Raw genomic sequence first — 40,824 nt, forward strand, 5'->3', positions numbered from 1 at the left:
GACCTCGACGAGCATTTATTGCAAAGTGTGTTGCTCGACAAACACTTGCGGCTCCATGCCTTCGCGGCTGACCAGGCGATTCAGTTCGACCATGGGCAGTCGCACGCTCAGCAGGCTGCGCCCTTCTTCATCATGCTCTTCACTCTGCACGGCACCCAGGGCAAAGAATTGCGCGCGCAAGCGGGCAAAACGCTGCTCCAGGCACAGGGTACCGACAAACAGATCATCCCCCAGCAACTCGGCAACCGCCTGGCCAACCAGCTCCAGGCCACGCCCATCGCGTGCCGATACCCAGACCCGTTCCGGCTTGCCATCGGCATTGCGCTGGATCTGTGGCTCGACATCTTCGAGCAGGTCGAGTTTGTTATACACCTCGAGGATCGGCAAGCCTTCAGCGCCAATCTCGCCCAACACGGCCAGCACCTGCTCGATCTGCTCCATGCGCTCTGGCTCATGGGCGTCGATCACATGCAGCAACAGGTCGGAGTTGCTCGACTCTTCGAGCGTAGCCCGAAATGCCTCGACCAGCTTGTGCGGCAGGTGGCGAATGAAGCCCACGGTGTCGGCCAGCACGATTGGCCCCAGGTCATTGAGCTCGAGCCGGCGCAGGGTCGGGTCGAGGGTGGCGAACAGCTGGTCCGCAGCGTACACCTCGGACTCGGTCAGGGCGTTGAACAGTGTGGACTTGCCGGCGTTGGTGTAACCCACCAGCGACACGGACGGAATATCCGCACGCTTGCGCCCACGCCGCGCCTGCTCGCGCTGGCTGCGCACTTTCTCCAGGCGTGACTTGATCTGGCGTATGCGCACCCGCAACAGTCGGCGGTCGGTTTCGAGCTGCGTTTCACCCGGGCCGCGCAGGCCGATACCACCTTTCTGTCGCTCAAGGTGAGTCCAGCCGCGCACCAGCCGCGTGCTCATGTGCTCCAGCTGGGCCAGTTCGACCTGCAGCTTGCCTTCATGGGTACGCGCCCGTTGGGCGAAGATATCGAGGATCAGCCCGGTACGGTCGAGCACACGACACTCGAACACACGTTCAAGGTTGCGCTCCTGACTGGGCGTGAGGGTGTGATTGAAAATCACCAGGTCTACCTGCTCGGCATGGACCAGGTCGTGCAATTCCTCGACCTTGCCACTGCCAATCAGGTATTTGGCGGAAGGCTGATGCCTTGTCACCGTGACCAGCGAGACGATGTCGGCACCGGCCGACAATGCCAACTCCTGAAACTCCTGCGGGTCTTCGCGCGCCTCAGGGTTCTGACCTTCCAAGTGAACGAGCAACGCTCGCTCACCACCACCGTGGCGCTCAAAGAACAATGCAGGCTCCTATCAGGCGTTGCCTGGCTCGCTGTCGCCGTGCTCGCCATCGGTCGGGCTTGGCAGGCGGACCGGACGGGCCGGAACCACGGTCGAAATGGCGTGCTTGTAGACCATCTGGCTGACGGTGTTCTTCAGCAGAACCACGAACTGGTCGAACGATTCGATCGAACCCTGCAGCTTGATACCGTTGACCAGGTAGATGGATACCGGGACCTTTTCTTTTCTCAAGGTGTTCAAGTAAGGGTCTTGTAGCGAATGCCCTTTTGACATATGCCGCACTCCTGTAAGGATAAATAATAGAAAATCAATAAAATCGATAAATTAGGCCGCCCCTTCGCAAGAATAGACGGCAATCAGCAGGGACTCAGCTCAATATGGAGATGGCCCCAAGGTATTTCAAGGTGCGGGACAGATTGTCGCAGGCCAGGCTGTCAAGCCAGTGCACTTCAGGCCAGCCACGCAACCAGGTGAACTGCCGTTTGGCCAGCTGCCGAGTAGCAATGATACCGCGTTCACGCATCTCATTCTCAGTCAGCTTGCCGTCCAGGTAATCCCAGACTTGCCGATAACCCACTGCCCGTATAGACGGCAGCCCGGCGTGCAAGTCACTTCTGGCTCGCAGCGATCGGACCTCCTCAACGAAGCCCTGTTCCAGCATCTGCGAAAATCGTAACGCAATTCGCTGATGCAAAATGTGACGATCTGTAGGAGCAATCGCCAAACTGGCGACAGTATAGGGCAAATGTCCGCCAGCGCCTGCGTCTGCGCCGCGACTTTCCGCGAATTGACGTTGACGATGGGCCGTCATGCTCTCGCCGCTCACCCGGTATACCTCCAGCGCCCGGATCAGCCGCTGCGGGTCGTTGGGGTGGATGCGCGCCGCCGACACCGGGTCGACCTCGGCCAGTTGACGGTGCAACTCGGCCAGCCCCAAGGCTTCGGCCTGGGCTTCCAGCTCGGCGCGCACTGCGGCATCGGCCGCCGGCATGTCGGCCAGGCCATCGATCAACGCCTTGTAATAGAGCATGGTGCCGCCGACCAGCAACGGGATCTTGCCGCGCGCAGTGATCTCGGCCATGGCCTCCAAGGCATCGGCACGGAACTGTGCGGCCGAATAGCTCTCGGCCGGGTCACGAATGTCGATCAGCCGGTGCGGGTGGGCGGCGAGGATTTCTTTCGAGGGTTTGGCCGAGCCGATGTCCATGCCCCGGTAGACCAGTGCCGAATCGACGCTGATCAGTTCACAGGGCAGCACTTTGGTCAGCTCGATGGCCAGGTCGGTCTTGCCGGCCGCCGTCGGGCCCATCAGGAATATTGCAGGGGGCTTGCTGCTCATTTCATCGACCGCGCAGGAAGAGTTTGTCCAGGTCGTCCAGGCCCATCTGGGTCCAGGTGGGACGGCCATGGTTGCACTGGCCGCTGCGCTCGGTGTTTTCCATGTCGCGCAGCAGGGCGTTCATCTCGGGAATTGCCAGGCGCCGGTTGGCGCGCACGGCGCCATGGCAGGCCATGGTACCGAGCAGTTCGTTGAGGTGCGCCTGAATACGGTCGCTGGTGCCGTATTCCATCAAGTCGGCCAGCACGTCCTGCACCAGGCGGTTGGCCTCGGCCTGCTTGAGCAAGGCCGGGATCTGGCGAACCGCCAAGGTCTCGGGGCCCAGGCGTTGCAATTCGAAGCCCAGGCGCTGGAACCACTGAGCATGCTCTTCGGCACAGTCGGCCTCACGCTGGCTCAGGGCCAGGGTTTCCGGCACCAGCAGCGGCTGGCCACTGAGGCCCTCGCTGGCCATGGCCACCTTGAGCCGCTCGTACATGATCCGCTCATGGGCGGCGTGCATGTCCACCAGCACCAGGCCGACGGCATTCTCGGCCAGGATGTAGATACCCTTGAGCTGCGCCAGCGCGTAGCCAAGCGGGGGAATGTCACCTTGGCTTTCGGGCAAGGCCGTCGCAGCTGCGGCACCGTTGTCCAACGGCTTGTAGAACTCGCGATACACCGCCTGCGCCTCGGCGGCCGGCAGCGGCTGCGAAGGACGCGGGGTGTACTGGTACTGGTAACCGGCGCCACTGCCGCCATTGGAAAATGACTGTTGCGGGGCTCGCGGCTGTTCGAGCACCGGCGAGGCCAGGCGCATTTCACCCTGGGGGCCGAACTCACCAGCCTGCTGGCCAGTGGGGCGAGCCAGCTCGGGCACGGCGGCAGGCGCGGCCAGTTGGTCTTCCGGGCGAACATCAGCCAGGGCTCGGTGCAAAGTGCCATACAGGAAATCGTGCACCGAGCGCCCTTCGCGGAAGCGCACTTCATGCTTGGTCGGGTGCACGTTCACATCGACGCCGTTGGGCTCCAGCTCCAGGAACAGCACGAACGTGGGGTGACGACCATTGAACAACACATCGCGGTAGGCCTGGCGCACGGCGTGGGCGACCAGCTTGTCGCGCACCGCACGGCCATTGACGAAGAAGTACTGCAAGTCGGCCTGGCTGCGCGAGAACGTCGGCAGGCCAACCCAGCCCCACAGGCGCAGGCCGTTGCGCTCGACGTCGATCGGCAGCGCCTGCTCCATGAAACCAGGGCCGCAGATGGCACCCACCCGCCGTGCACGGGCGATTTCGTCGTGAGCCTCGTGCAGGCTGAGGATGCTCTTGCCGTTGTGGCGCAGGTGGAAGCCGACATCGAAACGCGCCAGCGCCAGCCGGCGGATCACTTCCTGCAGGTGGTCGAATTCGGTTTTTTCGGCCTTGAGGAACTTGCGCCGGGCCGGGGTATTGAAGAACAGGTCGCGCACTTCCACCGAGGTCCCGACCGGGTGCGCCGCTGGCTGCACCCGTGGGGTCATGTCGCGGCCTTCGGTTTCCACCTGCCAGGCCTCGCTGGCACTGGCAGTACGGGAGGTCATGGTCAAACGCGCCACCGAGCTGATCGAGGCCAGCGCCTCGCCACGGAAGCCCAGGCTCATGACGCCTTCCAGGTCCTCCAGCTCACGAATCTTGCTGGTGGCGTGACGCGCCAGGGCCAGCGGCAGGTCATCGGCAGAAATACCGCTGCCATCGTCCCGTACCTTCAGCAGCTTGACGCCGCCCTGCTCCACTTCCACATCGATGCGCCGGGCACCGGAGTCCAGGCTGTTTTCCAGCAATTCCTTGGCGACAGAAGCCGGCCGCTCGACAACCTCGCCGGCGGCAATCTGGTTGGCCAGCCGCGGGCTAAGCAGCTGAATGCGCGAACCGCCGCTCATTATTGCGCCGCCAGGGTCGTGGCGGGTACATCAAGGCGTTGGCCGACCTTCAGCTCATCGGTCTTGAGGCTGTTGGTGCTGCGCAGGCTGGCCACGCTGACCTGGTAGCGTACAGCCAGCATCGCCAGGGTTTCGCCAGGCCGGACGGTGTGCTCACGCGGCCCAGCCGCAATCTTGCCGGTGTCGCGCAGCCAGGCGATATAAGTGCCTGGCGGCGGGTTCTGCTGGAAGTACTGGCGTACACCGGTGTGGATCGAGCGGGCCAGGGCTTGCTGGTGGCTCGCAGTGGCCAGCTTGGCGGCTTCGTTGTTATTCGAAATGAACCCGGTTTCAACCAGGATCGACGGAATATCCGGCGACTTCAGCACCATGAAGCCGGCCTGTTCCACGCGCTGTTTGTGCAGCGAGGTGACACGCCCCATGTTGCCCAGCACTTTCTGCCCCACATTGAGGCTGGAGCTGAGCGTGGCGGTCATGGAGAGGTCGAGCAGCACCCCCGCGAGCATACGGTCCTTGTCGTCGAGGCTGACGTTACCCGCACCACCGATCAGGTCGGAGCGGTTTTCCGTGTCGGCCAGCCAGCGCGCAGTCTCGGAAGTGGCGCCGCGGTCGGACAGGGCAAATACCGAGGCGCCAAAGGCCGCACGCGACGGCGCGGCGTCGGCGTGGATCGAAATGAACAGGTCGGCGCCCTTCTTGCGGGCGATTTCCGTGCGTTTACGCAGTGGAATGAAGTAGTCGCCAGTGCGGGTCAGCTCCGCCCGGAAGCCGCGTTCGCTGTTGATCTGGCGCTGCAGTTCCTTGGCGATCTGCAGCACGATGTCTTTTTCATGCTGGCCACGCGAACCGGATGCACCGGGGTCTTCGCCACCGTGACCGGCATCGATGGCCACAACGATTTCACGCTTGCCGCTCGGCACCGGTGGCAGCTTGATGGCAGGCTGGGCCGGGCTTACCGGCACCGCAGGCGTGGTCGCAGGTGTTTGTACCGGGGTCGGGGCAGGAGGTGGCGCGCTGGCTGCAATGGCGTCGGCTTCCTGGTCGTACAGGTCGACCACCAGGCGATTGCCGTACTGGGCATTGGGCGCCAAGGTGAAGCTTTTTGGGGTAACCGACTTTTTCAGGTCGACCACCACGCGCAGGTCGGTCGGGGTACGTTGTGCCGAACGCACGCTGCTGATCGGCGTGTTGGAGGTGGCCACGTTCAATGGCGCGGCCAGGGTCGCACCATTGATGTCGATAACCAGACGATCCGGTGCGCTCAAGGTGAAGACGCTGTGCTGCACGGGGCCAGACAGGTCGAAGACCAGCCGCGTGTTGTCTGGCGCGCGCCACAGGCGCATGCTCTTGACTTGTGTGACGGCCAGAGCGTCAACGGTCACCGTTGTCAGCAGCAGCCCAACGATGGCGACCAGTGCGCGTATGCGCATACCTACCCCACTTACTGTTTATAGTGTTCGGCCAGTGCCACGCACCAGGCCTCGCCGCGAGCCCCCTGCGGCGAAAGGATCAGCGAGCGTCCGCCCGCTTGGGGGCTTATGGTAATGGTCAGGTCAGGCTTTGGCAAAACGCCCGCACCCTTTTGTGGCCACTCGAACAGGCACAGCGGGTCGCCCTCGAAATAATCACGAATACCCATGTACTCAAGCTCCTCCGGGTCGACCAAGCGATACAGGTCGAAGTGAAAGGCTCGGACCTCGCCGATTTCGTAGGGTTCGACCACGGTAAAGGTCGGGCTTTTCACTGCACCAGTATGGCCCAGGCCACGGATCAGCCCCCGGGAAAGCGTAGTCTTGCCCGCCCCCAGGTCGCCTTCAAGAAAGATCACGCCGCGACCACCGGTCACCTCGGCCATTTTTGCACCGAAGTCGACCGTGGCCGCTTCATCGGCCAGAAACAGATTTAAGCCAGACACGCAGAATGCTCCTCCAACAACTCACGAATGACCGGCGCCAGATCACTGGCCGCCAGGCCTCTACCTTTTACCCCCAGACGCTCGCCCGCACAGGCGTGCAGCCATGTTCCCAAGCAACCCGCGCTCCAGGCGTCCAGGCCTTGGGCCAACAGTGCCGCCAGCACGCCGGTCAGCACGTCTCCCAGCCCGGCGCCAGCCATCGCCGGGTGGCCGCGCTCGCATAGCGCCAGTTGCCCGGCCGGTGCGGCCACCAGGGTGCCGGCACCTTTGAGTACGCAGACGCTGTTGTAACGGCGCGCCAACTTGCGCGCAGCCCCTGGGCGGTCGGCCTGCACGGCCTCGGTGGAAATGCCCAGCAGCCGCGCCGCCTCCCCCGGGTGAGGGGTGAGGATACTGCCACTGGGCAAGGCCAGCGGGGTGCGCGCCAGCAAATTCAGGGCATCGGCATCCCACACCTGCGGCCGCTCGGCGTTGGCCACCGCCGACAACAGGCTGCGGCCCCACGCCGCCTGCCCGAGGCCCGGACCGACCACCAGCACCGAGGCGCGCTCCAGCACGCCCATCAGCTGGTTGGCCGAACTGGCGCCAAGGCTCATGACTTCGGGCAGGCGCGCCAGGCTGGCCGCTACATGCTCCGGCCGGGTTGCCACGCTGACCAGCCCGGCCCCGCAACGCAAGGCGGCTTCGGCACTGAGCAATACGGCGCCACCCGTGCCGAGGTCGCCACCGACCACCAGCACATGGCCAAAGTCACCTTTATGGGCAAGCGCGTGGCGTGCCGGCAGGTGCGCGACGGTCACGCTGCTGAGCAATTGAGGGGCATTGCTGGGGTGTTTGGTCTGCGGCATGGGGTCAAAGGCTCCAATGTCTGGCAGAATTATACGCACCTGAGCCCGTATTGCCTTGCCCATCCATGTCCGCCTCTACACCTGACCTCGCCCAACTGGCCCAATCGATCAAGATTTGGGGCCAGGAACTCGGTTTTGCCCATGTTGGCATCGCCGGGGTTGACCTTGGCGAACACGAACACCACCTGCAGCGCTGGCTCGACGCCGGCTACCAGGGCGAAATGGAATACCTGGGCGCCCACGGCAGCAAAAGGTCACACCCCGACCAGCTGATCCCCGGCACGGTACGCGTGGTCTCGCTGCGCATGGACTACCTGCCTGGCGACACACAAATGGCGCAGCGCCTGGCACAACCGGAAAAGGCCTACATTTCGCGCTATGCGCTGGGCCGGGACTACCACAAACTGGTGCGCAAGCGCGTGCAGTTCCTTGCCGATCGTATTCAGGAAGCCATCGGCCCGTTCGGGTACCGCGCCTTCGTCGACAGCGCCCCGGTGCTGGAAAAGGCCTTGGCCGAACAGGCCGGGTTGGGCTGGATCGGCAAGAACACGCTGTTGCTCAACCGCAAGGCGGGTAGCTATTTCTTCCTTGCCGAACTGTTTGTCGACCTGCCGTTGCCGGTGGACGAAGCCACCACCAGCGAGCACTGCGGGCGGTGCCAGGCCTGCCTGGACATCTGCCCGACCCAGGCGTTTGTCGGGGCATATGTGCTGGATGCACGGCGCTGCATCTCGTACCTGACCATCGAGCTGAGGGGCGCGATCCCTGTCGAGCTGCGCGCGAAGATGGGCAACCGGGTGTTCGGTTGCGACGACTGCCAGATCGTCTGCCCCTGGAACCGCTTCGCCAAGCACAGCCAGGAGCAGGATTTCCAACCACGGCACGGGCTGGAGAATGCCGAGTTGGCGGAAATGTTCCTGTGGGATGAACGCACCTTCCTGCGCAAGACCGAAGGTGGGCCGTTGCGGCGGGCGGGGTATGAACGGTTCTTGCGCAACCTGGCGGTGGGGTTGGGCAATGCGCCGTCCACGATTCCAGTGATAGAGGCACTGAAGGCGCGGCGTGAAGATGCATCTGAGCTGGTACGCGAGCACGTTGAATGGGCGCTGGCCCGACACGACATTCAGTAGCTGGGGCCGCGGCGCGGCCCAGAATTCACTGCTGGTCGTTGTAGTGGAACTTGGGCATTTCCCAGTGGAAGCGAATCGCCAACAGGCGCAGCAGGAAACCGCCAAACAAGGTCAGCAGCATCGCCTGCTCCGCCGGCACCTTGAAATACACGCAGCCCAGATAGAACCACGCCGCCGCGAACGACACGCTGGCATACAGTTCGCGACGGAACACCAGCGGGATGTCGTTGCAGAAGATATCCCGCAGGATGCCGCCAAACACCCCGGTGATCACCCCGCTGATGGACGCCACCAGCATGCCCTGCCCCATTTCCAGCGCCGTCATGCAGCCAATCAGGGTAAACGCCACCAGCCCCAGGGCATCGAGCACCAGAAACAGCGAGCGCAGGCGGCGCATCATCGGCGCAATGAAAATAGTCAGCAGCGCCGCAAAGCTGGTCAACACCAGGTACTCGGGGTGCTTCACCCAGGTCAGCGGGTAGTGCCCGAGCAGCACATCACGCACCGAGCCGCCCCCCAGGGCGGTGACGCAGGCAATCAGCACCACGCCGAACCAGTCCATGCCGCGACGCCCGGCAGACAGCGCGCCAGTCATGGCTTCGGCGGTGATGGCAACGAGATAGAGCATCAACAACATGGTGCGGGTCCGTGCAGGAAAGGCGCGCAGTCTAACCAGTTGCCCAAGGCACCAAAAGGGGGCGCAGACACAATATCTGCGCCGTTTCGGATCACAGCTTGATGAAGTGCTCGCGGTAGTGACGCAGTTCGGCGATCGACTCGCGAATATCGTCCAGCGCCAGGTGGGTATTGCCCTTCTTGAAGCTGTCACGCACATTCGGCGCCCAGCGCGCGGCCAGCTCCTTCAGAGTGGAAACATCCAGGTTGCGATAGTGGAAGTAGTTTTCCAGGTTGCGCATGTGACGGTAGAGGAAACGGCGGTCCTGGCAGATGCTGTTGCCGCAGATCGGCGACTTGCCTTTGGGTACCCACTGTTCAAGGAAGGCGATGGTCTGCGCCTCGGCTTCAGCCATGCTGACCTTGCTCTCGCGCACGCGCTGGGTCAGGCCCGAAGCGCCATGGGTGCGGGTGTTCCACTCATCCATACGCGCCAGCACGTCGTCACTGTGGTGGATGGCGATCACCGGCCCTTCGGCCAGGGTGTTCAGCTCGCTGTCGGTGACGATGGTTGCCATTTCGATGATGACGTCGCTGTCTGGATCCAGGCCGGTCATTTCCAGGTCGATCCAGATCAGGTTCTGTGGGTTTTGCATGCAGGGGCTCCTCGTATAGCCCGTCATAGTAGCCTAGTGGCCCAGGCACGCCCATTCACCGCTCAAAGGTTAGCGGAATAGTCCAGCGCCTGGCGTGCTAAACTGCCTGCCGTTTTCAATGCCCCACCCCGGGCCTTTCTCACGGTACCTTCATGGCCAAACGCCAGCTCAATCGCCGCCAGAACTGGCGGATCGAAAAAATCCAGGGCGAGCGCGCCGCTCGTGCAGCCAAACGCGAGCAGCATGCGCTGCAGGAACTGGAGGGAGGCGACCTGGGGCCGGAGCAACTGGGCCTGGTGATCGCGCACTTCGGCGTGCAGGTAGAAGTAGAAGCCCAGGACGGCGAAGGCGCAGGCCAGGTATTCCGCTGCCACCTGCGCGCCAACCTGCCGGCGCTGGTTACCGGCGACCGCGTCGTGTGGCGGGCGGGCAACCAGGGCATTGGCGTGATCGTGGCGCAGATGCCTCGCAGCACCGAGCTTTGCCGGCCGAACAACCACGGCCAGCTGAAACCGGTGGCGGCCAACGTCGACCTGATCGTGATTGTCTTTGCCCCGGCCCCGGAGCCACACCCGAACCTGATCGACCGCTACCTGGTAGCTGCCGAGCACGCCGGCCTGCGCCCGCTGCTGCTGCTGAACAAAGCCGACCTGATCAACGACGAGAACGGCCCCGGCCTGCATGCACTGCTGGAGGTCTACCGCGAACTGGGCTACCCGCTGCTGGAAGTATCGGCACACCAGGGTGACGGCATGCAGCGCCTGCAACAGCAACTCGACGGTCACATCAGCGTGTTCGTCGGCCAGTCGGGGGTGGGCAAGTCATCGCTGGTCAACAGCCTGCTGCCAGACGCTGGCACTCGCGTCGGCGACCTGTCGGAATGGTCGGGCCAAGGCACTCACACCACCACCACGGCGCGGCTGTACCACTTCCCGAACGGCGGCGACCTGATCGACTCGCCGGGTATTCGTGAGTTCGGCCTTGGCCACGTCAGCCGCGACGACGTGGAAGATGGCTTCATCGAGTTCCGTGACCTGTTCGGTACATGCCGTTTCCGCGACTGCAAGCATGACCGAGAACCGGGCTGTGCGTTGCTCAAGGCCCTGGACGAGGGGCGTATCAAGCCGCAGCGCATGAACAGCTACCGCTCGATCATCGCCAGCCTCACAGAAGACAGCTACTGACTGGGCGGCGGGCCAGAGCAATCTGTAGGATTTATTACCGAGCCGTGTAGGACGGCTCTGGTTTCGCCGTCATCTATTGCCCACACGTCCGCTTTCCCTGATGGTCATGGCTTCTATCAGGGAGGGTAACCGCCATGCCGGTTCTTATCAGCTACCGCCACGAAGTGCGGCTCGACGCCTTTATTCTCAACGAGCGCCTGCTGCTCGAAGGCATCCCCACCCAAGTGGTGCAGTTGGACTGCGACGGGCAAACCCATGACGACCTGTATGGCAGTTTCTGCCAGCAGATGAACGATGCCACCCACTGGATCGGAGTATTGCCGACCGATACCAACGACGCCTGGTGGACCGCCTGGCTGCTGGGGGCGGCAGCGATTACCTGCCGGCGAGTGAGTTTCTTCCGCAAAGGTTCAGGCGCACTGCCGGTTTGCCTGAGCAAATGGCCGGCCATGCGCGAACGTACGCATATCGACCTGTTCGTGCGGGCTTATCATGACGAACGCATGTTCGAGCGAGCCATGACACTGCCGCCGGGGCGCGGCTCTTGCACTGACAGGGATAATGCAGCCTTCTTTCATGCTGATCTCAAGGCCAAGATCAGGCGGGGGTTCTGACGGAGATGCAGCCGCAAACACCGGCTACGCCGGTGATCGCGAACCCCCTGAATGTTGAGCAAGACAGTTGTGCCCGCGAAATGCCGGGCTTACTGGTCCTTGGCCTCATCCATCTTCAACGTACCATCCTCGAAGATGTTCAGTTTCTGGCGCAGTTCGCGCGGCTGCATCGGTGCCTGTTCGGCCTCGCCCCCCGTCCCCGATGCAGCTGGCGCGGCCGGTGCCGAAGCCCCTGGCGCAGCGTCATTGGCTGGCGGTGCGGCAGGCGGGGCGGCCGGTGCCTCCGGCGCTCCCTGCTCACCCTCGATGTTGCGCTGGGCCTTCTTGGTCAGCACGATGATGTCGATGCGGCGGTTGACCGGGTTGAACGGGTCCTTGCGGTCAAACAGCGACGACGAGGCGTAGCCCACCACCCGCGCCACCTGGCCGTCCGGATAACCACCGGCTACCAGCGCACGACGTGCGGCGTTGGCGCGGTTGGCCGACAGCTCCCAGTTACCGAACTCGCCAGTGCCGGCATACGGCTTGGCATCGGTGTGGCCGCTGATGCTGATCTTGTTCGGCACCGCCTTGATGGTGTCGGCCATGGCCAGCAGGATGTCTTCGAAGTACGGCTGCAGGCGCGCACTGCCAATGTCGAACATCGGCCGGTTCTCGGCGTCCATGATCTGGATACGCAGGCCGTCCTGGGTGATCTCGAACAGAATCTGGTCCTTGAACTTCTGCAACTGCGGGTTCTCTTCCACCTTGTTCTGCAGTTCTTGCAGCAGCAGTTCCAGGCGCTCACGCTCCACCTGCTCGGCCATGGTCTCGACCTGGTCCTTGCTCAGTTGGGTGGTGGACTCTTGCGTCGGTTCGGCCTTCACTTCCGGGTTGATGGTCTTTTCCGGTGCCAGCTCAGGCGAGCCGCCCAGGTCGATGACGTAGGGCGTGCCGCTTTCCGAAAAGCCGATCGGGTCTTTGAAGTAGCCGGCAATAGCGATCTTCTGTTCTGGCGTGGCCGTGGACATCAGCCACAGCACCAGGAAGAACGCCATCATCGCCGTGGCGAAGTCGGCGAAGGCGATTTTCCAGGCGCCGCCGTGGTGGCCGCCGCCAAAGCGCTTGACGCGCTTGACGATAATGGGCTGGTTGTTTTCCATGACTCAGCGACCGCGAACCGCTTGTTCCAGTTCGGCGAAGCTTGGGCGGTGCTTGGGGTACAGCACCTTGCGCCCGAACTCGACCGCCAACGAAGGCGGCATGCCCGAGGCAGAGGCCACCAGCGAAGCCTTGATCGATTCGTACAAGTTCAGCTCTTCCTTGGCGTCGTGCTCCAGGCACTTGGCCAACGGGCCGAAGAAGCCGTAGGCCGCCAGAATACCGAAGAAGGTACCGACCAGCGCCGCACCCACGTGCATGCCGATGGCCGCCTGATCACCTTCGCCCAGCGAGGCCATGGTCACCACGATACCCAGTACCGCCGCGACGATGCCGAAGCCCGGCATGCCGTCGGCGATGCCGGTCACCGCGTGCGACGGGTGCTCCAGCTCTTCTTTCATGCTCAGCAGTTCCATGTCGAACAGGCCCTCGAGCTCGTGCGGGGCCATGTTGCCGGTGGACATGATGCGCAGGTAGTCGCAGACGAACGCAGTCATGCGTTCATCGGCCAGTACCGTCGGGTACTTGGCGAAAATCGGGCTGGCGGCGGCGTCCTCGATGTCGGCCTCGATGGCCATCATGCCTTCGCGACGGCTCTTGTTGAGGATCTCGTACACCAGGCCCAACACCTCCAGATAGAAGGCATGGCTGAAGCGCGAGCCGAACATTTTCATCGACTTCTTGATGACGTGCATGGTCATGTGGCCAGGGTTGGCCTGCAGGAACGCACCAAAGGCCGCACCGCCAATGATCAGTACTTCGAACGGCTGGATCAGCGCTGCGATTTTGCCGTGGGAGAGCACGTAGCCGCCGAGCACGCTCGCGAATACGACGATGATGCCGATAATTTTAGCCATAGGTTCAAAGCACTTGCTGTCGTGGTCAGGGGAAGAGACGGGAGCTTTAAAACTCTTCTTCTACTTATCGGCAGAACTGCGCCAGACTATAGCCACTCATTGCGAAAAGCCAGTTCGGACTGATGTCAAAATGCCAATTGAAACCAAGGTGCCCGCTCAGGCCCCGCGTACGTTAGAGGCCTGGGTAAAGCTGCTCGAGAGTGTTCGCATCCCCGTGCCGAAGCACAGCTACGACCGGGTCATGGCCGCCATAAACGATAGCCGCCGCTCGCTGCGCGATATCGCCGAACTGATGCAGGACAGCCCGGCACTGGTGCTGTCGGTGATGCGCGAAGCCAATCACCCCACCAATGCCAGCCTGGCCGAGCCCGCCGAAAGCCTGGAAGTCGCACTCAACCGCCTGGGCCTGGAGCGCAGCGAACAGCTGCTCAGACGCCTGCCAGCGTTGCCTGTGGAAGAAATCCCGCCGGTACTGTGCCAGTTCCAGATGATCAGCCAGCACGCCGCACAGCAGGCCAGTGGTCTGTTCGCCAGCCGCCTGGCACGGCTCTGGCAGGAAATTCACTGGGGCAGCCTGCTGTTCCTTTCGCCACTGTGGCCGCTGGCGCTGGCCTACCCCAAGTTGCTCGATACCTGGGAGTTGCGGGTAATCCACAAGGGGGAGGACGCAGCAGGGGTGGAGGAAGAACTGTTTGGCGTGCGCATCATGGCACTGTGCCAGACCATGGCCGAGTACTGGCGCCTGCCACAATGGGTCACCCAGGGTTACCGCCTGCTGCTGGAAGAACGCGATCAACTGGCCCAGGTGCTGAACATCGCCCGCGACGAAGACCTGCTCAGCCAGCAGCACCGCCTGGACGCCGAGCCCGGCCTGCGGCGCTGGTTCAACCAGCCGGCCAATACCGTGTTGCTGGCCAACAACCTGGCCCTGGCAGCACAGGTCGGCTGGGACAACCCACACTTGCTGCGCTGGCAACTGCTGACTGCGTTGTACCTGCAGACCTCGCTGGAAGACGTGCAGCAGCAGGTGCACCAGCAGGCCGCTGCCAGCGCCCGCCGCCACGCCCGACATGCCTTGTTCCATCCGGCAGAAGCGTTGATCTGGCCGTGGCACCAACGCCGCCCGCACCCGGACATGCTGGCCCCGCCACCGCCCAGCAGCGACGACCTGGCACGCTGGCGCACACTGTGCCAGGACCTGCTGGCCCAACCCAGCCCGTTCACCAACACCGTGCACCTGGCCACCCAGGCCCGCGAGGCCCTGCTGGCCTGCGGCATGCAACGCATCATGCTGTTCAGCCTGGACAAGGCCAGTGACTACCTGCGCGTACAGCAGATTGCCGGCCTGCCCAAGGAAGCCGGGGCTTTGGCCCTGCAGGTGTCGCAGAACAAGCTGCTGCAAAAGCTGATGAGCCAGGCTGGGCAACTGCGCATAACCCCGGAAAACCACAGCCAGTTTTCGGCCCTGCTGCCCGCCCCGCTGCGTGCCTTGTTCCGCAGCGAGCATGTACTGCTGCGTTCATTGGCGGTGAACGACCAGGTGCTGATGCTGCTGGTGGCCGACCAGGGCTGTCGGCCCTTGGCCGATATCAGCGTGCAAGCTGTCGGCAAGACCGCGCAATGCATCGAGCGCGCCCTGTCGGTGTTTGCCAACCGCAAGGGCTGAGCCTTGCGCTACAATCGCCCCTCTTTCCACACTGGAGACCGTGGATGACTGACTTTTCCGGCCTGCCCCTGGTGATCGAAGCTGCAGACCTGCTGCCACGCCTGGATTCGCCGCAGCTGATCCTGGTCGACCTGAGCAGCGCCAACCGCTATGTCAGCGGGCATATCCCCGGCGCACGCTTTGTCGAAGGCAAGCGCACCCAGCTTGGCCAGCCGCCCGCGCCCGGCCTGCTGCCGGCCCTGGGCGAACTGGAAAAACTGTTCAGCGAACTCGGCCATCGCGACGACGCCGTGTATGTGGTGTACGACGATGAAGGCGGCGGCTGGGCGGGGCGTTTCATCTGGCTGCTCGATGTGATCGGGCACAAGGGCTACCACTACCTCAATGGCGGTATCCAGGCCTGGCCGGCAGATACGCTGTCCACTGAAGTGCCCGCCAGCGGCAACGCCCCGGTACGCCTGCGTATCGACAGCGCCCCCACGGCCACGCGCGAGTACCTGCAAAGCCGCCTGGGCGCCGATGACCTGGTCATCTGGGACGCGCGCGGCCCGCAGGAATTCAGTGGCGAGAAAGTGCTGGCAGCCAAGGGCGGCCACATCCCCGGTGCGATCAACTTCGAGTGGACCGCCGGCATGGACCTCAACGACCACCTGCGCATTCGCCAGGACATCGCCGACGTCCTGCTGGAGCTGGGCATCACACCGGACAAGGAAGTGATCACCCATTGCCAGACCCACCGCCGCTCCGGCTTCACTTATCTGGTGGCCAAGGCCCTCGGCTACCCACGCGTCAAGGCTTACGCCGGCTCGTGGAGCGAATGGGGCAACCACCCGGACACGCCTGTAGAAGTTTAAGGAACCTGCATGAAATCCCGTTTGTTCATCATCAGCCAGTACCTGCTGCCGCACCACCTGCTGTCGCGACTGGCCGGCTGCGTCGCCGAGTGCCGCGCACGCTGGTTCAAAAATGCCTTCACTGCCTGGTTCGCCAAGCGCTATCAGGTCAACATGAGCGAAGCGCTGGTCGAAGACCTGAGCGCGTACGAGCATTTCAACGCGTTCTTCACCCGCGCCCTGAAGCCAGGCGCCCGCCCGCTGGACGAAACCCCGGGCGCCATCCTGTGCCCGGCCGACGGTGCTGTCAGCCAGCTCGGCCCGATCGAGCACGGCCGCATCTTCCAGGCCAAAGGCCACGGTTTCAGCGCGCAAGAGCTGCTGGGCGGTGACCCGGCCATGGCCGCGCCGTTCATGGGCGGCGAGTTCGCCACCATTTACCTGTCGCCCAAGGACTACCACCGCGTGCACATGCCGCTGGCCGGCACCCTGCGTGAAATGGTCTATGTGCCGGGCCGCCTGTTCTCGGTCAACCAGACCACCGCAGAGAACGTTCCCGAGCTGTTCGCTCGCAACGAGCGTGTGGTCTGCCTGTTCGATACCGAACGTGGGCCAATGGCTGTGGTGCTGGTTGGCGCGATGATCGTTGCCTCGATCGAAACCGTATGGGCCGGGCTGGTCACGCCGCCAAAGCGTGAGCTGAAAACCTTCCGTTACGACGAAGCCAGCCGCGCGCCGATCCATCTGGAAAAGGGCGCCGAGCTGGGCCGCTTCAAGCTGGGCTCGACCGCCATCGTGCTGTTCGGGCCGGAGCAGGTGAAGTGGGCTGAAAGCCTGGGTGCTGGTTCTGCAGTGCGCATGGGGCAACTGCTGGCAGAGCCTGTACAGGCTTGATTGCGGTTTTTGCTTTGAAGTGGCGGGCGCGGTTTATTTAGCGCCTGTGAGATCGAGCGCCACCCGCGCGGCGCTCGATCTCACAGGCACTGAAGATACAACGACAAACTAGCCGCGCGCGTCGCGGTCGCGTAGGCCCAGCAGGTACAGCACGCCATCCAACCCCAGGGTAGAAATAGCCTGCTTGGCCGATTGGCGCACCAGCGGCTTGGCACGGAACGCGACACCCAGCCCAGCCAGCGACAGCATCGGCAGGTCGTTGGCACCATCCCCCACGGCAATGGTCTGCTCCAGCTGCAAGCCTTCTTCGTTGGCCAGCTTTTGCAACAGCTCGGCTTTGCGCTGGGCGTCGACGATCGGCTCTACCGCCACCCCGGTCACCTTGCCATCGACCACTTCCAGCTCGTTGGCGAACACATAGTCGATACCCAGGCGTGCCTGCACCTGGCGGGCGAAGTAGGTAAAGCCACCGGACAGGATCGCAGTCTTGTAACCCAGGCGCTTGAGCTCGGCGAACAGGTTTTCGGCACCCTCGGTCAGGCGCAGCGAGGCACCGATTTCGTCCAGCACCCCCACATCCAGGCCCTTGAGCAGCGCCATGCGCTCCTTGAAACTGGCGCGGAAATCCAGCTCCCCGCGCATGGCACGCTCGGTGATCGCCGCGACCTGCTCGCCCACACCGGCCGCCTTGGCCAGCTCGTCGATGACTTCAGCCTCAATCAGCGTGGAATCCATGTCGAACACGGCCAGGCGGCGGTTGCGGCGGAACAGGTCGTCTTTCTGGAAGGCGATGTCGATGCTCAGCGCTTCAGCCAAGGCAAAGAAATCGGCACGCAGGGCCTGGGCATCGCTCGGTACGCCGCGCACGGAAATCTCGACGGCTGCCTTGCCCTTGTCGGTTTCGGCATCCAGCGCCACACGGGCCGACAGGCGCTCGATGCGCTCGATGGTCAGGCCGTACTGGCTGATCACCGCACTCACCCGCTGCAACTGCTCGGGGGTGATCTTGCGGCTGAGCAGCGTAACGATGTGGCGCGCTTCGCCATGGCCATCGGCCCAGTGCTGGTAATCCGCCTCGGAAATCGGGGTGTAGCGGGCCTGCAGGTTCAGCTCGTGGGCCTTGGCCTGCACGCTTTGCAGCAGGGCAGTCGCCACTTCGTTGTCCGGGATATCGACCAGGATGCCAAACGACAAGGTGCCGTGCATGACCGCCAGGCCGATGTCGAGGATACTCACACCGCCCTGCAGCAGGACGCCGGTGATAGCCGCAGTGAGACCGGGACGGTCCTCACCGGTGATGTTGATCAGGACGATTTCGCGCACAACCTGGCTCCGACTTCGATGAAAAATGCGCATTCTACCGATTTTCCATGACCATCGGGCGCCAACGATACTTTGCCGACAAAACCCGGCTCGCTATACTCCCCCCACTTTCATGCCATTAAGAGCCGAGCTCAGTGAACCGGCCAACGCCAGTCAAACCAGATAACTTCTTCCTGATGATCTATCGTGCCCTGAGTCAACGTCGCGTGCCGCTGGCACTGCGCATCGCCTGCACCAACATCTTCCTGGTGGCGCTGGCGCTGGTGATCTACGCCTGCGTGATGGGCCTGCAGTTCAAGCAGGCCATGCATGAGCAGGCCGATGCCCTGGGGCAGAGCCTGACCACCCAGACTGCCACGTCGGCAACCGAGCTGCTGGTGTCGAACGACATCCTCAGCCTCAATGTGCTGCTCGGCAACCTGGTGAAAAACCCGCTGGTGGCCCATGCGGCGATCTACAGCGTGGACAACCGTATCCTCGCCGAAGCTGGCCAGCGCCCGCGCAACAGCCTGTTGGGCGAAGCCGAAGGCCTGTACCAGACCAAGATCACCTTCCAGGACGTGACAGCCGGGCAGTTGCGCATCAGCCTGGACATGAGCCAGTTCCAGCAGCCGATGTTGATCAGCCTGCAGAGCATGGGCATTCTGGCCGCGATTCTGCTGGCCCTGGCCTTGGCCCTGAGCTTGCGTCAAGGCCGCTACATCACCCTGCCGCTGCTGCAACTGCGGGTATGGCTGCGCGACCCACAGCCCTATACCCCGGCCACCGACCGCCAGGACGAGATTGGCGACATCGCCCGCCAGCTGCATGCACGCCTGGCTCCACCGCCGCCGCCAGAACCAGAGCTCGAGGAAGACGACGACGAGTCGTTTGACGACCTGCACGAAGCTGCCCCCCCCGCCAAGGCCGCGCCGCGCGCCAAGGTTGTCGCCGTGGAAGACGAGCATGACGACGAAGCCTTCGCCGGCCTGCTGGACGACGACCCTGCGCCCAAAGCCGCCGCGCTGGTCGAGTCCGATGAGCCGCAGTACAGCGCCGTACTGGCCGTGCAGCTGGGCTCGCAGGAGCAACTGCGCCGCCTGCCACGCACACGCCTGACCGAGCTGACCGAGCGCTACCGCGACTGCCTGGAGCACGCGGCCTCACTCTACGACGGCGAAACCCACACGCTCGACGATGGCAGCACCCTGGTGCTGTTCCACAGCCGCGAGTGTGGCGAAGACTATCTGACCAACGCCATTTGTTGCGGCGAGCTGTTGCGCGCCCTGGGCCATGCTCTGCAGATCGAAGTGGCCGACAGCGGCATCACCTTGCAGCTGCAACTGGGCTTGGTGCTGGGCAACGACCTGCATGGGCTGGAACTGGTTGATCTGCTGATGGCCGAGAAGGTTCAGGATGCTTTGGCACTGTCGCAGCACAGCCGCAACCTGTTGTTGGTGGAGCGGCAGATCAGCGATGACGCGCTGATTCGTCAGCGCGCCCGCATTCGTCCGATTGCCAGCCCAGAAGGCGCCTGCTGCGTAGAGCGCCTGATGGAGCCCTACCCGTCGATGCTGGAACGGCAGCTGGCGCGGATGCACGAGCGCAGGGCCTGACAGCTATGGAAGCGGCCTCTCTGTAGAGGCAAAAAAAAGCCCGCATGATCGCGGGCTTTTTCGTACCTGGCAGTTCGATCAGAACCGATAAACTTCCATATCGGTACGAATCGGGGAGGCCATCGGGATCTTGGATTTCTCCGGTGCCTTCTTCACCTGTACCGGCGCAGCGGGCTTTTTAGGCGACTCTTCGGCAATCGCCGGCTGGTTGGCCAGCGGCTTCAGCGCTGTGCTCAGCTGTTCGGCCAGCTTCTGCAGCAGTTGGCCCTGAGCCTGAACCTGCGACGATTCGCTGCCCTCGTGCGGCTGTTCGAGGTGAACGATACGGTTGTCACGCACATGGCCACGGCGGTCGAGCAGACGCCACTGGGCATCCAGTATGGCCGGCTGATCCTTGCCCGAGTCCAGGCGAGTGATCGACAACAACACCTGCACGTCCGGGCTGAAGCCCGTGGTCGCCGGTGCCAGCACAACGCGTTGGCTGTCCAGACGCCAGGCCAGTTGGCGCACCAGCAGTTGGTCGATATCCGACGAAAGGCTGCCAGCCCAACGGCCGTCGGTCGCCGCACTCAGGCTGCCATCGGCTTGACGCTGCAGAAAGGTTTCACGCTGCAGGTAATCGGCCACCGATACCGGGCCGAGCACCACGGCCATGCCCGCACTCTGCGAAGGCTGGCCAGGATCACCACTGTCGAGCTGGTACAGGGCAACCGGCTGATGCATGGTGCACCCGCCAAGGCCCAGCAGGCCAGTCATCAACAGCGCAAATGGAAGGCGCAGAAATTTCATCATCCCATCCAGGCGGCCGCCACAAGGCACACCGCAGTGATACATGTAGATTCAAACGGGCACACGACTACGTCGGCACCGCAAGGGCCATATCATCCGCGAAATAACCGTCCGACTCCAGCATTTCTGCCCGGAACGGCGCTGAAATTGCCGTTCCAGACATTTCTGGCCGTTACGCCGGCACTTCCACCTGCAACCCATCGACGCGCTGGAACCCGCGTGGCAGCTTGCTGCCGCGCCGCCCACGCTCGCCCTTGTAATGCTCCAGATCGTCCCCTTTCAAAGACAGGGTACGCTTGCCGGCCTGCAATACAAGGGTTGCACCTTCAGGAATCACGGCCAGATCGGTGACAAATTCTTCACGGCTGGCCACCCGGTCGCCGGGCACGCCAATGATCTTGTTGCCCTTGCCTTTACCCAGCTGTGGCAGGTCGCTGACCTTGAACACCAACAGGCGACCTTCGGTGGTCACCGCCGCCAGCCAGTCCTGCTCGCGGTCCGCCACCGGGCGTGGGGTCATGACCTTGGCGCCGTTGGGCAGGCTGAGCAAACCTTTGCCGGCCTTGTTCTTGGCCTGCAGGTCTTCACCTTTGACCACGAAGCCGTAGCCGGCATCCGAAGCCACCACGTACAGCGCATCGTCATCAGGCAGCAGTACGCATTCGAAAGTGGCCCCCGGTGGCGGTGTCAGGCGGCCTGTCAGCGGCTCGCCCTGGCCACGCGCCGATGGCAGGCTGTGGGCGGGCAGCGAGTAGCTGCGCCCGGTGGAATCGATCAGCACGGCAAACTGGTTGGAGCGCCCGGCCGCAGCGGCCTTGAAGCCGTCGCCAGCCTTGTAGGAAAGGCCGGTGGCGTCGATGTCATGGCCCTTGGCGCAGCGCACCCAGCCCTTCTCGGAGAGCACCACGGTGACCGGCTCGGTCGGCATCAGCTCGTTTTCCGACAGGGCCTTGGCTTCGGCGCGCTCGACAATTGGCGAACGGCGATCGTCGCCATAGGTTTCGGCATCCTTGATCAGCTCGCTGCGCACCAACTTGCGCAGTTTGGCCTCGCTGCCCAGCAGGGCCTGCAGCTTGGCTTGCTCCTTCAGCAACTCGTCCTGTTCGCCGCGGATCTTCATTTCTTCCAGGCGCGCCAACTGCCGCAGGCGGGTCTCGAGGATGTAGTCGGCCTGGATTTCGGTGAGTTCGAAGCGGGCGATCAACGCCTGCTTGGGGTGCTCCTCGGTACGGATGATGTGGATCACTTCATCCAGGTTGAGGAACGCGGTGAGCAAACCGTCCAACAGGTGCAAGCGCTTCTCGACCTTATCCAGACGGTGCTGCAAGCGGCGACGAACGGTATTGGTACGGAACTCCAGCCACTCCACCAGGATGGTTCGCAGGTTTTTCAACTGCGGCCGGCCGTCGAGGCCGATGATATTCACGTTGACCCGGTAGGTGCTCTCCAGGTCGGTGGTGGCAAACAGGTGCTGCATCAGCTCGTCGGCATCCACGCGATTGGACCGAGGGATGATGACGATACGGCACGGGTTTTCGTGGTCCGACTCGTCGCGCAGGTCGGCGACCATCGGCAGCTTCTTGGCCTGCATCTGTGCGGCGATCTGCTCCAGCACCTTGGCCCCGGAGACCTGGTGCGGCAGCGCGGTGACAACGACGTCGCCATCCTCGACACGGTACACGGCGCGCATGCGGATCGAGCCACGGCCACTTTCGTACATTTTGAGGATTTCGGCCCGTGGCGTGACGATTTCGGCCTCGGTCGGGTAATCCGGCCCCTGGATATGCTCGCACAGCTGCTCGATGGTGGCCTTGGGCTCGTCGAGCAGGCGCACGCACGCGCTGGCTACTTCACGCAGGTTGTGCGGCGGCACGTCGGTGGCCATGCCCACGGCGATACCGGTGGTGCCATTGAGCAGGATATTGGGCAGGCGCGCCGGTAACACGGCCGGCTCCTGCAAGGTGCCGTCGAAGTTCGGCACCCAGTCCACGGTGCCCTGGCCGACTTCGCTAAGCAGCACTTCGGCGTAGCGCGACAACCGCGCTTCGGTGTAACGCATGGCGGCGAACGACTTCGGATCGTCCGGCGCACCCCAGTTGCCCTGGCCATCGACCAGGGTATAGCGGTAGCTGAACGGCTGCGCCATCAGCACCATGGCCTCGTAGCAGGCCGAGTCGCCGTGGGGATGGAACTTGCCGAGCACGTCACCGACGGTACGCGCCGACTTCTTGTGCTTGGAATCGGCATCGAGCCCCAACTCGCTCATGGCGTAGACGATGCGTCGCTGCACCGGCTTCAGGCCGTCGCCGATGTGCGGCAAGGCGCGGTCCATGATCACGTACATGGAGTAGTTGAGGTAGGCCTGTTCGGTGAAGTCAGCCAGCGAGCGGCGTTCGACACCGTCCAGGCTGAGTTCCAGTGAGTCGCTCATGCGGGCCTCGTCATTTCAGGTTCTGGCGCAACAGCATGGTGCCGCCGCGCTGGGTAAATTCAAGTTGCTGCAGGGCACTCATGCCCAGCAATACGGTGGGCCCGTCCAGGCCCGGTACCACGATGGCGCGTACGTCCTGCAGGCGGATATCGCCCAATTGCAGGCTGGCCAGACGCGTGCGGTAACCCTCGGTACGGCCGTTGGCAGTGCTGAGCAGCACCGGGCTGCCGCGTTCGAGGTTCAACTCGCGGGCCAGCGCTTCAGGGATCGCCACGTCGGTGGCACCGGTGTCGAGCATGAAGTGCACCACCTGGCCGTTGATCGCACCGTCGAGCACGAAGTGCCCTTGGCCGTTGCCCAACAGGCGCACTTCGATAAAACCTTCGCCATGCTCGGACTGCACCTGGCTATTGGGGTTGCGCTGGCTGTCTTCCCATTGGCCGAAAAAGCGCGTGGCAAGGAACAGCGCCGCCGCCCAAGCGACGACCATCAGCACCCTGCCCGCGCGCTTGCCCGGCGCCTGGCTCATGGCTTGGCGCTCCAGCCGCCTTGCGGCGCATCAAAACGCCAGACGATCGGGCGGGTTTCGCCATCGGCGCGGGCGCCGTTGTTGTTGTCCAGGCCGATCCAGGCACCCTTGGCATCGATCACCAGTGCTTCGGCAAGGCCAAACGGCTGCGAATAGCGGCGTGATTCCACCAGCGCATCGGCAGCGAACGACCAGCAACGCTCGACCTTGCCACTGTCGGCATCCCGCCGGCACACCCGGTAGGCGTTACGTTCGAGGGTAAACAGCTTGCCCTCGTACCAGGCCAGGTCGGCGAAATCGCGCGACAAGGCCCGGGCATCGGGCATTTGCGCCGGCTGCATCTCGACCCCGGCCTCGCTCAGCAGCACGCAACTACGCCCGCAGGTCCATACCGATTGCTGGCGCTCGATAGCCACCAGGCCGCGGCGTTCACGCTCGGCGGCCAGCCACAGACGGTCCCCCGCCGGGTTGATCGCCAAGCCTTCGAACAGGGCATTGAAGTTCAGCAACATGCCACTGGCCCGGGCCTGACGCACCATGGCCGGGTCGATCTTCAACCAGTCCGGCTCGCCTTGCAGCGGCAATTGCAGCACCGCGGCATGGGCTTCACTGACCAGGTACAGGTTACCCGCCTGGTCACAGGTGATGCCTTCGAAATCCAGCTCGCCACCGCGAATGTACGACGCTGCCCAGTTGCGCGACTTCAGCCCCCACGGCAGGCCGCTTTCCGGCGGCGTTGGCGGGGTGAAGGTAAGCGGTTGTGCGCGCCAGGTGGTGTTCTGCTGGTCGAAGCGGTAAATGCGGTCGTCGTCGCGATCGGAAACACCCCACAGCCCGCCCCGACATTGCGCCAGGCCAGACAGGTTGCCACCGCGCATGCCATCGATCGGGTGCTCGCCACTGAGCTTCAGCTCTGGCCAGTTGCCCGCCAGGCAAGGCAGGGCAACCAGCGCAAGGCAAACGGCAAGTACTTGCCGAATCAAACCATGACCTCGGCCAGGTTGCCTTTGGTTTCCAGCCAACTCTTGCGGTCACCGGCGCGCTTCTTGGCCAACAGCTTGTCCATCAGCTCGCAGGTGGCCTCCACGTCATCCAGGGTCAACTGCACCAGGCGCCGGGTGTTCGGGTCCATGGTGGTTTCGCGCAGCTGTGGCGGGTTCATCTCGCCCAGGCCCTTGAAGCGGGTGACCTGCGGCTTGCCGCGCTTCTTCTCGGCCACCAGGCGGTCGAGAATGCCGTCACGCTCGGCTTCGTCGAGGGCGTAGTAGATTTCCTTGCCAAGGTCGATGCGGTACAGCGGCGGCATGGCCACGTACACATGCCCGGCCTCGACCAGCGCACGGAAGTGCTGGACGAACAGCGCGCACAGCAGCGTGGCGATGTGCAGCCCGTCGGAGTCGGCGTCGGCGAGGATGCAGATCTTGCCGTAGCGCAGCTGCGCAAGGTCGGTGGCACCCGGATCTACGCCGATGGCCACGGCAATGTTATGCACTTCCTGGCTGGCCAGGACTTCGCCACCGTCCACTTCCCAGGTGTTGAGGATCTTGCCGCGCAGCGGCAGGATGGCCTGGAACTCCTTGTCCCGCGCCTGCTTGGCCGAGCCACCTGCCGAGTCACCCTCAACCAGGAACAGTTCGGCACGCATCGGGTCCTGGCCGGCGCAATCGGCCAGCTTGCCAGGCAGTGCGGGGCCCTGGGTGATGCGCTTGCGTTCGACCTTTTTACTGGCCTTGAGGCGGCGCCCGGCGTTGCTGATGGCCAGCTCTGCCAGTTGCATGCCCAGCTCGGGGTGGGCGTTGAGCCAAAGGCTGAAGGCGTCCTTGACCACGCCGGAAACGAACGCGGCCGCCTCGCGCGATGACAGGCGCTCTTTGGTCTGCCCAGAGAACTGCGGCTCCTGCATTTTCATCGAGAGCACGAAGGAAATGCGCTCCCAGATGTCCTCTGGCGCAAGCTTCACGCCACGCGGCAGCAAATTGCGGAACTCGCAGAACTCACGCATGGCATCCAGCAGGCCCTGACGCAAGCCGTTGACATGGGTGCCGCCCTGAGCGGTGGGGATCAGGTTGACGTAGCTTTCCTGGATGCTGTCGCCACCTTCTGGCAACCACAGCAACGCCCAGTCCACGGCTTCCTTGTTGCCAGCCAGGCTGCCGCAGAACGGCTCGTCGGGCAGACGCTGGAATTCGCTGACCGAATCGACCAGGTAAGAACGCAGGCCATCTTCATAATGCCACTCGACTTTCTCGCCGCTGGCCTTGTCCTCGAAGGTGACCAGCAGGCCCGGGCACAGTACTGCCTTGGCCTTGAGCACGTGCTTGAGGCGGCTGATGGAAAACTTGGCCGAGTCGAAGTACTTGGGGTCGGGGCTGAAGTACACGCTGGTGCCGGTGTTGCGCTTGCCGACCGAGCCGACCACTTCCAGCTCGCTGGCCTTGAAGCCGTCGGCGAACGTCATCTGGTATTCGTTGCCGTCACGTTTGACACGCACGCGCACCTGGGTCGACAGGGCGTTGACCACCGAAATGCCCACACCATGCAGGCCGCCAGAAAACTGGTAGTTCTTGTTGGAGAACTTGCCGCCAGCGTGCAGCTTGGTGAGGATCAGCTCGACCCCGGACACGCCCTCTTCCGGGTGGATGTCCACCGGCATGCCACGGCCGTCGTCGCTGACTTCCAGCGAGTGGTCGGCATGCAGGATGACCTGCACCGAACGCGCGTGGCCGGCCAGGGCTTCGTCGACACTGTTGTCGATGACTTCCTGGGCCAGGTGGTTGGGGCGGCTGGTATCGGTGTACATGCCCGGCCGCTTGCGGACCGGGTCAAGGCCCGAGAGGACTTCGATGGCGTCTGCGTTATAGGCGCTAGCGCTGGGATTGGCCATAGGGTCTCGTCGTCAGTCTGGTGAGTGCAAAAAGTCAAAATACAGAAAAATCGAGCGCAGCATACTGCCCACGGGCAATGCCGGCGAACGCCAACAGTGCCGGCAGGCGCTCGGCGAAGCCTTGGAAGCTGTGGTCGCCACCGGCCTGAATGCGCAGGGCACAAGCACGGTAATAGCGCTCGGCGTGGCGATAGTCCAGGGTTTCATCGGCGGTCTGCAGCCACACTTGATAGCGGCTGGCATCTACCGGGGCCGGCACTTCCAGCTCGGCCAGTGCCTGCACGTGGTCGTGGGTCAGCTCCCAGGTTTCACCGCTGTAGTGATTGCGCTGGGTGCCCAGGTAACCGTCGAAATGCTTGTGCGGGGTTACCGCCGGGTTGACCAGCAACGCCTTGAGGCCATAGCGCTCGGCCAGATGGGTGGCATAGTAGCCGCCGAGCGAACTGCCCACCAACAGTGGCGCACCAAGTTCGGCGATGGCCGCTTCGAGCTGGGCGATGGCCTGGCGTGGGTGGTGGTGCAAGGCGGGCACACGTAGCTGGGCCGACAAGCCCAGTTGCTGCATCACGGCTTCGAGCTGGCGCGCCTTGGTCGAAAGCGGCGAGCTGTTGAAGCCATGGATATAGAGGATGGAACCCGACATGCTGCCCCCGGAATCTGTGGCTTCGCGCCTGATGGTGCGGGCGCAGGGACGCGCAGTGTAGCGCGTTCGCCGGGTTTTGACGCAGTGTCACGGGTTTCGCAACAATTTCTTCAATACCCTGGGCTATCGAAGTCGAGTTTCACAGCGAAGTCCAGCGCCCGCTCCACCCCGGTTTCCAGCCGCCCGTCGGCATGCAGACGCAACCAGCGGTAGCCCGGCTGTTCTTCGCTCACTTTGAAGTCTTCGCTGCGTGCGGCGAACTGGATACAGGTCGACGGAGTAGCCAGCAAACGCCGCCCCCCGCGTACTTCATCCCACTCCTGATGCACATGCCCCCACAGCAAGGCCCGCACCTGTGGATAACCCTCGACAATGTCGAACAGCGCCTGGGCATTGCGCAAGCCGATCGGCGCGATCCAGGCGCAGCCAATGTCCACCGGCTGATGGTGGAAACACACCAGGCAATGCCGCTCGCCCGCATCTTTCAAGGCTTCTTTCAACACGGCCAACTGGCCATCTTCGAGAAACCCGTGGGTAGCGCCGTGCACGGCGGTGTTGAGCATGATGACGCGCCACGTACCCATATCGGTGACCGCTTGTACCAGCTCTGGCGCCACGTGCGCCATCACCTGGGCCTCGTCATGGTTGCCCGGCAACCAGCGGGTGGGCGCGGCAAACGTTGCGGTCAGTTCACGAAACGCTTCATAGGATGCAACGCTGGCGTCCTGGGACAGGTCGCCCGTACACAGCAACAAATCGACAAGCGGCTGCTCGCGCCGCACCTGGGCCACCACATGGCGCAGGCTGTCACGGGTTTTCAGGCCCAGCATGCTGCCGGCCGGGTCGGCGAACAGGTGGGCATCGGTCAGTTGCACCACATGCACGGGGCGGGATTGGTCTGGCGGCGACAACGGCCATCTCCTCGAACGATTTCAGCACGAATTATGGCTGCGCGAAGGTCACGAGCAAACACCCGCAACCGACCCACGTCACAATTCAGCGAACACTTGCCAGTTCATGGCCACAGGCCAGGCAGTGGCTGAGCCATTCACCGAGGAACAGGTTGAGCTGGGCCTTTTCGTCCGGCTGATGCATGGCCGCGTTCGGGTAGGGGTAAATACTGCGCAGGCGCCGGGTGTGTTCGGCGCTGACCACTTCGGCCATGCGTGCATCGTGGTACACCTGCACCTCCAGGTGCGGCACGGGCAACCACGGCAGGCTGTGTTCCTGGCGCACGTGCAACGTGGTGGTGTATGGGCAGGCCAGGACCACGTCGAGCACCAGCACACCGAGCATCTGGTCGCCCTGGGTCATACCGATACGGCGCGAGCTTTGAGTGGTGCGCATGTCAGGCAACAGACGCATCAGCCGGGCGTAGTTGGCCTCGCAGGCTGCCTGCAGCCCGACCAGGTCGACTCGATAGCGCTCACGCAGCAGGTTCACTTCCACATACCTCGTACTTCGTCACGGTTCAGCGCCAGCCATTGCAGGCCAATGATGGTCGCTGCGTTGCAGATGCGCCCGTCGCGCACCGCCTGCAAGGCATCCTCGAACGACCACACACGCACACGGATGTCTTCACCCTCTTCTTCCAGGCCATGCAGGCCGCCCGCGCCCTGGCTGCTGCAACGGCCAAGGAACAGGTGAACATATTCGTCACTACCGCCAGGCGACGGGAAGTAACGCGTCATAGGCCACAGGGCGCTGAATGTCAGGCCAGCTTCTTCCTCAGCTTCGCGGTGAGCGACTTCCTCGGGTTGCTCGTCCTTGTCGATCAGCCCGGCAACCATTTCGATCAGCCAGGGGTTATCGACCTTGTCCAGTGCACCCACACGGAACTGTTCGATCAGCACCACTTCATCGCGCAACGGGTCGTACGGCAGCACGCACACGGCATCATGGCGCACGAACAGTTCACGGCTGATCTCGCGGCCCATGCCCCCGGCAAACAACTCATGGCGCAGGCGTAGCTTGTCGAGCTTGTAAAAGCCCTGGAAGCAATTGGCCCGCTCGATGATTTCGAAGCCCTTGGGCACTGAGTTCAACGCGTCTGACATGGAAATCCTCATTACCTCGAATACTGCTTCGCGCCATCCTACTCTGCACGCCTGCCGGTTTCATCCCTTTCTGGCAACCGCTGGCGCACTCGGGACAGCAGGTCTTCACTCTGTTAGCTTAGTGGCGAACTGAAGGCCGCGCAGACGGTCAAAGGCCGACTTTTCCCTGTTCTGCAAGGATCATCATGACACTTGTCAAACTGACTTCCGTGGCCGTGCTGGCACTCGCTCTAGGCGCCTGCCAGAGCCTGTTCACGCCCAACTACCGGGCTCCGCTCGAGGTCAAGCGCGACGCCTGGGAGCATGTCAAACCCGGCTGCAGCGAGCGTGACTGCCCGCTGGTGAATATCGACATGGTCCACTTCCCGGCCCTGCCCAAGCTCGATGGCATCGTTGAAAAACGCCTGCTGCAATTGACCGAAGACAATCAGCATGGCACCGCGCCAAGCACCCTGCAGGCCTACGAACAGCAATACCTGGCCAATGCCGACAAACGTAACAGCAGCTACTTGCAGGCCAAGGTACGCGAGCAGCATGACGGGCTGGTGATCATCGAGTTGTCCAGCTACCTGGACAGCGGTGGCGCCCACGGCATGCCGGGGCGTGGCTTCATCAACTACTCGCGCAAGCTGGACAAGGTACTGACCCTGCAGGACATGTTGGTGCCGGGCCAGGAGGACACCTTCTGGAAAACCGTCGAGGAGTCACACCGCGCCTGGTTGATGAGCGTGGGCATGGACAAGGACGCCGAGTTCGTCAAAACCTGGCCGTTCAAGAAGTCGCCGCACATCGCCCTGACGTACGGCGCGGTAGTGGTCAAGTACGAGGTCTATGCCATCGCGCCCTACTCCATGGGCCACGTGGAATTGAAGATCCCCTACCCACGCCTCAATGGCGTGCTCAAGCCTGAGCTGTTTCCCGGCCGCGGCTGAGGCTTAGCAGCCCATGCAGCACACCTGCCAGCAGCAATGCTGGCAGGGTAGCGCCCAGTTCCGGTGCATTAGCGGCAATCAGGTGATAGGCCGCCACACCCGCAAACCAGGCCACCAGCGCTTGCCAGTGCAAGCCATCGATTTGCGCAGGCAGGCGACGACGACGGATCACGTAATGGTCCATCAGCACCACACCGAACAGCGGCGCGAATACCGAACCGATCAGCAACAGGAAGTTCTCATACTGGGCCAAGGGGGCCAGCAGGGCGATCAAGGTGCACAGCACGCCGATCGCAAGTGCCAGGTGCTCGACCTTCAGCGGCAGCAGCACACCGGTTGAAACTGCCGCCGAGTGGATGTCGGCGAAGGCTTTTTCCGACTCATCCAGCAGAATCAGCAGCAACGGGATACCCATGCCGGCCCCCGCCAGCGCCAGCAGCAGCGCATTGACTTCGCCACTGGCGGCGAAAGCCAGGGTGTAGGCCACGCCCAGGCTCATCAGCCAGGTGTTGCCGATGAAATAGCCCACGACCGTGCCACCGAACACATGCTTGCCGTTGCGGGCGAAACGCGAGTAGTCGGCAATCAGTGGCAACCAGGACAGCGGCATGGCGATGACGATATCAAAGCCCACCGCCAGGGACATCGAACCGTCACCCGCGCGGCTCCACAGATCAGCCAGGTCGGCCTTGGCGAACAGGTTCCAGGTGAGCCAGACGCAAGCGCCCAGCAGCAACCAGATCCCCCAGGCGCGCAGCACCTTGCGCACGAAGGCCAGTGGCCCGCTGACGGCCAGCAAGGTGGCTAGCGCACCGAAACACAGGGTCCACAGCATCGGGCTGTTCCAGGCACTCTCCTCACCGAAGGCTCGCGCGCCCAACAGGCTGGCAGCATCGCGCATGACGATGATTTCGAACGCGCCCCAGCCCACCAGTTGCAGCAGGTTGAGCAACGCCGGCAAACGCGCGCCATGGCTGCCCAGGCTGAGTTTCAACGTGCCCATGGCGGACAGGCCGGTGTCGCTGCCGATCACCCCGGCGGCGCCCAGCAACAGCACACCGACACCGGTGCCCAGGGCGATGGCCAGCACCGCGCCGGCAAGGCCCAGGCCTGGCGCCAGCATGGCACCGACTTGCAGCACCATCAGGCCGATGCCTAGGGAGAACCACAGCGAAAACAGGTCGCGGGCACCGAAGATACGCTGGTGGGTGGGGACCGGGTGGTCGGGGGAGAATTGGCTGGGTGATGTCATGGTTGGCGCTCGCCGGCAATGTTGTTGGTGTTCTTGGCAAGGACTTCGTCCTCAAATCGCGACGCAAGGCCGCTCCCACAGTGGCCGCGCAGGCCTTGAGCCTTGTGCGGTCCCTGTGGGAGCGGCCTTGTGTCGCGAAAGGGCCGCTAAGCGGCCCCAGCGTTCTTACACTTTGTGGTACAGCTGGCTGCCTTCCTGGCGGAACCGCTCGGCCTGCTCACGCATGCCTTCTTCGACCGTCACATCCACGGCCTCGATCTTGGCGGCGTACTCACGCACTTCCTGGGTGATCTTCATCGAGCAGAACTTCGGCCCGCACATCGAGCAGAAGTGCGCGACCTTGGCCGACTCCTTCGGCAGCGTCTCGTCGTGGAAGGCACGGGCCGTGTCCGGGTCAAGGCCAAGGTTGAACTGGTCTTCCCAACGGAACTCGAAACGCGCCTTCGACAGGGCGTTGTCGCGAATCTGCGCACCTGGGTGGCCCTTGGCAAGGTCGGCGGCATGCGCGGCGATCTTGTAGGTGATGATGCCGGTCTTGACGTCGTCTTTGTTCGGCAGGCCCAAATGTTCCTTGGGCGTGACGTAGCACAGCATGGCGCAACCGAACCAGCCGATCATCGCCGCACCAATACCCGAAGTGATGTGGTCGTAGCCCGGAGCAATGTCGGTGGTCAGTGGGCCGAGGGTGTAGAACGGCGCTTCGTCGCAGCACTCCAGCTGCTTGTCCATGTTCTCTTTGATCAATTGCATCGGCACGTGGCCAGGGCCTTCGATCATGCATTGCACGTCGTGCTTCCAGGCAATCTTGGTCAGTTCGCCGAGGGTTTCCAGCTCACCGAACTGCGCGGCGTCGTTGGCGTCGGCAATCGAGCCAGGGCGCAGGCCGTCGCCCAGCGAGAAGCTGACGTCGTAGGCCTTCATGATTTCGCAGATTTCGTCGAAGTGGGTGTACAGGAAGTTTTCCTTGTGATGCGCCAGGCACCACTTGGCCATGATCGAGCCCCCACGGCTGACGATACCGGTGACACGCTTGGCGGTCAGCGGCACATAACGCAGCAGCACACCGGCGTGGATAGTGAAGTAGTCCACCCCCTGCTCGGCCTGCTCGATCAGTGTGTCGCGGAACAGCTCCCAGGTCAGGTCCTCGGCCACGCCGTTGACCTTTTCCAGGGCCTGATAGATCGGCACGGTGCCGATCGGCACCGGCGAGTTGCGGATGATCCACTCGCGGGTTTCGTGAATGTGCTTGCCGGTGGACAGGTCCATGACCGTGTCCGAGCCCCAGCGGATGCCCCAGGTCAGCTTGGCCACTTCTTCCTCGATCGAGGACCCCAAGGCGCTGTTGCCGATGTTGCCGTTGATCTTCACCAGGAAATTGCGGCCGATGATCATCGGCTCAACTTCCGGGTGGTTGATGTTGGCCGGAATGATCGCGCGGCCACGGGCGATTTCCTGGCGGACGAATTCGGGGGTGATTTCTTTCGGGATGTTGGCACCGAAGCTGTGGCCAGCGTGCTGCTCTTTGAGCAGGCCAGCTGCACGGGCCTCCTGCAGCTTCATGTTTTCGCGGATGGCCACGTATTCCATCTCGGCGGTGATGATGCCCTGGCGGGCATAGTGCATCTGCGAGACGTTGGCGCCCGCCTTGGCACGACGCGGGTTGCGCACATGGGCGAAACGCAGCTTGGCCAGCTCGGCGTCGTTCAGGCGCTGCTGGCCGAAGTCGGAGCTCAGGCCGTCCAGGCGCTCGGTGTCACCACGGACGTCGATCCACGCTGAACGCACGTCGGCCAGGCCTTTGCGCACGTCGATGATCACGTTGGGGTCGGTGTATGGGCCGGAGGTGTCGTACACCAGCACCGGGGCATTGGTCTCGCCACCAAAATCGGTAGGGGTGTCATCCAGGCTGATTTCACGCATGGGTACACGGATGTCCGGGCGCGAGCCTTCGACATAGACCTTGCGCGAACGCGGGAACGGTTGCACGGACTGCTGATCGACTTGTGCCGATTCGCTGAGGTTGATCGCTTTTTCTTGTTTGGTCATCACAGGCTCTCCAGACGGCTTCCTAGCAGTGGAATGTCGGGGTGAACCTGAAACGCGCGGACGCACCCTCTTTGGAGTGCAGTGCCGGGTATGGGGGTGCCTGAAGCTGCATGCAGCTGTGACAATCCCGGACCTGGCACAAGAGGCTCCCCGGGAAGGCGAGCAATCTTGTTCCCTACGCAGGCGCTAACCTGATCAGGTTCAACGGGATCCGCACCTCTGCGATCTCAGCCTTTGCTTCAAGGCACCCCGACAAGAACCTGCGCAGTCTAGACTGGAGTGGTCGGCAAAGCCAAGCGGGTAAATGAGCGGATGATGAAAGGCACACCAAGCGATTGTTGCCGGGTGCGCATGGCACTACACTGGCCCGTCGCGCGATACTCAACAGTTCAGTAATTAAATTTCGTACAAGGATTGCCTCTATGCTGCGCAAACTCTCACTGGCGATAGCCGTGTCTTGTGCGTCCAACGGAGTGGTCTGGGCAGCGGACGTGCCCCAATCAGTAAAGACCGACCTGGTCAGCGTCTATCAGGAAGCGGTCGACAACAACGCCGACCTGGCGGCGGCACGCGCCGATTACGGCGCCCGCAAAGAGGTGGTGCCCCAAGCCCGTGCCGGGTTGCTGCCAAACCTGTCGGCCGGCGCAGAAATGCTGAACACGCGCACCAAGCTGGACGAACCATCGACCACCAGCAACCGCAGCGGCAACACCTGGAGCGCCACCCTGGCTCAGCCGATCTTCCGCGCTGACCGCTGGTTCCAGCTGCAAGCGGCCGAAGCGGTCAACGAACAGGCAGCGCTGGAGCTGTCGGCGACCGAGCAGAACCTGATCCTGCAAACCGCGCAGAACTACTTCGCCGTACTTCGCGCACAGGACAACCTGGCCGCGACCAAGGCCGAGGAAGCGGCCTTCAAACGCCAGCTGGACCAGTCCAACGAACGCTTCGACGTCGGCCTTTCCGACAAGACCGACGTGCTGCAGTCCCAAGCCAGCTACGACACCGCCCGGGCCAACCGGATCATCGCCGAACGCCAGGTGCAAGACGCCTTCGAGGCCCTGGTGACCCTGACCAACCGCGAATACACCTCGATCCAGGGGGTGGTGCACACCCTGCCGGTGCAGGTGCCTACACCTAACGACGCCAAGGCCTGGGTAGAAACCGCTGGTCGCCAGAACCTCAACCTGTTGGCGACCAACTACGCGGTTTCCGCCGCCGAAGAAACCCTGCGCCAGCGCAAGGCCGGCCATGCGCCGACCCTTGACGCAGTGGCCAAGTACCAGAAAGGTGACAACGACAACTTCGGTTTCACCAACCCCGCACCAGCCCCCGTCACGCGCTACGGCGGCGATGTCGAGCAGACCAGCATCGGCCTGCAACTGAACATCCCGATCTACAGCGGCGGCCTGACCAGCTCGCAGGTGCGCGAGGCCTACCAGCGCCTGAGCCAGAGCGAGCAGCAACGCGAAAGCCTGCGCCGCCAGGTGGTGGAAAACACCCGCAACCTGCACCGCGCGGTGAACACCGATGTAGAGCAGGTACAGGCGCGCAAGCAGTCGATCATCTCCAACCAGAGTGCGCTGGAAGCCACCGAAATCGGTTACCAGGTCGGTACACGCAACATCGTCGACGTGCTCGATGCCCAGCGCCAGCTGTACACCTCGGTGCGCGACTACAACAACAGCCGCTATGACTACATTCTCGACAACCTGAGCCTGAAGCAGGCAGCCGGCACCCTGAGCCCGCAAGACCTGCAGGACCTCAAGCGTTACCTGAAAGCGGACTACAACCCGGACAAGGACTTCCTGCCACCGGACCTGGCGGCTGCCGCGGCGAAGAACTTCGAGCGCCGCCCTTGAGATAGATGTTGGCTTTTTCGCGGGCTCGCCCGCTCCCACAATTCAAATCCTGTGGGAGCGGGCAAGCCCGCGAAGAAGGCGATGCAATAATCAGCGGATAAGCGCACTCAGCCCATCGAGCAAGCGCTGCAGCGCCCCCTGATTGGCCTGCATCACCGCCCTGCCCGCCTCACCCATGCGTTGGGCATCCTGCGGCAGCTCGACCAGACGCCGCACAGCACCGGCCAGTCCATCGGTATCATCCACCTGCTGCAACGCCCCCGCCTCGCGCAGCATCGCGCTGATTTCTAGGAAGTTGAACACATGCGGCCCCATGAGCACCGGCAAGGCAAGCGCCGCAGGCTCCAACGGGTTGTGCCCGCCGGTCGCTACCAGGCTGCCACCGACGAAGGCAATGTCGGCCAAGGCATACAGGAACAGCAGTTCGCCCATGGTGTCGCCCAGCAATACCCGGGTTTGCCCATCGACCGGCGTGCCAGCAGAACGGCGCACGGTGGCGAATTGCTCGCTGCACAACGCGTGTACCGCATTGAATCGCTCGGGATGGCGCGGCACCAGGATCAGCAAGGCATCGCCATGCACCTGCAACAACTGCCGGTGCGCCTGCAAAATCAGCGCATCCTCGCCTTCATGGGTGCTGGCAGCAATCCACACCGGGCGCTGCTCGGCACCCCACTGCTCACGCAGTGCCTTTGCACGTGGTAGCAGTTGCTCATCAATCTTCAGGTCGAACTTGATCGAGCCGGTGACCTGCACGCACTCAGTGCGCGCACCCAGGTCACGGAAACGCTGCGCCTCGGTTTCGGTCTGCACGGCAATCAGGCTCATTTCGGCCAGCATCGGCCGGGTCAGCTTGGCAAAGCGCCCATAACCACGGGCCGAGCGCTCGGATAACCGCGCATTGGCCAGCGCTACCGGAATCCCGCGTTTGGCGCACTGGTGGATGTGGTTGGGCCACAGCTCGGTTTCCATGATGATGCCCAGCTTCGGCCGCACATGGTCGAGAAAACGCCCCGCCGCCCATGGCAGGTCGTAGGGCAGGTAGCAGTGCTGCACGCGCGGTTCGTCGGCGAACATGGCGCGAATACGCTCGGAACCGGTGGGAGTCATGCAGGTAAGGGTGATGGGCAGTTCGGGGTAGGCCTTGAGCAGGGCACGCACCATGGGCGCGGCAGCAATGCTCTCACCCACCGACACCGCATGCACCCAGATGCCGCCCTGGCGCATGGTCGGCAGCTTGAAGGCAAAGCGCTCACCGATACGCTGGCCATAGGCCGGCGCCTTGCGTGCGCGCAGGTACAGGCGCAGCGCAACCAGCGGCAGGCCCAGGTGAAACAGCAAGGTATAGAGTGTTCTGTTCATGGCGGCGAAGTTTACCCGATCGCACGCAGGTGTACTGCAAAGCGCTCGGCCAGCCACTGCGCAGCGGGCCCCAGTGGCTCATCGCGGCGCCAGGCCAGCTCCGCCACCAGCGCCGGCGGGCGCCACTCACTGTCCAGTTCGACCATGTGCGCCTGGTAGGTCGGGTACTGCACCACGTGCCGCGGCAGCCAGGCCCAGCCCAGACCACGCATCAGCAGTTCAGCCATGGCGTAGAAGCTGTCGGCACGCCATACCTGCGGGCTGATTGCCTCGCCGCCAGGGTAACCGCTTTGCTGTGGGGTGATGAGTAATTGCCGGTGGCGCGCCAGTTGCTGGCGGGTTGCCCGGCCTTGCCCCGCGAGCGGGTGGCCGACTGCGCACACCGTGACCATTTCGACGCTGCCCAGGACGCGACGCTCCAGCGAAGACGGGATGCTTTCATGGTGGAAGAACAGCCCCAGATCGGCTCGGCGCTCAACCAGCTTGCGCGCTACATCGCCCTGGGCGCCGCTGGCCAGTTGTACCTCCAGGTACGGGAAGCGGCTGGCCAGTTCGTCGAGGCTGTCGATCACCGGTTGATAAGGCATGGCCTCATCCTGAGCAACCCGCAGCAAGGCCTCCTGCCCGCGCATCAGGGCCAGGGCGCGACCATCCAGGTGTTCGCACTGGCGCAGCAGTTCGCGGGCGTCTTCCAGCAACGCGCTGCCACTTTCGGTCAGTTTTGGTTGCCGGCCGCTGCTGCGCTCGAACAACGTGACACCCAAGTCTGCTTCCAGCAGGGCGATGGCATTGCTGATGGCCGATTGGGCCTTGCGTTGTTCGCGGGCCACGGCAGAAAACGAGCGCAATTCGCCGACGCGCAAAAAAATACGCAACTGCTCCAGACTCCATTGCTCAGCCATCATCCTATCCCCATATCAGATAGGTAATGACTTTACCGCATCTGGCCAAGGTCTAGAATGCCCAACCAGTTACCGGAGGATCCCGCCATGAATGCCTACACCTACCTCGCCATTGCCATCTGCGCAGAAGTCATCGCCACCGCTTCGATGAAAGCGGTGAAGGGCCTGAGCACGCCGTTGCCACTGCTGCTGATGGTGGTGGGGTATGGCGTTGCCTTCTGGATGCTGACCTTGGTGGTGCGCAGCATTCCTGTAGGGATTGCCTATGCCATCTGGTCGGGGCTGGGGATTGTGCTGATCAGTGTGGCGGCATTGGTGATCTACGGGCAGAAGCTCGATGTGCCGGCGATGCTGGGCATGGCCATGATTGTGGGGGGCGTGGTGGTGATACAGCTGTTTTCGAAAGCGGCTGGGCACTGAGGCTGGCTTGCCGGCGATAGGGCCCTCTCAGGTATAGCCTGTATACTTGCCAGCTGTCCCAGTCTTCGAGGTACCGCCATGCCATCTGCCATTTCCACTGACGTGCTGATCGTCGGCGCCGGGGTCGCAGGCCTCTGGCTCAATGCCCGCCTGCGCCGCCAGGGCTACTCGACAGTGCTGGTGGAGCGCGCCAGCCTTGGCGGCGAGCAGACCATCAAGTCGCAGGGCATCATCCACGGCGGCACCAAGTACGCCCTGCACGGTGCCCTGACCGGCGCCTCGGAAGCCATTGCCGACATGCCGCGCCGCTGGCGCGAAGCCTTGAGCGGCAGCGGCGAACTGGACCTGAGCGGCACTCGCCTGCTGTCCGATGCGCACTACCTGTGGTCGCCAGGCACCCTGGCCGGCAACCTCACCAGCTTCTTCGCCAGCAAGGCCGTACGTGGGCGAGTCGACCAAGTAAAAGGTGAGCAACTGCCGCCGGCCCTGCAAGACCGCGCCTTCAAGGGCAAGGTTTACCGCCTGGCCGAACTGGTCATCGACGTGCCCAGCCTGCTGGCCAACCTGGCCGAACTGGCGGGCGACAGCCTGCTGGCTGGGGAGCGCATTGAGCCGCTGCGCGAAAACGACGAGCTGGTCGGCCTGCGCGTTGACGGTCGCGACATCCGTGCCCAACGCGTCGTGCTCAGCGCCGGCGCCGGCACCGAGGAACTGCTGCACGCCCTGGGCCTGAACCAACCGGCCATGCAAACACGGCCGCTGCACATGGTCATGGCCAAAGGCGCCAACCTGAAACCCCTTTACGCTCACTGCCTGGGTGGCGGGCCCAAGCCGCGCGTTACGGTGACCACCCATCCGGCAGCCGATGGCCAGTGGGTCTGGTACCTGGGCGGCGACCTGGCCGAAGCCGATGGCGTGGCGCGCGAGCCAGCCGCACAAATCGCCGCAGCGCAAAAGGAAATCGCCAACCTGCTGCCATGGGTCGACCAAAGCTTGGTGCGCTGGGCCACCCTGCGCGTCGACCGCGCCGAACCTGCGCAATCGGGCCTGGTACGCCCGGACAATGCCTTCCTTGCCGACCAGCAGCGCCTGCTGGTGGGCTGGCCGACCAAGCTGGCGCTGGCACCTGACTTCAGCGACCGGGTCATCAGCCACCTGGAGCGCGACGGCATCCGTCCACAAGCACAAGCCGACCTGGCCGACCTGCCACGCCCACCGCTGGGCGTAACGGCTTGGGAGCAACTGCTGCCATGACCTTGCCAACCCTGCACGACTTCCATCGCCCGCTGGGCAGCACCGGCTTCAAGGTTTCACCGCTGGGCCTGGGCACGGTAAAACTGGGCCGCGACCAAGGTGTGAAATACCCCACCGGCTTCACCATCCCCGGCGATGACGAAGCCCGCTTGCTGCTGGCCCAGGCCCGCGAGCTTGGCATCAATCTGATCGACACCGCCCCGGCTTATGGCCGCAGTGAAGAACGCCTCGGCCCGCTGCTGCGCGGCCAGCGCGATGAATGGGTGATCGTCAGCAAGGTCGGCGAAGAATTCGATCAAGGCCAATCGCATTTCGATTTCAGTGCCGCCCACACCCGCCGCTCGGTGGAGCGCAGCCTGCGACGCCTGGAAACCGACCGCATCGAACTGGTACTGGTACATTCCGACGGTAACGACCTGGCCATCCTCGAACAGCAGGAGGTCTACCAGACCCTGGCAGCGCTCAAGCAGGAGGGCAAGATCCTTGGCTTCGGCCTGTCCGGCAAGACCGTCGCCGGCGGCCTGAAGGCGCTGGAGCAAGGCGACTGCGCCATGGTCACCTACAACCTCAACGAGCAGGCAGAACGCCCGGTGCTGGACTACGCTGCCGAACACGGCAAGGCCATCCTGGTAAAAAAGGCCCTGGCCAGCGGGCATATCTGCCTGGCCCCGGGCGTTGACCCGGTGCAGGCCAGCTTTGAGCTGCTGTTCGCCCACCCCGGCGTCAGCAGTGCTATCGTCGGCACCATCAACCCGTTGCACCTGGCCCATAACGTGGCCACCGTCGCCCGTATCCTGGGCCAGCATTGAGTTACCCCTGGCCCAAGGGCCAGGAGACTGACCCGACGCAAGGAGTAGCCTCGTGGCGCGAACGCTGATCCGCAAGAACCCGAGCAACTTCAAGACACTGCCACTGCATGTCGAGGCCACGGCTGAAGGCCTGATCTACCAAAGCATCGGCATGCCGCTGAACTTTGCCCAGACCCAGCAGCGGCGCAAGGCGATCCAGTTACCCGACGTGCAGCGTTTTGTGGTCGAACTGGCAAACCTGGGCGTGTCGGTGCGCCTTACCCTGCATTGGCAAAACCGCGATTACTGGGTGCTGGTGCGCCAGCGCCGGCAAGACCGTGGCGACGTGGTGCTGAAACTGATTTCCGGTTATGTACCGGCGCAGGAGTTGAACCTGCCGCTGCACACGGCTGTACAGGAAGTGGCCGAGGAGTGCCTGCTGGAAACCCCAGAGGGCTGGCTTGGCGGGCGTTTCAACGATACCTGGCTGCCCGTCCCTTACGCTGCCGCCCTGCACTACCGTGAAACGCCGCACTTCGTGCTGGCCCCGCAGTCCGGCGCAGCACGCCCGGTACACTGCGGCCAGCTGATGCTGCTGGAGCGCCCACGGGCCTATGTGCACTTGCCCACCGCCTCGCTGCAACTGATCTACGATATGCGCCTGCAGGTACCCCGTGAGGCCAAGAAACTCAGCCTGTTCCACGTCGATGAACGGCTGGAGGGCGGCCAGCTGGTGGCGCGACTCAACCGCAAACGGCCAGACCTGTATCTGATGCCGTTAAAGGACGGCCAGCCGCTGGCGGAGCTGTATACGCTTAAAAAGGATGAGCTGGTGCCGGCGAGCACACGC

38 protein-coding genes and 1 riboswitch are annotated in these 40,824 nt (G+C 63.4%); of the genes, 13 read left to right on the top strand and 25 right to left on the bottom strand.

Going from position 1 to position 40,824, the window contains the following annotated elements; genetic code table 11:
* Positions 1-15: 15 nt before the first annotated feature.
* The 7 genes from hflX to APH42_RS18315 all read right to left on the bottom strand — a co-directional run bounded on the left by hflX (position 16) and on the right by APH42_RS18315 (position 7,319).
* Positions 16-1,317 (bottom strand): ribosome rescue GTPase HflX, encoded by a 1,302-nt coding sequence (gene hflX, locus APH42_RS18285; protein ID WP_012274456.1) that lies wholly within the window; start codon positions 1,315-1,317, stop codon positions 16-18.
* 12 nt (positions 1,318-1,329) lie between these two features.
* The gene (hfq, locus tag APH42_RS18290) at positions 1,330-1,590 is read right to left on the bottom strand and encodes an RNA chaperone Hfq (RefSeq protein ID WP_012274457.1); all 261 of its coding nucleotides are present in this window, start codon (positions 1,588-1,590) and stop codon (positions 1,330-1,332) included.
* Positions 1,591-1,684: 94 nt separating this feature from the next.
* Entirely contained in the window at positions 1,685-2,656 is a 972-nt protein-coding gene (gene miaA / locus APH42_RS18295) for a tRNA (adenosine(37)-N6)-dimethylallyltransferase MiaA (protein ID WP_012274458.1), read from the bottom strand.
* A gap of 1 nt (position 2,657) precedes the next feature.
* Entirely contained in the window at positions 2,658-4,556 is a 1,899-nt protein-coding gene (gene mutL, locus APH42_RS18300) for a DNA mismatch repair endonuclease MutL (protein WP_060493948.1), read from the bottom strand.
* A complete protein-coding gene (locus APH42_RS18305) occupies positions 4,556-5,986 on the bottom strand; it encodes an N-acetylmuramoyl-L-alanine amidase (RefSeq protein WP_060493949.1) in 1,431 nt (476 codons plus the stop codon). Before APH42_RS18305 ends, mutL begins: the two co-directional genes overlap by 1 nt.
* 11 nt (positions 5,987-5,997) lie before the next feature.
* Positions 5,998-6,471, bottom strand: coding sequence for a tRNA (adenosine(37)-N6)-threonylcarbamoyltransferase complex ATPase subunit type 1 TsaE (gene tsaE, locus APH42_RS18310; protein WP_060493950.1), 474 nt, complete (start codon positions 6,469-6,471; stop codon positions 5,998-6,000).
* Positions 6,459-7,319, bottom strand: a complete 861-nt coding sequence (locus tag APH42_RS18315; protein WP_060493951.1) for an NAD(P)H-hydrate dehydratase — start codon at positions 7,317-7,319, stop codon at positions 6,459-6,461. The genes tsaE and APH42_RS18315 overlap by 13 nt, the downstream gene beginning before the upstream one ends.
* A 65-nt stretch (positions 7,320-7,384) precedes the next feature.
* Here APH42_RS18315 and queG point away from each other — a divergent pair, with 65 nt between their 5' ends.
* Positions 7,385-8,449, top strand: a complete 1,065-nt coding sequence (gene queG, locus APH42_RS18320; RefSeq protein ID WP_060493952.1) for a tRNA epoxyqueuosine(34) reductase QueG — start codon at positions 7,385-7,387, stop codon at positions 8,447-8,449.
* Between the two features lie 25 nt (positions 8,450-8,474).
* Here queG and APH42_RS18325 read toward each other — a convergent pair whose 3' ends face one another.
* Positions 8,475-9,086, bottom strand: a complete 612-nt coding sequence (locus APH42_RS18325) for a trimeric intracellular cation channel family protein (protein ID WP_012274464.1) — start codon at positions 9,084-9,086, stop codon at positions 8,475-8,477.
* Positions 9,087-9,177: 91 nt separating this feature from the next.
* Positions 9,178-9,720, bottom strand: a complete 543-nt coding sequence (orn, locus tag APH42_RS18330; RefSeq protein ID WP_012274465.1) for an oligoribonuclease — start codon at positions 9,718-9,720, stop codon at positions 9,178-9,180.
* Positions 9,721-9,872: 152 nt separating this feature from the next.
* On the opposite strand from orn, the gene rsgA reads away from it, so the two are divergent.
* On the top strand, positions 9,873-10,904 hold the full coding sequence (rsgA, locus tag APH42_RS18335; RefSeq protein WP_012274466.1) for a small ribosomal subunit biogenesis GTPase RsgA: 1,032 nt from the start codon (positions 9,873-9,875) through the stop codon (positions 10,902-10,904).
* 134 nt (positions 10,905-11,038) lie between these two features.
* Positions 11,039-11,518 carry a hypothetical protein gene (locus tag APH42_RS18340; RefSeq protein ID WP_012274467.1) on the top strand — a complete coding sequence of 160 codons (480 nt, stop codon included), beginning with the start codon at positions 11,039-11,041 and terminating at the stop codon, positions 11,516-11,518.
* A gap of 89 nt (positions 11,519-11,607) precedes the next feature.
* On the opposite strand, the gene motB is transcribed toward APH42_RS18340, so the two are convergent.
* Complete coding sequence (gene motB / locus APH42_RS18345) at positions 11,608-12,660, bottom strand: flagellar motor protein MotB (RefSeq protein WP_012274468.1); 1,053 nt, start codon at positions 12,658-12,660, stop codon at positions 11,608-11,610.
* Between the two features lie 3 nt (positions 12,661-12,663).
* On the bottom strand, positions 12,664-13,515 hold the full coding sequence (motA, locus tag APH42_RS18350) for a flagellar motor stator protein MotA (protein WP_012274469.1): 852 nt from the start codon (positions 13,513-13,515) through the stop codon (positions 12,664-12,666).
* Positions 13,516-13,645: 130 nt separating this feature from the next.
* On the opposite strand from motA, the gene APH42_RS18355 reads away from it, so the two are divergent.
* Genes APH42_RS18355 through asd form a run of 3 tightly spaced genes read left to right on the top strand, consistent with a single transcriptional unit; the run spans position 13,646 to position 16,908 of the window.
* Entirely contained in the window at positions 13,646-15,181 is a 1,536-nt protein-coding gene (locus APH42_RS18355) for an HDOD domain-containing protein (RefSeq protein WP_060493953.1), read from the top strand.
* Positions 15,182-15,225: 44 nt separating this feature from the next.
* Positions 15,226-16,035 carry a rhodanese-like domain-containing protein gene (locus tag APH42_RS18360; RefSeq protein WP_060493954.1) on the top strand — a complete coding sequence of 270 codons (810 nt, stop codon included), beginning with the start codon at positions 15,226-15,228 and terminating at the stop codon, positions 16,033-16,035.
* 9 nt (positions 16,036-16,044) lie between these two features.
* Positions 16,045-16,908 (top strand): archaetidylserine decarboxylase, encoded by an 864-nt coding sequence (gene asd / locus APH42_RS18365; RefSeq protein ID WP_060493955.1) that lies wholly within the window; start codon positions 16,045-16,047, stop codon positions 16,906-16,908.
* A 108-nt stretch (positions 16,909-17,016) separates the two neighbouring features.
* Here the strand turns inward: asd and serB are convergent, their stop codons facing one another.
* A complete protein-coding gene (gene serB, locus APH42_RS18370; protein ID WP_012274473.1) occupies positions 17,017-18,231 on the bottom strand; it encodes a phosphoserine phosphatase SerB in 1,215 nt (404 codons plus the stop codon).
* Between the two features lie 134 nt (positions 18,232-18,365).
* Here serB and APH42_RS18375 point away from each other — a divergent pair, with 134 nt between their 5' ends.
* Positions 18,366-19,826 (top strand): AhpA/YtjB family protein, encoded by a 1,461-nt coding sequence (locus tag APH42_RS18375; RefSeq protein WP_041166607.1) that lies wholly within the window; start codon positions 18,366-18,368, stop codon positions 19,824-19,826.
* 78 nt (positions 19,827-19,904) lie between these two features.
* Here APH42_RS18375 and APH42_RS18380 read toward each other — a convergent pair whose 3' ends face one another.
* From APH42_RS18380 to APH42_RS18420, 9 genes are all read right to left on the bottom strand, one after another.
* A complete protein-coding gene (locus tag APH42_RS18380; protein ID WP_041166608.1) occupies positions 19,905-20,615 on the bottom strand; it encodes a membrane integrity-associated transporter subunit PqiC in 711 nt (236 codons plus the stop codon).
* 172 nt (positions 20,616-20,787) lie between these two features.
* Positions 20,788-23,046, bottom strand: a complete 2,259-nt coding sequence (gene parC / locus APH42_RS18385) for a DNA topoisomerase IV subunit A (protein WP_012274476.1) — start codon at positions 23,044-23,046, stop codon at positions 20,788-20,790.
* Positions 23,047-23,056: 10 nt separating this feature from the next.
* Positions 23,057-23,575 (bottom strand): TIGR02281 family clan AA aspartic protease, encoded by a 519-nt coding sequence (locus tag APH42_RS18390; RefSeq protein WP_012274477.1) that lies wholly within the window; start codon positions 23,573-23,575, stop codon positions 23,057-23,059.
* On the bottom strand, positions 23,572-24,558 hold the full coding sequence (locus tag APH42_RS18395; RefSeq protein ID WP_012274478.1) for an esterase-like activity of phytase family protein: 987 nt from the start codon (positions 24,556-24,558) through the stop codon (positions 23,572-23,574). The genes APH42_RS18390 and APH42_RS18395 overlap by 4 nt, the downstream gene beginning before the upstream one ends.
* Complete coding sequence (parE, locus tag APH42_RS18400) at positions 24,555-26,459, bottom strand: DNA topoisomerase IV subunit B (RefSeq protein WP_060493956.1); 1,905 nt, start codon at positions 26,457-26,459, stop codon at positions 24,555-24,557. The genes APH42_RS18395 and parE overlap by 4 nt, the downstream gene beginning before the upstream one ends.
* 34 nt (positions 26,460-26,493) lie before the next feature.
* Positions 26,494-27,102 carry a YqiA/YcfP family alpha/beta fold hydrolase gene (locus tag APH42_RS18405; protein WP_060493957.1) on the bottom strand — a complete coding sequence of 203 codons (609 nt, stop codon included), beginning with the start codon at positions 27,100-27,102 and terminating at the stop codon, positions 26,494-26,496.
* A gap of 110 nt (positions 27,103-27,212) precedes the next feature.
* Positions 27,213-28,013 (bottom strand): 3',5'-cyclic-AMP phosphodiesterase, encoded by an 801-nt coding sequence (cpdA, locus tag APH42_RS18410; RefSeq protein WP_012274481.1) that lies wholly within the window; start codon positions 28,011-28,013, stop codon positions 27,213-27,215.
* Positions 28,014-28,098: 85 nt separating this feature from the next.
* On the bottom strand, positions 28,099-28,551 hold the full coding sequence (locus APH42_RS18415) for a DUF1249 domain-containing protein (RefSeq protein ID WP_041166609.1): 453 nt from the start codon (positions 28,549-28,551) through the stop codon (positions 28,099-28,101).
* Positions 28,542-29,159, bottom strand: coding sequence for an NUDIX domain-containing protein (locus tag APH42_RS18420; RefSeq protein WP_012274483.1), 618 nt, complete (start codon positions 29,157-29,159; stop codon positions 28,542-28,544). Before APH42_RS18420 ends, APH42_RS18415 begins: the two co-directional genes overlap by 10 nt.
* 185 nt (positions 29,160-29,344) lie before the next feature.
* On the opposite strand from APH42_RS18420, the gene APH42_RS18425 reads away from it, so the two are divergent.
* A complete protein-coding gene (locus tag APH42_RS18425; RefSeq protein ID WP_012274484.1) occupies positions 29,345-30,091 on the top strand; it encodes an RsiV family protein in 747 nt (248 codons plus the stop codon).
* Here APH42_RS18425 and cytX read toward each other — a convergent pair.
* Both cytX and thiC read right to left on the bottom strand, forming a co-directional pair.
* Positions 30,060-31,343 (bottom strand): putative hydroxymethylpyrimidine transporter CytX, encoded by a 1,284-nt coding sequence (cytX, locus tag APH42_RS18430; protein WP_012274485.1) that lies wholly within the window; start codon positions 31,341-31,343, stop codon positions 30,060-30,062. The genes APH42_RS18425 and cytX overlap by 32 nt on opposite strands.
* Positions 31,344-31,508: 165 nt before the next feature.
* Positions 31,509-33,389 (bottom strand): phosphomethylpyrimidine synthase ThiC, encoded by a 1,881-nt coding sequence (thiC, locus tag APH42_RS18435; protein ID WP_060493958.1) that lies wholly within the window; start codon positions 33,387-33,389, stop codon positions 31,509-31,511.
* A gap of 155 nt (positions 33,390-33,544) precedes the next feature.
* A riboswitch (TPP riboswitch) is annotated at positions 33,545-33,651 on the bottom strand.
* Between the two features lie 160 nt (positions 33,652-33,811).
* On the opposite strand from thiC, the gene APH42_RS18440 reads away from it, so the two are divergent.
* The gene (locus tag APH42_RS18440) at positions 33,812-35,248 is read left to right on the top strand and encodes a TolC family outer membrane protein (protein ID WP_012274487.1); all 1,437 of its coding nucleotides are present in this window, start codon (positions 33,812-33,814) and stop codon (positions 35,246-35,248) included.
* Between the two features lie 90 nt (positions 35,249-35,338).
* Here the strand turns inward: APH42_RS18440 and waaA are convergent, their stop codons facing one another.
* Positions 35,339-36,610: a lipid IV(A) 3-deoxy-D-manno-octulosonic acid transferase gene (gene waaA, locus APH42_RS18445; protein WP_060493959.1), complete on the bottom strand. Its 1,272-nt coding sequence runs from the start codon at positions 36,608-36,610 to the stop codon at positions 35,339-35,341.
* 11 nt (positions 36,611-36,621) lie between these two features.
* A complete protein-coding gene (locus tag APH42_RS18450; protein WP_060493962.1) occupies positions 36,622-37,512 on the bottom strand; it encodes a LysR family transcriptional regulator in 891 nt (296 codons plus the stop codon).
* An 87-nt stretch (positions 37,513-37,599) separates the two neighbouring features.
* Between APH42_RS18450 and APH42_RS18455 the strand changes: the two genes are divergently transcribed.
* From APH42_RS18455 to APH42_RS18470, 4 genes are all read left to right on the top strand, one after another.
* Entirely contained in the window at positions 37,600-37,932 is a 333-nt protein-coding gene (locus APH42_RS18455) for a multidrug efflux SMR transporter (protein WP_012274490.1), read from the top strand.
* 78 nt (positions 37,933-38,010) lie between these two features.
* On the top strand, positions 38,011-39,186 hold the full coding sequence (locus APH42_RS18460; RefSeq protein WP_060493960.1) for an FAD-binding oxidoreductase: 1,176 nt from the start codon (positions 38,011-38,013) through the stop codon (positions 39,184-39,186).
* Positions 39,183-39,995 (top strand): aldo/keto reductase, encoded by an 813-nt coding sequence (locus APH42_RS18465; RefSeq protein WP_012274492.1) that lies wholly within the window; start codon positions 39,183-39,185, stop codon positions 39,993-39,995. Before APH42_RS18460 ends, APH42_RS18465 begins: the two co-directional genes overlap by 4 nt.
* Before the next feature lie 52 nt (positions 39,996-40,047).
* Positions 40,048-40,824, top strand: a 777-nt coding sequence (locus APH42_RS18470) for a hypothetical protein (RefSeq protein WP_060493961.1), incomplete at its 3' end; no start/stop codon positions are given.

The sequence above is a fragment of the Pseudomonas sp. NBRC 111140 genome (genome assembly GCF_001320885.1).
Taxonomy (GTDB): Bacteria; Pseudomonadota; Gammaproteobacteria; order Pseudomonadales; family Pseudomonadaceae; genus Aquipseudomonas; species Aquipseudomonas putida_P.

Excerpts from the sequence above, each read along its gene's own strand:
- hfq (WP_012274457.1), bottom strand. The coding sequence starts at position 1,590 with ATGTCAAAAGGGCATTCGCTACAAGACCCTTACTTGAACACCTTGAGA.
- miaA (WP_012274458.1), bottom strand. The coding sequence starts at position 2,656 with ATGAGCAGCAAGCCCCCTGCAATATTCCTGATGGGCCCGACGGCGGCC.
- mutL (WP_060493948.1), bottom strand. The coding sequence starts at position 4,556 with ATGAGCGGCGGTTCGCGCATTCAGCTGCTTAGCCCGCGGCTGGCCAAC.
- APH42_RS18305 (WP_060493949.1), bottom strand. The coding sequence starts at position 5,986 with ATGCGCATACGCGCACTGGTCGCCATCGTTGGGCTGCTGCTGACAACG.
- APH42_RS18315 (WP_060493951.1), bottom strand. The coding sequence starts at position 7,319 with ATGCCGCAGACCAAACACCCCAGCAATGCCCCTCAATTGCTCAGCAGC.
- queG (WP_060493952.1), top strand. The coding sequence starts at position 7,385 with ATGTCCGCCTCTACACCTGACCTCGCCCAACTGGCCCAATCGATCAAG.
- APH42_RS18325 (WP_012274464.1), bottom strand. The coding sequence starts at position 9,086 with ATGTTGTTGATGCTCTATCTCGTTGCCATCACCGCCGAAGCCATGACT.
- orn (WP_012274465.1), bottom strand. The coding sequence starts at position 9,720 with ATGCAAAACCCACAGAACCTGATCTGGATCGACCTGGAAATGACCGGC.
- rsgA (WP_012274466.1), top strand. The coding sequence starts at position 9,873 with ATGGCCAAACGCCAGCTCAATCGCCGCCAGAACTGGCGGATCGAAAAA.
- APH42_RS18340 (WP_012274467.1), top strand. The coding sequence starts at position 11,039 with ATGCCGGTTCTTATCAGCTACCGCCACGAAGTGCGGCTCGACGCCTTT.
- motB (WP_012274468.1), bottom strand. The coding sequence starts at position 12,660 with ATGGAAAACAACCAGCCCATTATCGTCAAGCGCGTCAAGCGCTTTGGC.
- motA (WP_012274469.1), bottom strand. The coding sequence starts at position 13,515 with ATGGCTAAAATTATCGGCATCATCGTCGTATTCGCGAGCGTGCTCGGC.
- APH42_RS18355 (WP_060493953.1), top strand. The coding sequence starts at position 13,646 with ATGCCAATTGAAACCAAGGTGCCCGCTCAGGCCCCGCGTACGTTAGAG.
- APH42_RS18360 (WP_060493954.1), top strand. The coding sequence starts at position 15,226 with ATGACTGACTTTTCCGGCCTGCCCCTGGTGATCGAAGCTGCAGACCTG.
- asd (WP_060493955.1), top strand. The coding sequence starts at position 16,045 with ATGAAATCCCGTTTGTTCATCATCAGCCAGTACCTGCTGCCGCACCAC.
- APH42_RS18380 (WP_041166608.1), bottom strand. The coding sequence starts at position 20,615 with ATGAAATTTCTGCGCCTTCCATTTGCGCTGTTGATGACTGGCCTGCTG.
- parC (WP_012274476.1), bottom strand. The coding sequence starts at position 23,046 with ATGAGCGACTCACTGGAACTCAGCCTGGACGGTGTCGAACGCCGCTCG.
- APH42_RS18390 (WP_012274477.1), bottom strand. The coding sequence starts at position 23,575 with ATGAGCCAGGCGCCGGGCAAGCGCGCGGGCAGGGTGCTGATGGTCGTC.
- parE (WP_060493956.1), bottom strand. The coding sequence starts at position 26,459 with ATGGCCAATCCCAGCGCTAGCGCCTATAACGCAGACGCCATCGAAGTC.
- APH42_RS18405 (WP_060493957.1), bottom strand. The coding sequence starts at position 27,102 with ATGTCGGGTTCCATCCTCTATATCCATGGCTTCAACAGCTCGCCGCTT.
- APH42_RS18420 (WP_012274483.1), bottom strand. The coding sequence starts at position 29,159 with ATGTCAGACGCGTTGAACTCAGTGCCCAAGGGCTTCGAAATCATCGAG.
- APH42_RS18425 (WP_012274484.1), top strand. The coding sequence starts at position 29,345 with ATGACACTTGTCAAACTGACTTCCGTGGCCGTGCTGGCACTCGCTCTA.
- cytX (WP_012274485.1), bottom strand. The coding sequence starts at position 31,343 with ATGACATCACCCAGCCAATTCTCCCCCGACCACCCGGTCCCCACCCAC.
- thiC (WP_060493958.1), bottom strand. The coding sequence starts at position 33,389 with ATGACCAAACAAGAAAAAGCGATCAACCTCAGCGAATCGGCACAAGTC.
- APH42_RS18440 (WP_012274487.1), top strand. The coding sequence starts at position 33,812 with ATGCTGCGCAAACTCTCACTGGCGATAGCCGTGTCTTGTGCGTCCAAC.
- waaA (WP_060493959.1), bottom strand. The coding sequence starts at position 36,610 with ATGAACAGAACACTCTATACCTTGCTGTTTCACCTGGGCCTGCCGCTG.
- APH42_RS18450 (WP_060493962.1), bottom strand. The coding sequence starts at position 37,512 with ATGGCTGAGCAATGGAGTCTGGAGCAGTTGCGTATTTTTTTGCGCGTC.
- APH42_RS18455 (WP_012274490.1), top strand. The coding sequence starts at position 37,600 with ATGAATGCCTACACCTACCTCGCCATTGCCATCTGCGCAGAAGTCATC.
- APH42_RS18460 (WP_060493960.1), top strand. The coding sequence starts at position 38,011 with ATGCCATCTGCCATTTCCACTGACGTGCTGATCGTCGGCGCCGGGGTC.
- APH42_RS18465 (WP_012274492.1), top strand. The coding sequence starts at position 39,183 with ATGACCTTGCCAACCCTGCACGACTTCCATCGCCCGCTGGGCAGCACC.